The organism is Sphingopyxis sp. LC81, from assembly GCF_000756375.1.
Taxonomy (GTDB): Bacteria; Pseudomonadota; Alphaproteobacteria; order Sphingomonadales; family Sphingomonadaceae; genus Sphingopyxis.
In genome coordinates, this window is the sequence record NZ_JNFD01000018.1 from 1 (window position 1) to 57,671 (window position 57,671).

46 protein-coding genes and 1 tRNA gene (1 of these 47 running past the window's edge) are annotated in these 57,671 nt (G+C 66.1%); 24 read left to right on the forward strand and 23 right to left on the reverse strand.

All coding sequences use genetic code 11. The features are described 5' to 3' along the window. Positions 1-43 precede the first annotated feature (43 nt). Positions 44-1,513, reverse strand: coding sequence for a TolC family protein (locus tag FG91_RS09290; protein WP_235211994.1), 1,470 nt, complete (start codon positions 1,511-1,513; stop codon positions 44-46). A 382-nt stretch (positions 1,514-1,895) separates the two neighbouring features. Here FG91_RS09290 and FG91_RS09295 point away from each other — a divergent pair, with 382 nt between their 5' ends. The 3 genes from FG91_RS09295 to FG91_RS09305 are packed head-to-tail and all read left to right on the forward strand — an operon-like array spanning position 1,896 to position 6,214. Continuing rightward, a complete protein-coding gene (locus FG91_RS09295; protein ID WP_037514544.1) occupies positions 1,896-4,187 on the forward strand; it encodes an Orn/Lys/Arg decarboxylase N-terminal domain-containing protein in 2,292 nt (763 codons plus the stop codon). A gap of 12 nt (positions 4,188-4,199) precedes the next feature. Then, the gene (adiC, locus tag FG91_RS09300) at positions 4,200-5,726 is read left to right on the forward strand and encodes an arginine/agmatine antiporter (protein ID WP_052187458.1); all 1,527 of its coding nucleotides are present in this window, start codon (positions 4,200-4,202) and stop codon (positions 5,724-5,726) included. Next, positions 5,726-6,214, forward strand: coding sequence for a GNAT family N-acetyltransferase (locus tag FG91_RS09305; RefSeq protein WP_037514418.1), 489 nt, complete (start codon positions 5,726-5,728; stop codon positions 6,212-6,214). The genes adiC and FG91_RS09305 overlap by 1 nt, the downstream gene beginning before the upstream one ends. Here FG91_RS09305 and FG91_RS09310 read toward each other — a convergent pair whose 3' ends face one another. Then, positions 6,215-7,663 carry a DcaP family trimeric outer membrane transporter gene (locus FG91_RS09310; RefSeq protein WP_037514419.1) on the reverse strand — a complete coding sequence of 483 codons (1,449 nt, stop codon included), beginning with the start codon at positions 7,661-7,663 and terminating at the stop codon, positions 6,215-6,217. 14 nt (positions 7,664-7,677) lie between these two features. Further along, positions 7,678-9,048, reverse strand: coding sequence for an amino acid permease (locus FG91_RS09315; protein WP_037514421.1), 1,371 nt, complete (start codon positions 9,046-9,048; stop codon positions 7,678-7,680). A gap of 377 nt (positions 9,049-9,425) precedes the next feature. On the opposite strand from FG91_RS09315, the gene FG91_RS22010 reads away from it, so the two are divergent. From FG91_RS22010 to FG91_RS09335, 3 genes are all read left to right on the forward strand, one after another. Further along, positions 9,426-11,063, forward strand: coding sequence for a DUF6065 family protein (locus tag FG91_RS22010; RefSeq protein ID WP_162835119.1), 1,638 nt, complete (start codon positions 9,426-9,428; stop codon positions 11,061-11,063). Positions 11,064-11,067: 4 nt separating this feature from the next. Beyond that, entirely contained in the window at positions 11,068-11,679 is a 612-nt protein-coding gene (locus FG91_RS09330) for a class I SAM-dependent methyltransferase (RefSeq protein WP_037514422.1), read from the forward strand. Positions 11,680-11,879: 200 nt separating this feature from the next. Continuing rightward, on the forward strand, positions 11,880-15,011 hold the full coding sequence (locus FG91_RS09335) for an autotransporter family protein (RefSeq protein ID WP_037514423.1): 3,132 nt from the start codon (positions 11,880-11,882) through the stop codon (positions 15,009-15,011). Positions 15,012-15,030: 19 nt separating this feature from the next. Here FG91_RS09335 and FG91_RS09340 read toward each other — a convergent pair whose 3' ends face one another. The 6 genes from FG91_RS09340 to FG91_RS09365 all read right to left on the reverse strand — a co-directional run bounded on the left by FG91_RS09340 (position 15,031) and on the right by FG91_RS09365 (position 25,096). Beyond that, on the reverse strand, positions 15,031-15,816 hold the full coding sequence (locus FG91_RS09340) for an SDR family oxidoreductase (protein ID WP_037514424.1): 786 nt from the start codon (positions 15,814-15,816) through the stop codon (positions 15,031-15,033). Then, complete coding sequence (locus tag FG91_RS09345; RefSeq protein ID WP_152568066.1) at positions 15,813-17,627, reverse strand: flavin-containing monooxygenase; 1,815 nt, start codon at positions 17,625-17,627, stop codon at positions 15,813-15,815. Before FG91_RS09345 ends, FG91_RS09340 begins: the two co-directional genes overlap by 4 nt. Positions 17,628-17,722: 95 nt before the next feature. Beyond that, positions 17,723-19,198 (reverse strand): glycoside hydrolase family 30 protein, encoded by a 1,476-nt coding sequence (locus tag FG91_RS09350; RefSeq protein WP_081940508.1) that lies wholly within the window; start codon positions 19,196-19,198, stop codon positions 17,723-17,725. Positions 19,199-19,224: 26 nt separating this feature from the next. Beyond that, positions 19,225-20,403, reverse strand: a complete 1,179-nt coding sequence (locus FG91_RS09355; RefSeq protein ID WP_052187460.1) for a ThuA domain-containing protein — start codon at positions 20,401-20,403, stop codon at positions 19,225-19,227. Positions 20,404-20,423: 20 nt separating this feature from the next. Next, complete coding sequence (gene bglX / locus FG91_RS09360; protein WP_200878426.1) at positions 20,424-22,727, reverse strand: beta-glucosidase BglX; 2,304 nt, start codon at positions 22,725-22,727, stop codon at positions 20,424-20,426. A gap of 89 nt (positions 22,728-22,816) precedes the next feature. Continuing rightward, positions 22,817-25,096, reverse strand: a complete 2,280-nt coding sequence (locus FG91_RS09365; RefSeq protein WP_037514427.1) for a TonB-dependent receptor — start codon at positions 25,094-25,096, stop codon at positions 22,817-22,819. 362 nt (positions 25,097-25,458) lie between these two features. Between FG91_RS09365 and FG91_RS09370 the strand changes: the two genes are divergently transcribed. Next, on the forward strand, positions 25,459-26,082 hold the full coding sequence (locus FG91_RS09370; protein ID WP_052187461.1) for a TetR/AcrR family transcriptional regulator: 624 nt from the start codon (positions 25,459-25,461) through the stop codon (positions 26,080-26,082). A gap of 47 nt (positions 26,083-26,129) precedes the next feature. On the opposite strand, the gene FG91_RS09375 is transcribed toward FG91_RS09370, so the two are convergent. Beyond that, on the reverse strand, positions 26,130-27,554 hold the full coding sequence (locus FG91_RS09375) for a sugar porter family MFS transporter (RefSeq protein WP_037514428.1): 1,425 nt from the start codon (positions 27,552-27,554) through the stop codon (positions 26,130-26,132). Positions 27,555-27,861: 307 nt separating this feature from the next. Between FG91_RS09375 and xylB the strand changes: the two genes are divergently transcribed. The 5 genes from xylB to sciP all read left to right on the forward strand — a co-directional run bounded on the left by xylB (position 27,862) and on the right by sciP (position 32,608). Then, positions 27,862-29,316 carry a xylulokinase gene (gene xylB / locus FG91_RS09380; RefSeq protein ID WP_037514430.1) on the forward strand — a complete coding sequence of 485 codons (1,455 nt, stop codon included), beginning with the start codon at positions 27,862-27,864 and terminating at the stop codon, positions 29,314-29,316. Then, positions 29,313-30,626 (forward strand): xylose isomerase, encoded by a 1,314-nt coding sequence (gene xylA / locus FG91_RS09385; RefSeq protein WP_037514432.1) that lies wholly within the window; start codon positions 29,313-29,315, stop codon positions 30,624-30,626. The genes xylB and xylA overlap by 4 nt, the downstream gene beginning before the upstream one ends. After that, positions 30,626-31,483: an aldose 1-epimerase gene (locus FG91_RS09390; protein ID WP_037514433.1), complete on the forward strand. Its 858-nt coding sequence runs from the start codon at positions 30,626-30,628 to the stop codon at positions 31,481-31,483. The genes xylA and FG91_RS09390 overlap by 1 nt, the downstream gene beginning before the upstream one ends. A gap of 169 nt (positions 31,484-31,652) precedes the next feature. Beyond that, positions 31,653-32,114: a MaoC family dehydratase gene (locus tag FG91_RS09395; RefSeq protein ID WP_037514434.1), complete on the forward strand. Its 462-nt coding sequence runs from the start codon at positions 31,653-31,655 to the stop codon at positions 32,112-32,114. A 212-nt stretch (positions 32,115-32,326) separates the two neighbouring features. Then, positions 32,327-32,608, forward strand: a complete 282-nt coding sequence (gene sciP / locus FG91_RS09400; protein ID WP_037514435.1) for a CtrA inhibitor SciP — start codon at positions 32,327-32,329, stop codon at positions 32,606-32,608. Between the two features lie 113 nt (positions 32,609-32,721). On the opposite strand, the gene FG91_RS09405 is transcribed toward sciP, so the two are convergent. The 4 genes from FG91_RS09405 to FG91_RS09420 form a co-directional block, all read right to left on the reverse strand. After that, positions 32,722-33,078, reverse strand: a complete 357-nt coding sequence (locus tag FG91_RS09405; RefSeq protein ID WP_037514436.1) for a hypothetical protein — start codon at positions 33,076-33,078, stop codon at positions 32,722-32,724. Between the two features lie 28 nt (positions 33,079-33,106). Beyond that, positions 33,107-33,655 carry a hypothetical protein gene (locus FG91_RS09410; protein ID WP_052187463.1) on the reverse strand — a complete coding sequence of 183 codons (549 nt, stop codon included), beginning with the start codon at positions 33,653-33,655 and terminating at the stop codon, positions 33,107-33,109. Positions 33,656-33,874: 219 nt separating this feature from the next. Continuing rightward, positions 33,875-35,350: a sulfatase family protein gene (locus FG91_RS09415; RefSeq protein ID WP_052187464.1), complete on the reverse strand. Its 1,476-nt coding sequence runs from the start codon at positions 35,348-35,350 to the stop codon at positions 33,875-33,877. An 8-nt stretch (positions 35,351-35,358) separates the two neighbouring features. Continuing rightward, positions 35,359-36,432: a LacI family DNA-binding transcriptional regulator gene (locus FG91_RS09420; protein ID WP_037514438.1), complete on the reverse strand. Its 1,074-nt coding sequence runs from the start codon at positions 36,430-36,432 to the stop codon at positions 35,359-35,361. 212 nt (positions 36,433-36,644) lie between these two features. Between FG91_RS09420 and FG91_RS09425 the strand changes: the two genes are divergently transcribed. The 6 genes from FG91_RS09425 (at position 36,645) to FG91_RS09450 (ending at position 42,578) form a co-directional block, all read left to right on the forward strand. Next, positions 36,645-37,034 (forward strand): c-type cytochrome, encoded by a 390-nt coding sequence (locus FG91_RS09425; protein ID WP_052187465.1) that lies wholly within the window; start codon positions 36,645-36,647, stop codon positions 37,032-37,034. A 41-nt stretch (positions 37,035-37,075) separates the two neighbouring features. Further along, entirely contained in the window at positions 37,076-37,984 is a 909-nt protein-coding gene (locus tag FG91_RS09430; protein ID WP_052187466.1) for a ThuA domain-containing protein, read from the forward strand. Continuing rightward, positions 37,981-39,120: a Gfo/Idh/MocA family protein gene (locus tag FG91_RS09435; protein ID WP_037514439.1), complete on the forward strand. Its 1,140-nt coding sequence runs from the start codon at positions 37,981-37,983 to the stop codon at positions 39,118-39,120. Before FG91_RS09430 ends, FG91_RS09435 begins: the two co-directional genes overlap by 4 nt. A gap of 13 nt (positions 39,121-39,133) precedes the next feature. Then, on the forward strand, positions 39,134-40,189 hold the full coding sequence (locus FG91_RS09440; protein ID WP_037514440.1) for a sugar phosphate isomerase/epimerase family protein: 1,056 nt from the start codon (positions 39,134-39,136) through the stop codon (positions 40,187-40,189). A 64-nt stretch (positions 40,190-40,253) separates the two neighbouring features. Continuing rightward, positions 40,254-40,880 (forward strand): gluconate 2-dehydrogenase subunit 3 family protein, encoded by a 627-nt coding sequence (locus FG91_RS20965; RefSeq protein WP_052187467.1) that lies wholly within the window; start codon positions 40,254-40,256, stop codon positions 40,878-40,880. A 15-nt stretch (positions 40,881-40,895) separates the two neighbouring features. Then, positions 40,896-42,578, forward strand: coding sequence for a GMC family oxidoreductase (locus FG91_RS09450; protein WP_037514441.1), 1,683 nt, complete (start codon positions 40,896-40,898; stop codon positions 42,576-42,578). 142 nt (positions 42,579-42,720) lie between these two features. Here the strand turns inward: FG91_RS09450 and FG91_RS09455 are convergent. Continuing rightward, positions 42,721-42,795: transfer RNA gene (locus tag FG91_RS09455), tRNA-Gln, on the reverse strand. Positions 42,796-42,851: 56 nt separating this feature from the next. Next, complete coding sequence (locus tag FG91_RS09460) at positions 42,852-43,937, reverse strand: branched-chain amino acid aminotransferase (RefSeq protein WP_037514442.1); 1,086 nt, start codon at positions 43,935-43,937, stop codon at positions 42,852-42,854. Positions 43,938-44,014: 77 nt separating this feature from the next. Here FG91_RS09460 and FG91_RS09465 point away from each other — a divergent pair, with 77 nt between their 5' ends. Next, complete coding sequence (locus FG91_RS09465; RefSeq protein WP_037514443.1) at positions 44,015-44,527, forward strand: MarR family winged helix-turn-helix transcriptional regulator; 513 nt, start codon at positions 44,015-44,017, stop codon at positions 44,525-44,527. Position 44,528: 1 nt separating this feature from the next. On the opposite strand, the gene FG91_RS09470 is transcribed toward FG91_RS09465, so the two are convergent. After that, entirely contained in the window at positions 44,529-45,359 is an 831-nt protein-coding gene (locus tag FG91_RS09470) for a pyrroline-5-carboxylate reductase family protein (protein ID WP_052187468.1), read from the reverse strand. A gap of 19 nt (positions 45,360-45,378) precedes the next feature. Continuing rightward, complete coding sequence (locus FG91_RS09475; protein WP_235211996.1) at positions 45,379-47,046, reverse strand: alkaline phosphatase family protein; 1,668 nt, start codon at positions 47,044-47,046, stop codon at positions 45,379-45,381. A gap of 113 nt (positions 47,047-47,159) precedes the next feature. On the opposite strand from FG91_RS09475, the gene FG91_RS09480 reads away from it, so the two are divergent. From FG91_RS09480 to FG91_RS09500, 5 genes are all read left to right on the forward strand, one after another. Continuing rightward, complete coding sequence (locus tag FG91_RS09480) at positions 47,160-49,223, forward strand: thioredoxin family protein (RefSeq protein WP_037514571.1); 2,064 nt, start codon at positions 47,160-47,162, stop codon at positions 49,221-49,223. Continuing rightward, positions 49,223-49,963, forward strand: coding sequence for a TlyA family RNA methyltransferase (locus tag FG91_RS09485; RefSeq protein ID WP_037514444.1), 741 nt, complete (start codon positions 49,223-49,225; stop codon positions 49,961-49,963). The genes FG91_RS09480 and FG91_RS09485 overlap by 1 nt, the downstream gene beginning before the upstream one ends. Positions 49,964-50,023: 60 nt before the next feature. Continuing rightward, positions 50,024-50,575 carry a TspO/MBR family protein gene (locus FG91_RS09490; RefSeq protein ID WP_037514445.1) on the forward strand — a complete coding sequence of 184 codons (552 nt, stop codon included), beginning with the start codon at positions 50,024-50,026 and terminating at the stop codon, positions 50,573-50,575. Positions 50,576-50,611: 36 nt separating this feature from the next. Next, entirely contained in the window at positions 50,612-50,953 is a 342-nt protein-coding gene (locus FG91_RS09495; protein WP_037514447.1) for an accessory factor UbiK family protein, read from the forward strand. Between the two features lie 129 nt (positions 50,954-51,082). Further along, positions 51,083-51,589, forward strand: coding sequence for a YbjN domain-containing protein (locus FG91_RS09500; RefSeq protein ID WP_037514448.1), 507 nt, complete (start codon positions 51,083-51,085; stop codon positions 51,587-51,589). Here FG91_RS09500 and FG91_RS09505 read toward each other — a convergent pair. From FG91_RS09505 to metF, 5 genes are all read right to left on the reverse strand, one after another. Next, positions 51,586-52,545, reverse strand: coding sequence for a right-handed parallel beta-helix repeat-containing protein (locus FG91_RS09505; RefSeq protein WP_037514450.1), 960 nt, complete (start codon positions 52,543-52,545; stop codon positions 51,586-51,588). The two genes, FG91_RS09500 and FG91_RS09505, sit on opposite strands and share 4 nt — an antisense overlap. Before the next feature lie 93 nt (positions 52,546-52,638). Then, complete coding sequence (gene metH / locus FG91_RS09510) at positions 52,639-55,257, reverse strand: methionine synthase (RefSeq protein ID WP_037514451.1); 2,619 nt, start codon at positions 55,255-55,257, stop codon at positions 52,639-52,641. Between the two features lie 22 nt (positions 55,258-55,279). Then, positions 55,280-55,804, reverse strand: a complete 525-nt coding sequence (locus tag FG91_RS09515) for a GNAT family N-acetyltransferase (protein WP_037514452.1) — start codon at positions 55,802-55,804, stop codon at positions 55,280-55,282. A 4-nt stretch (positions 55,805-55,808) separates the two neighbouring features. Next, a complete protein-coding gene (locus FG91_RS09520) occupies positions 55,809-56,873 on the reverse strand; it encodes a homocysteine S-methyltransferase family protein (RefSeq protein ID WP_037514453.1) in 1,065 nt (354 codons plus the stop codon). Next, on the reverse strand, positions 56,870-57,671 hold the 3' portion of the coding sequence (gene metF, locus FG91_RS09525; RefSeq protein ID WP_037514454.1) for a methylenetetrahydrofolate reductase. The gene runs 140 nt beyond the window's last position; only the last 802 of its 942 coding nucleotides appear in the window; the start codon falls outside the window, past its right edge — the gene reads right to left on this strand; its stop codon occupies positions 56,870-56,872. The genes FG91_RS09520 and metF overlap by 4 nt, the downstream gene beginning before the upstream one ends.

Consider the following 57,671-nt stretch of genomic DNA (forward strand, 5'->3'; position numbering starts at 1 on the left):
GGCTCGGGTGGGGGAGGATCGGTGTCGACAGGCGGTTTCGTGGTCATAGCGCGTTGATCCGATCGGGTCGGGCGAGATAGTCGGCGAAGCTGTCGTCGCTATTGCTCGCCGCGAGGAGCGCGGAGAGGGCCACGACATATTCATAAGCGGCGGCCGCGCGCTGGGTGCGTGCGAGGGTCAGCGCGGTGCGTGCGTCGATCACGTCGGCGGCGGTGCCTTCGCCTTCTCGAAAGGCAAGTTCCTGGACGCGCAGATTCTCGGTCGCGGCCGCGATGTTGGTGTCGAGCAGCAGGAACGACCGGCGCGCGGTTTCGACCAGATTATAGGCACGGCTGGTTTCGGTTTCGATCGTCCGGCGCGCGTCGCGTGCGCCATCCTCGGCGGCGCGTTCGCGTGCCCGGGCGGCAGCGAGCGCATGATTGCGGTCGATATTGGGGAGGATCGTATAGCGCACCCCGACGCCGACGACCCAGTCGGGCTCGGTCGGCAGCGCATTGTCGCGGTTGAAGTTGTAGGAGCCGAAGGCAAAGGCCTGCGGCCGCATTCTCGACTTGGCCAGATCGACCCCGGCGCCCGCGAGGTCGCGCGCGGCATCGGCGGCGCGCGCCTGCGGGTGGGTTCCGGTCGCGCTCGCCAGAAATTCGGGCAAGGGGCCGGGCGCTCCCTGATTCACGAACAGCGGGGTCGTCGGCCGGATGCCGCCCGCGGCGTCGAGCAGCCGCGCGAGCGTGTCCGACGCGGTCGCGACCTCCATTTCGGTACGCTCGACCGCGCGCTGCGCCGCGTCGCGCGCAACCTGAACCTGAAGGACGCGCGAGCGCGGGATCATCCCCTCGCGTTCCAGCGCGCGCGCATTGGAGAGATGCTTGTCGAAACCATCGCGGGCCTCGACCGCCGAGGCGTGTAGCGAAACCGCCAGCTGCTGACCGAAATAAGTCTGGACCAGCCGGATGTCCGACAGGCTCTGCACCCCCGCCTGCTTGGCGCGCGCCAGCGCGACGCCCGCGGCCGCACCACGCTGAACCGCCGGGATCGCGCCGCCGGTATAGAGCGGCATCACCGCGGTCACGCTGGGCCTGACCACCGTGTCGCGGGTCCGAAAATCGAGCGAATCGGGGATCACCGAAAGCAGGCCGGGCAGGGCCTGCTCTACCCGCGCCGTCACTTGCGACACGATCCCGGCGAACTCGGGCGGGAATTGCCCCGGCAGTCCATCGAGAAACTCGCCCGCGGCGCTGCCGAACTGATCCTTTTCGCCCGTCAGGTCGAGCGAGAGGCTTTTCTGATATTCGATGACCGACGCCGACACGCTGACGATAGGGCGGTGCAGCGCCTTGAGCGCGGCTTCCTGTTCCTCGCTGGCGCGAACCTCGTGCGCCTGTCCGCTGAGCGCGGGGGAAACCCGGTCGAGCCGCGCGCGCGCGCCCTCGAAGGTGATCGCCGTCGGTTGCGGGTCGTCCTGCGCAAGAACCGAAGGAGCCCATGCCAGCGCCATCAGGGCGGCAACCGGCAACGCACAGCGTGCCCAGAGCGAACCTTCCCTCGCGATTGCCGTGCGCGATCCCGACTCCATGGGGGCACCCTAATCGCATAATCACGCGCTGCCCAGATGAAGTATTTGAGCAAAATTTTTGCAATGTATTGAAACTGTGATAATTTCGATGAATAGTCGGACGACTATCCAATCATGAAACTCGTGAATGGGGCCCCATGAACGCCAGAAGTCATCTTTTGGAATGTTCGAATCCGGATCGTTTCGCGCGCCGGATGCCGACGGCGCAGACCCATTCCCAATCATCGACGACGCGCACGATCGCACCACACCCGGAGGCATGCTGACCGCCCGGGCCAACCCCATTTCCATTTTCCGTTCCCCCGCAGAAAAGGAGTGCAGCATGTCTTCACAATCGAGCCTGAGGTTGGCGATGCGAGCGCTGCTCGTCCGCGAAAACTTCGGCGAGGAATCGGCCGCCGGACGCGCGATGATCGCGCTGGTCGATGAACTGGAACGGCGCGAGATCGATGTTGTGCTGTCCTCGACGGTCGACGATGCGCTGGCGATTGTGTCGACCGACCCCTCGATCCAGTGCCTTCTGCTCGACTGGGACCTGAGCGATGGCGACGAGCATCAGGCGGCGCGCGAAATTCTGGACGCGATGCGCGAATTCAACGCCGACGTGCCGATCTTCCTGCTCGCCAACCGCAGCGCGGCCTCGACGATCCCCGCCGACGCGATGACCAAGGCCGACGATTTCATCTGGCTGCTCGAGGACACCGCCGATTTCATCGGCGGGCGCATCTTCGCGGCGCTGCAACGCTATCGCTCGACCGTGCTGCCGCCGATGTTCGCCGGCCTCGTCCAGTTCGCGCGGACCTATGAATATTCGTGGCACACGCCGGGGCATACCGGGGGCACCGCCTTTCTGACCTCGCCCGTCGGACGCGCCTTTTTCGAATTTTTCGGCGAAAGCCTGTTCCGGTCGGACCTGTCGATTTCGGTCGGCGAACTCGGTTCGCTGCTCGACCATAGCGGCGCGATCGGCGCGGGCGAACGCTATACGGCGAAGGTCTTTGGATCGGACCGGAGTTATTATGTCACCAACGGCTCGTCGACGTCGAACCGCGTCATCTTGATGGCAAGCGTGACGCGCGGCCAGGTCGCGCTGTGCGACCGCAACTGCCACAAGTCGGTCGAACATGCGATGACGCTGTCGGGCGCGATCCCCTGTTACCTGATGCCAACACGCAACGCGCTGGGGATTATCGGGCCGATCCCGCCCGAGCGGCTGACCCCCGCCGCGCTTCGCCTGCTGGTCAGCGAGAACCCGCTGGTGGCGAGCGGCCCCGATGCCACGCCGATCCACGCGGTCATCACCAATTCGACCTATGACGGGCTCTGCTATAACGTCGCGCGCGTCGAGGAGCTGATGGGCGAAAGCGTCGACCGGCTCCATTTCGACGAAGCCTGGTACGCTTATGCGCGCTTCAACCCGATCTATCGCGAACGGTTCGGGATGCACGGCGAACCGGGGACGCGCGATCGGTCAAAACCGACCGTCTTCACGACGCATTCGACGCACAAGCTGCTCGCGGCGCTGTCGCAGGCGTCGATGATCCACGTACGCGACGGCCGCAACCCGATCGACCACGCCCGCTTCAACGAGGCGTTCATGATGCACGCCTCGACGTCGCCCTGTTATCCGATCATCGCATCGAACGATGTGTCGGCGGCGATGATGGATTCGTCGGGCGAGAAACTGACCGGCACCTCGATCCGCGAGGCGATCGCGTTTCGCCAGATGGTCGCGCGGCTCTCGGCGCAGATGGCCGACGACAATGGCTGGTTCTTCGACGTGTGGCAGCCGCCCAAGGTGAAGGACGCACGCGGGCGCTCGGTCGCCTTCCACGAGGCCGACCCCGAACATCTGGCGACCGAGCCCGCCTGCTGGCACCTCGAGCCCGACGCCGAATGGCACGGCTTCGGCAATATCGAGCCCGGCTATTGCATGCTCGATCCGATCAAGGTGTCGATCCTGACCCCCGGAATGGACCCGACGGGCGACCTGCGCGCGATCGGCATTCCCGCGAGCATCGTCACCGCCTATCTGGCGGCGCGCGGCATCGTCGTCGAAAAGACGACCGACTTCACGATCCTCTTCCTGTTTTCGCTGGGGGTCACCAAGGGGAAATGGGGGACGCTGGTCAACGCGCTGCTCGATTTCCGTAAGGATTATGACGCGAACTGCCCGCTCGATCGCGCCATCCCCAGCCTCGTCGCCGATCATCCCGATCGTTATGCGGGCATGGGGCTGCGCCAGCTCGCCGACCTGATGTTCTCGGCGATGGGCGAGCTCCAGACGACGCGGATGATGTCGGAGGCCTTCGGCATCCTGCCCAAGCCCGACATGAGCCCGGTCGCCGCCTATGAGGAGCTTGTCCGCGGCAATATCGAGAAGGTGTCGCTCGACGCGCTTCCGGGCCGCACGCTGGCGACGGGGGTCGTCCCCTATCCGCCGGGCATTCCGCTGATGATGCCGGGCGAAAACGCCGGGCCCGAAGGCGGCGCGCTGATCGGCTATCTCAAGGCACTCGAAGGCTATGACCTGCGCTTCCCGGGCTTTGGGCACGACACCCATGGGATCGAAATTGAGGATGGCGTCTATCACGCGCTTGTCGTCAAGCGCTGAAGGGGAAGCGACATGGCTGAAGAAGCAGGGGCTGCGACAGCAACCGAGGGCGGCAACAAGATCGGGGTGGTTGCCGCGACACTGATGGTCGCGGGCAATATGATGGGATCGGGCGTGTTCATGCTGCCCGCCAATCTTTCAGCAATCGGCAGCATCGCGCTGATCGGGTGGATCTTCACGATCGTCGGCGCGGTCGCGCTGGCGCTCGTTTTCGCCAAGCTGGCGGCGATCGATCCCGCGGCGGGCGGCCCCTATGCCTATACGCGCAAGGCGTTCGGCGATTATATGGGGTATCAGACCAACCTCATTTACTGGCTCGCGAACGTCATCGGCAACGTCGCGCTCGCGGTCGCCGGCCTTGGCTATCTCTCGCATTTCTTTCCGGTGCTGAAGGTGCCCGTGGTGATGGCGTTCGCGGCCATCGCGATCATCTGGTTCTTCACCTATGCCAACATCCTCGGCCCCAAATTGGTCGGCCGCCTTCAAAGCTTTACCACCATCTTCGCGCTCATCCCGATCTTCGGAATGGCGCTGTTCGGCTGGTTCTGGTTCAGCGGCGACATTTATGCGTCCGCGTGGAACGTATCGGGCAAGAGCGACGCCAGCGCGGTGATGGCGACGCTCACTTTCACGCTCTGGGCGTTCATCGGGGTCGAGAGCGCCTCGGTCTCTGCGGGCGTCGTCGACAATCCGTCGCGCAACGTGCCCATCGCGACGGTCGGCGGGGTGATACTGGCATCGGTCGCCTATGTACTCAGCTCGTCGGTCATCATGGGCATGATCCCCAACAAGGAATTGCTGGCTTCGTCGGCGCCCTTTGCCGACGCGGCGCGGCTCGCGTTGGGCGATTTCGCCGGGAGCGCGGTTGCGCTCTGCGCCGCGGTCGGCTGCCTCGGATCGCTTGCGGGCTGGACCTTGCTGGTCGGTCAGTCGGCGAAGGCCGCGGCGGACGACGGGTTGTTCCCGGGCATCTTCGCGCGGGTCAACAAGCGCGGCGTGCCCTCGCTGGGCCTTGTCATCGTGGCGACGATCATGAGCGTTCAGGTGCTCGCCACCATGTCGCCGACCGCGAGCGAGCAGTTCGGCAAGATCGCGTCGATCGCGGTGATCATGACGCTGCTGCCCTATATCTATTCGACGATCGCGATAAAGGTGCTCGGCTATCGCAAGATGCCGCATGGGCAGTACACCTTCTTCGTCGCCGCGGGGCTCGCGGGGGCGGCCTATTGCATGGTCGCATTGATCGGCTCCGATGGTGAACAGGTGCGGTGGTCGCTGATCTTCGTGATCGCCACGGTCGTCTTCTACTCGGCGTCGATCACCCGCAAGCGCGACATCGAGGAAAAGCATCTCCATCCGGGCGGGCGTTCGCCCGTCTGGGTGCGCTATCTCGCGCTGGGTGTGACCGTTGCCGCGCTGGTCGTGATGTTCTGGCTGTCGGTCGGCCGCTATGGCGATCTCGATCTCCACTCGCGTTCGGCGTCGCCGCCGGACGTGTCGGAAACGGCCGACAAGATGGTGCCGCAGGAGACGCCGTGATGGACTGGCGTGCGATGACCGATGCGGATCTCGAACGGGTGGCGAACCTCGCCGAGGTCGTTCACCTCGACTATCCCGAGAACCCGTCGGTCTTCGCCGCCTGTTACCGCCTCTATCCGGCGGGGTGCCATGTGCTCGAGCTCGACGATGGCCGGATCGGCGGTTACCTGATCTCGCATCCCGGGCGGCTCGACACGCCGCCCGTGCTCGACGTGCCGCTGGAGCGGCTGCCCGAACCGCTCGACTGCTATTACCTCCACGACCTCGCGCTCGGCGAGGCGACACGCGGACACGGGATGGCAAACCGTGCGGTCGAGATCGTTGTGGAGGAAGCGCGTAGCGGCGGCTTTGACACCATCGCATTGATCGCGGTCGGCGATGCGCATGCGTTCTGGGATTATCAGGGCTTCGTCACGCTCGGCGATGGCCGGATCGATCCGGGCAAGGGCTATGGCGAAGAGGCGCGCGCGCTGATCCGCAAGATCTGACTAGCGCACGAAATCATATTTGATCGTCGCCTGGATGCGCGACGAGTCGCGCGAGCGGCCATCCTGGCGTTCGAGCGTCCCATAGAGGCCCTCGAGGCCGACGCTGAACGACGACGCCGGCGCCCAGATCAGGTTGATCGCGCCATAGCGCGTCGCGCGCAGCGCTGTGGGATCGAGCAGTCCGTCGTCGCCGATCCTGAGCGCGCCGACGACGAGGTTCGAGCGGAGCTTGTCGGTCCAGTAATGCGTGTAGGCGCCATAACCGCCGACATGTTCGATCAGTCGCAGCCGCCCGTCGGGCCGGATCACCGCATCGAGGCCAAGGCCGTTGATGTCGTTGACATAGCGCGCCGCGCCGCGCCCGTAGTTCGCGGCAAACGACAGCCCATCGCGTTCGAACAGAGCGAGCGAGCCCGACGCCGACAGACCATAGCCCGTCGCATCGTCGCCCTGCCCCTGCTCGTCGCGGAACCCGATGCGCCGCACGACGCCGCCGAGCTGGATATGCCCGCCCTCGCTTTCATAGCGCCCGACGAGAACGAGGTCGGGCATCGTGCTGGCGCCGCTCTGGTCGCCGGTCAGGACGAGGTCGCTCTCGGGCCGCTCGACCGAAAGCGTCAGATGGGCACCCGGCGCGAGCTTGAAGGCGCGCCGCGCCGACGCGGTGCGGAGGAAGATCGCGCCCCCCGGCCCCCAATCGTCGAGCGTGTCGGGCAATGCATCGGCATCGACGAGCGCCGAATAGCCGAAGCCGCCATAGGTGTTGCCGACCTGCCCATAGGCATGGTTGAGGTGGAAGCCATAGCTCGACCCGTCGCCGTAAAAGTCATTCTCGACATAGAAACGCAGATTGCCGAGCGTCGATGGCCGCCGCAGTTCGAGGCTGAACCGCGTCGCGCGGGCGTTGACCGTCGCCCGCCGCCGGTCGGTGCGCCCGAACGACGTCGAGGGAACCGCGAACTCGTCGCGATTGCCGACGAAGGCGGGGTCCCAGATCATATCGACCTTGGCATAGCCGCCGATGCGGATCATCGTCTCGGTGCCCGGAATGGCGATGAAGCCCTTAAGCGCGGGGTCGTTGGGCGGTGCGAGATTGTCGATCCGCGACGCGCCGGTGATCCGGTCGCCGATCGTCTCGCGCGGTGGCAGCGGCGCGGCGCCAAGGCTGGCGCCATCGGCCGCGGCAAGCTCCTGTTTCGCCGGTGGCGATGCGCGCGCGCCGCTATCGGCTGGCGGCGACGGGACAGGCACGGCGGGTTCGGGGACGACGGCCGGATCGGCATCGCGGCGCTCGACGTCCTCCAGTCGCGTACGCAGTGTGCCGACGATGCTGCGGAGTTCGGCGACCTCGGCGCGCAGCGCTTCGACCTCTTCCTTGGGGCTTTGCGCCGCCGCGGGATCGGCCACCAGCAATGCGACAGAGGCCGCGGCAATGGTCGAAAATCGCATGGCTGCGTTCTCCTTCACGGCATGGCGCCGTCGCGCGATACGGTGCGGCGCAGCATCATCGCATAGACCGGAATCCCCAACATCGTCAGGATCATGGTCCACAGACCCGCCGCCGCCCCGCCGCCATAAATGGTGATCAGTGAAAAAATGAAGGCGATCAGCGAAATCAGCGTGAAGGGCCGGTGGGCGCGCGCGCCGGGGCGGGCGAGGCTGGCGAGAAGCGCGGTTTCGGCGGCCGCGCAAAAGGCATAGGGGATCATTTCGGCGGTGGTCGAAAGATTGATGAGCTCGCGGTAGACGCCGACCAGTGCGGTCAACCCGCTCGCCTGGAGCATCAGCATCAGCGACGACAGGACAAGCGAAATGGCGATCCCCGCCCCGGGGGTGCCCGAACGGCCCAGCCGCGCAAAGATCGGCGGAAACAGGCCATCGCGCGCCGCCGCAAGCGGCACCTGCCCCATCACCAGCGTCCAGCCGTTAAGCGCGGCGAGCGAAGAGAGGACGACCGCCGCCGCCAGCACTTCGCCGGCCCAATCCCCCCACATCAGGCTGGCCGCATCGGCAAAGGGCGCCGACGAAGCTGCCAGCGCCGCACGCGGGACGACGCCCATCACGGTGATCGTGCAGAGAATGAAGATCGCGGCGCAGATCAACGTGCCCAGGATCGTGGCACGCGGGATCGTGCGCGCCGGATCCCTGACATTGTCGGCGGGCACGGTCGACGATTCGATGCCAAGAAACGCGAACATGATCAAAGGCATCACGCTGGCGATCGCGAACAGCGCCGACAGCGGGCCGAGACCACCGGGCGTGTCCGCGGGCAGGTCGGGCGGCAGCGCGAGATTCGCGGGCGAGACCCAGAACAGCCCGATCGATCCGATCGCGATAAAGGGCACGAGCTTGAGGCCGACCATGATATTCTGGAATATCGCGGCGGACCGGACCCCCCGGATATTGACCAGCGCGACCGACCAGATCGCGGCCAGCGCGATCGCGGTGGTCAAGAGCCGGCTGTGATTGATGCCGGGGAAGAAGACCCCGAGATAACCGACGAAGGTGATCGCGATCGCGGGCTGCGACACCCACATCGAAATCCAATAGGTCCAGGCGACGACGAACCCGGCCAGCGGGCCGAAGGCCTGCCGCGCATAGGCATAGGGACCGCCCACGCTCGGCAACGCCCGCGCGAGACGCGCAAAGAGCAGCGCGATGCAGATCGCGACCCCCGCCATCAGCACCCATCCGATCAGTGCGATATAGCCATAGGGCGCGAGCGCGGCGGGCGACAGAAAGAAGCCGCTTCCGATGATATTGCCGACCACCAGCGCACTGCAGGTAACAACGCCCAGCGCCCGGACCGGAGTGTCCGCGACCGGCTTCGTCATGCCGATCCCGGCGCGCGGCGGAAAGGACGAGGGGTTCGCGGTGTCATCGTGTCAACGCTTCTCCAATTCCATTCCCGCCGAAGCGGGCAATCGAGGAGTCATCCAGAACTATGATATTATTCAACGCGAAGGCGGGCATGTCTACCACCGTCTTGCGTCAAATATATGATCGCCACCGGGACGAACCCGATTGAACGATCATCGTCGTCATTGACGGACAGCCGCCGCCCAGGCGTGCCGCCGGCTGCCGGCGCAGCGAAGGTCGGATATGGACCAAAGCACTGATTTATGAAATGACTAGCGCTCGAATGCATCGTCAGGATTCGTCAATTGGTGCGGCTTCAGGGCAAAATGACAGCATATCTTCGGCCGATGATATGGATCTGAAATGCTACATCCATCCGGGCTGGAGCCCGCGCATCCGGGCGGCGGCGTCGCGGCGCGACTGGATGGATGCAACCCCCGAGCGCTTCGCCTATCGCTGCCTTCCGCTCAACATCGCCAATGCGCATGGCTGGGAAATCCTCAGCCCCTGCGGGTTCGAGGCCGAATGGAATGGCGGCAGCGCCGCCGATGACGTCGTCATCCGTCTCGACCCCGGCACCCCGCCCCATATCGCGCCCGTCGCGCTGTTCGGGCAGGGCACGCTGACCTTTCACGTCCAGGGCATCTTCCGCACCCCCGAAGGCCATAATCTGTGGGTCGGCGGTTCGCCCAATCAGGCGAAGGACGGTATCGCGCCGCTCGGCGGGGTGATCGAGACCGACTGGTCGCCCTACAGCTTCACGATGAACTGGCGCTTCACCCGGCCGCACCATGTCATCCGCTTCGAGGAGAATGAGCCCTTCTGCTTCTTCTTTCCGGTCGAACGGCGGCTGATCGAGGCGGTGCGCCCGCGCATATTGCCGATCGACGACGAGCCCGAACTCAAGCGCCAGTTCGAGGAATGGAGCCGCTCGCGCGACGCCTTTCATGTCGAGATGGCGCAGAACCCGCCCGACAACCCCAGCGACAAGTGGCAGAAATTCTACTATCGCGGCATGCTGGCCGACGGCACCCCGGGGACGCAGGGCCATCAGGCCAAGCTGCGCCTTGCCGAATTCGACGGCGCCGCCGGTTTCCATCGCGAGACCCCGCCGCGGCCCGCCTGCCCCGCGGCGGCGCATCGGACCGGAGCGGCGACGGCGGAGCCCGGGCCTCCCGCACGGGAGGCAGCCAAGTTCGAATGGATATTGCGATCGAACGAACAATTGCGCGCGCTCGCGCCGCGAACGATCGTCCGCAAGGCCGACATCACCGCCGAAGCGTTCCTCGCCGAGCATTATGCGGCCAATCACCCCGTCGTGCTCGACAGCGAATTGACCGACTGGCCGGCGCTCGACCGCTGGACCCCCGATTATCTGAAGCGGTTGATCGGCGACGCGGCGATCGAGGTGCAGGCGGGCCGCAGCGCCGATGCCGATTTCGAACGCAACATGGCCGATCACCGCATCCGCATGCCCTTCGACCGCTTCATCGATCGCGTCGCAGACGGCGGCGAAGGCAACGACCTATATCTCACCGCCTATAATTCGGCCGCCAACGAAGCCGCGCTCGCGCCGCTGAAGCAGGACATCGGCGCGCTCGACAAGTTGCTGACGCCCGAAGGGGCCGGGATGCCGTGGATCGGCGCCGCGGGCAGCTTCACTCCGCTCCACCACGACCTGACCAACAATCTGCTGCTCCAGATCGTCGGTCGCAAGCGCGTGCTGCTGGTCGCGCCGGGCGACACGCCGCGACTGTACAACGACCATCATGTCTACAGCCAGGTGCGCGACCTTACCGAACCCGATGTCGTCGCACGCTTCCCGCGGCTCGAGGGGGTGCATGTCCACCAGGTAACGCTGGAGCCGGGCGATGCGCTCTTCATCCCGCTCGGCTGGTGGCACCAGGTCACCGCGCTCGATTTCAGCGTCATGTACACCCACACCAATTTCCGCTGGCCCAACGATTTCCACATGAGCCATCCGAGCTGACCCGATGCCTTATAATCTCGACATTCCTGGCTGGATGCCCGAGCCCGAGCTCAAGATCCTCGAGCGGCTCGCGCGCACTATCCCGCCCGGCGGCGCGATGCTCGAGGTCGGCCCCTTTTGCGGCCGGTCAAGCTGGTGCTGGTCGAAATCGGTCGACCCCAGCGTGTCGGTGACCTGCGTCGACATCTGGGATCCCGTCGAACATCCCTTCTCGCCGCCCGCCAAGACCGAAGCGGGCGCGGTGTCCGACGCCGATTACGGACGCACGACGCACGAGCGAGGCCATTGGGGCACGCGCGAGAATTTCGATCATTATACGAGCGATTGTCACAATATCACCGCGATCCGCGGCCATAGTCCGCAGGATTTCGGAGACTGGCCGCATGACAGCCTCGACCTCGTCTTTCTCGACGGGCTCCATCACAATCCGGGTTTCCACGCCGACGTTGTGCATTGGTATCCGCGCGTGAAACCGGGCGGCATCTTGTGCGGCGACGATTGCGCGCGATCGCACCCCGACGTGCTGTGGACGATCGACGATTTCTGCAAGGAACGCAGCATCGCATTTACGGTCGAACGGCGCATTTGGACGCTTCGCCGCCCGTCAGGAGAGTGAACGGCTCGCTTACCAAAAAAGAATCATCGCCTTGGAACCAGGAACGATCCAAGGTGTTGTAATATTTGGTAGAGTCACGTTCGTGAACTGAATAGGGGGTTAACCAAATGACTGGCCGCTGGTTCGATTTCTCCCACGAGCACGGTAGCGACAAACATAACGCACCCGCTTCCCTTTTCCTGTCGATCCCGCGAGCGCGCGTGGCGATCGGGCGCACGGGCAGCGTGGCACCGCGAAGCTTCAGGTTGCGGCACCTGCTGCTCGGCGCAGCGGCGACGACCACCCTATTCTTCCCGCTCGGCGGCCGTGCCTGGGCGCAATGCGCCCCCGACAATCCCTCGTCGGGCCAGACCGTCACATGCAGCGGATCGGACAATGACGGCTTCACAATCACCGACACGTCGGCCGATATCGAGGTGCAAAACGGCGCCTTCGTCGCTGGCGACGGCTTGCGCGTCCTCGGAAATTCGAACAACCGCGTCGTCAACAGCGGCAGCATCCAGGGCAATTCGGGCAATGCGATCGAATTCAGCGGCCCCGCCGGAACGTTCAAGGCGCTGGAGAACAGCGGCACGCTGAACGGCAATTTCCGCGGCACCGGCGATGGGCGGATCGACATCCGCCAGAATGGCAATTTCAACTCCGGCATCGACATCGACGGCAATGGCGAAAACAACCTCTATCTGTTCCAGGGGAAGGGCATTTCGGGGTCCGTCAACATCGTCGGCCGCAGCAATTTCATCGACAATTATGGCACTTTCAACAATGGGCTATCGCTGACCGGGACCAGCCGCAATTTCGTGGTCAACCGCGCTGGTGCGCAGGTCAGCGGCCCGTTCAGCCTGACCGGCGACGGCCAGAACAGCGTCGTCAACGAAGGCACGCTGAACAATGGCCTGACGATCAGCGGCGACGGATTTTCGTTCGTCGTGAATAATGTCGGCGCCAATATCAGCGGCGACATCGTCAGTTTCGGCCAGTCGGGCGACACCGTCGACAATGCCGGGATCATCAACAACGGCATCGACCTGCGCGATGGCGACGACGTCGTCATCAACCGCGCCGACGGCAATGGCGGGACGATCCAGGGCACGATCAGCCTCGGGACGGGTGAGGATTTCTTCCTGCAGGCCGGCGGAACGATCAACGGCCAGATCCTGCTCGGTGCCGACAATGATTTCGGGGCCGTCACCGGCGGCACCACCACATCGGTGGTTCAGGCGCAGGACGGCGACGACGGCTTTTTCTGGACCGGCGGGACGATCGGCGGGCTCGATATGGGGACGGGGACCGACTATGCGGTCCTTTCGGGCCTCACGACCGCGCAGCTTCGGACCGGGCTGCGGCTCGACGGCGGGCTCGGCGACGACCTCCTCTATTGGGACTCGACCAAGGGCGACGACGTCCAGCGCTATGTCGGCTGGGAGGATTTTGTCCTCGCCAACCAATCCGAACTGACCTTCGCCAATTTTGCCACGCTCACAATGGGCGACAGCGGCACCGGGACCGGACGCCTGCACATCGATGCGACGAGCCGGGTGCTCGCGGGCAATGGGACGCACACGGTGGCGCCGGCGATCGCGGGCCAGTTTGTGCAGGTCGAAAATGCGGGGCTGATCGATCTGACCAACGCCGGCACGTCGACGACCGACCGCTTTGTCGTGATGGGCAATTATGTCGGGCAGAATGGCCGGCTGGGGCTGCAGACCTTCCTCGGCGACGATAATTCGCCGTCCGACCGGCTCGTCATCAACGGCGCCGGCGCGCTGGGCTTTGGCGCGACCGCGATCGCGGTGACCAACGTCAACGGGCCGGGCGCGATGACCATCGCCGACGGCATTCGAGTGATCGACGCCGCGAGCGGTGCGTTGACGACCGTCGACGCCTTTTCGCTCGCCGGGCCGGTCGCCGCGGGGATGTTCGAATATCTGCTGTTCCGCGGCGGCGTGACCCCCGGCACCGAGCAAAGCTGGTTCCTGCGTTCGCACGTGATGACCCCCACGCCGACGCCGACACCTACTCCGACGCCAACGCCGACGCCGACGCCCACTCCGACTCCGACGCCGACGCCAACCCCGACGCCGACGCCCACTCCGACGCCGACGCCGACGCCCACTCCGACGCCGACTCCGACGCCGACGCCGACGCCCACCCCGACTCCGACGCCAACCCCGACTCCGACGCCGACGCCGACCCCGACGCCGACGCCCACTCCGACGCCGACGCCCACTCCAACGCCGACGCCCACTCCGACGCCGACGCCCACTCCGACGCCGACGCCCACTCCGACGCCGACGCCCACTCCGACGCCGACGCCCACTCCGACGCCGACGCCAGGGCCAACAGGAACCCCTGACCCGATTATCCGGCCCGAAGTGCCCGGCATCACGCTGGTCCCGGTCGTCGCGCATCAGGTGGCGCTCGCCGAGCTTGGCACCTTCCATATGCGTCAGGGCGACCAGGCCTATTTGACCGATCGCGGGCCGATCACGGGCCTGTGGGCCCGCTATCATCGTGCGCATGTTAAGCAGACCGGCGATCAGATTGTCGAAGGAACCGATTTCCAGATCGCGCCACGATACGACGGCAATTTGTGGCTGGCGCAGGCGGGCATCGACCTGATCGCCGATGTGCGCGAGGACGGCAGCCAGCTTCGCGCCGCGCTTTTCTATAGCCACGCCGAATCGTCAGGCGATGTGAACGGCAATATCCTTGCGCGCTCCGACATGGCGGCGGGCGCGTTGAAAACCAACAGCGATGGCGTCGGTGCCAGCCTGACCTATGTCGGCGCCAGCGGCTGGTATCTGGATCTTGTTGGGCTTTACAGCTGGCTCGACGCCGACACCCAATCCTATCGCGGGCTCAGGGCGAAGTTCAAAGGGAAGAGCCTCGCCGCATCGCTCGAGGCGGCCTATCCGATTGCCCTTTCGGGCCATTGGAAGCTGGAGCCGCAGGGGCAATTGATCGTCCAGCAGGTCAAGATCGACCCATCGGGCGACGTTTTTTCGGATATTGATTTCGACAGCTTCGAGACGATCACCGGGCGGCTAGGCGTCCGGCTGGAAGGCAATCTCACCTATAAGACCACGATATTCCAGCCATTCCTGACCGCCGACCTGTGGCATGACTTCGCACGCAAGAATGACATTATCTTCAACGACCGGGCGATCATCTCCGACAGTGAGGCATCGATCGTGCGGCTGGGCGGCGGGCTCGCGGCGCGGCTGACGCCGTCGCTTGCCGTGCATGCCCGGCTCGATTGGAGCACCAATGTCGGCGGCGAGCGCTATCGCAGCCGCGGCGCGAATATCGGGATGCGCTTCACCTGGTGAGCCGCCGCCTTCGATCCGCTCAGATCGCGCTCTTCCGTCCCGCGCGTTCGTCGCGGACAGCTTCGGGTTTGTCGACGACGGCGCGGTGAAAATCGCGAAGCTCCTCGGGGATATACCAGTGGAGCTGGTCTTCGTGATAGGCGCGCCAGACGGTCTCGGCGACTTCGCGCGGATGGACGAGGCGCCACGCCCCCTCGGCGGGCGCCATCGCGCGGATCCCGTCGGTCAGGAGCGGCGTGTCGATCAGGCCCGGCAGCAGGTCGGCGGCGCGGACACCGTACCGCTTGAGCTCGATCGACAGCGCTTCGGTCAGCCCGCGCACGGCGTGCTTGGTCGCCGAATAGATGCCGATCCCAGCGGTGCCGAACAGCGCCGAGGAGGACGAGGTCGTGAGGCACAGCGACCCCTGGGTTTGCCGCAGCAGCGGGGTCGCCGCGCGGACACCGATGATGACGCCCATCAGATTGATGTCGATGATGCGCCGGATCTCGTCCCACGGCTGGTCGTCGATCATCCCCGAAGCCGCAATCCCGGCGTTGTTGAACATCAGGTCGAGCCGCCCGCCTGAGGCGGCGCCAAAGTCCGCGATCGCCTGTTCGAAGGCGTCGGCCTGTGTGACGTCGAGATAGGCGAAATGGCCGCGATCATCGCCGATCTGCTCGCGGGCGCGCTCGATCCCCTCGCGGTTGACGTCGAAGACGCCGACGAACCAGCCGCGCTCGGCAAAAAGCAACGCGGTCTCCAGCCCCATGCCCGAGGCGCCGCCGGTGATGAAGATCGCGGGCCGTCCGTTGTCGGTAGTCATGCTGCATTCTCCATCTTCGCACGCGCGTGATCGCCATCGAGTTCGAGGCCCGCCAGATCGCCCGCCTCGCGCCATGCCTGCAACAGCTTGATGAAGGCGACGGGCCCGGTGCCAAAGGCGCTGCTGCGCGCCGCGACGTCCGAATTGCGGCCTTCGTCGTTATAATAACCGGGGGTGCAGTCGGCGTTGAACTGGCGCCGCGCCTCGCCGAGCTTCAGGATCGTGTCGACCCAATTGCCTTCGGCTTCGGCGGTCGGCTCGACGGTTTGGATGCCCTGCGCGGTGCAGTGCCGGACGATATGCGCGATATGCCCGGTCTGCTCGCTCAGCATGTGTGGGAAATTGGGCGACATGCCCGCCTGCGCCTGGCTGATCACGAAGCAGTTCGGGAAGCTGCGCGTGTGCATGCCGTGCAGCGTCGACAGCCCGCCGCCCCATTTGTCGCTGAGCGAAAGCCCGCCGACCCCGCGGACCGTCATGCCCGAACGCTGGGCATAGCTGGTCGCGACGTCGAAGCCGGTCGCGAAGATCAGGCAGTCGACGGGATATTCGACGCCCGCGACGACGATAGCGTCGGCGGTGATCCGTTCGACCCCGCGCCCCGCGGTGTCGACCAGCGTCACATTGTCGCGGTTGAAGCTCTGCAAGAATTCGTCGTGGAAGCAGGGCCGCTTGCAATAGAGGCTGAACCAGGGCTTCAGCGCCTCGGCGGCCGCCTCGTCCTCGACGATCGACGCGACGCGCGCGCGCAGTTCCTCCATCTTCTCGAAATCGGCGCGTTCGAACAGTTCGGCGGCAGAAAGTCCGTCGACATTGTTCGCCAGCCTCTCGCGCAGCGTGCGGAAGAGCGCGGTCCAGCCGTCGCCGACAAGGTCGGTCGCGGGCAGCTCGCGCGTGAACTGCGCCGTGAAATTTTCCATCCGCTCCTGCTGCCAGCCGGGGTGCAGGCTGGCCGCCCAGTCGGGGTCGGTCGCGCTGTTGTTCCGCACATCGACCGATGACGGCGTGCGCTGGAACACCGTGAGGTGCTGCGCCGATTTCGCGAGCGGCGGGATGCACTGTACGCCGGTCGCGCCGGTGCCGATGATGCCGACGCGCTTGTCCGCCAGCCCTTCCATCACCTCGGTCGCGCTGCCGCCGGTATAGGCATAATCCCAGCGGCTGGTGTGGAAGCTGTGCCCCGCGAAGGAGGCGATGCCGGGAATATCGGGCAGCTTCGGGCGGTTCAGCGGTCCCGTCGTCAGGACGGTGAAGCGCGCGGCGATGCGGTCGCCGCGGTTGGTCCGCGCGATCCAGCGCGCCGCTGCCGCGTCCCAGTCTAGCGCGACGACCTGCGTCGAGAAGAGCGCCTTCTCATACAGCCCGAAATGCTCGCCGATGCGGCGGCAATGCGCGCGGATTTCCGCCGATTTCGAATAGCGTTCGACGGGCATATAGCCCGTTTCCTCGAGCAGCGGAAAATAGATATAGGATTCGATGTCGCACGCCGCGCCGGGATAGCGGTTCCAGTACCAGGTGCCGCCGAAATCGCTTCCCGCATCGGCGATCAGCATGTCGTCGATCCCCGCCTCGCTGAGGCGCGCGCCGGTGAGCAACCCGCCGAAGCCGCCGCCGACGATCAGCACCTCGACCTCGCGGTCGATCGCGGGCCGCGGCGGCGCTTCGCCATAAGGATCATCGAGCAGGTGCGAAAAGCCCTGATCGACATCGAGATATTGCCGCTCGCCCGCCGTCGTGGCGGTGCGGCGATCGCGCTCGGCGCGATAGCGCGCGCGGATGGCGTCGAGGTCGAGGTCGGTGGATTTCGTCATGTTTTCGGTCGCTTGCATATGTGGGAGAGGAAGGCGCACGGCCGTCGCCCCGGCCGATACGCGCGAAATTGCAGGGATGCCGCCGGAGCGGCGGGTCAGGCGGCGCCGAGCAGCGCGCCGTCGATCGTGATCGTGCTGAACGAATCGGCGGGCAAGGTGACCGCCAATTGCTGCTTGCCGATGCCGAAGGTCATCGGCAGCGGCTCGGACAGCGCATTCTGCACGACGAGGACGAGGCTGCCGTCGGGATTGCGGAAAGCGAGCTGGTTTTCATAGCCGACAAAGCTCGGCGCCGGGATGAAGCGCGCGCCGGGCTTCACAAAGGCCGACAGGTGGCGAAGCACCCAATAATCATGCGTCAGCCTGAAATCGCCCGCGCCGTCGGTGTGGATCAGCGAATTTTGCGGCCAGCCCCAGGTCGAGATATTCTTCTTGGGCAGCACCATGTTCCAATAATGCCACGCCGTCGTGCCGGCGCGGAAATAGGTCTTCATCAGGTCCCAGCCATAGCGCGCATAATGCCAGTCGTTGGTGCCACGCCCGCATTCCTGCTCGCTGCCCCAGATCGGAAGCTGCGGATGACGCGCGTGGATCGCGGGCAGCGCGCCCTTGCCCGCCCATTGCACGCCGACGCCCTTGACGAGCGGTCCCGCCTCAGGATCGGCGAGCACCTCGTCGATCAGCCCCGGCTTCGCGCGTTCGAGCGTGCCGAGCAGGATGTCGACGTCGACCTTCTTCATCTCGCGGCCGAGATGCGGCAGGAACTGGCTGAGCCCCTTCGGCGTCCAGCAGCAGCTGGGGAAGGGCTGCGGCGAGTTGAATTCATTCTGCGGCATCACCGCCGAAATGCGGATGCCCTCGTCGCGATACGCCTCGACATAGCGGCGGAAATAGCGCGCATAGGCGTCGAGATAACGCTCCTCGAGGATGAACATATCCTCGCCTTCGCGCCCGAGCTGGTCGGGGCGGATGCCGTTCGACGGCTGGCCGGGCCATGCCGGCGCCGCCGCATAATGGCCGTTGCGCTTCATCCACGTCGGCGGCGACCAGGGAGATCCCCAGACGCGAAGGCTGGGCCGGACGTCGAGCGCGGCGCGGATGTACGGGATCAGCGTGTCGCGGTCGTTCGCGATGCTGAACCGGTCGAGCGCGAAATCGCCGGGCGTTTCGGCATAGCTGTACCATTTGCGCGCGAAGTCGCTCGCGCCCATCGGCGTGCGCGCTATCGTCAGCGCGGCACCCGACCCGAACAGGGCATCGAGCGCGGCCTCGCGTCGGTCGGGCCGCAGCCCCGACAGCGCCTGCCAGCCGAGTTCGCTGAACGCGCCGCCGAAGCCGTCGATCGTCTGTTGGGGCGCGCCGAGCGCGATCATCGCCTCAAGCGCGAGCGGGCTCGCGGTGAGCGGCGCCAGCGCGGGCGCCGCGGCGCGCTGCCAGGGCTTGGCCGCGGTGGTGACGAACCATTTGACCGGGCCGTTGTCCGCGCCCGCAGCAGCCACCGCGGGGGTGCGCAGCGCAATCCCTGCGACCGCGGCACTGGCGGTGAGTTTGAGGAGCGAACGTCGCTGCATCGATAGTCTCCGTTAAATTCGCCGCGTCAGCGGCGGCCGCCGCGCGGAATTTCGTGGCCCGCGCGGCACTGGCTCTTGCCTTTGTCCGCCGCCCACAGGATCGCCTGTTCGAGCAGCTTCAGATGGTGGGGTTCGGCATAGGTCGCCGGCACATGGCCGATCGCCGAGTAGAAGGAACGGCCATTGCCGACACAGCGCGTCCACGCGATCGGATGGTCACCCATCTTGAGGTCGCGCCCGAAGCTGTTGCCCGGCGTGTAGCTCGCTTCGTCGAGCCGTGCGATCACCGTCGCGCCGGTCGTGCGCGGCGAGGCGGCGAACGAATACCATTCGTCGGTCATTTCCCACCCCGGCGCGAGGTCCGATGCGATCCCGCTCGGCGCCGTCTCGACGACCAGCTTGGCATTCTGGAATTGCGGGCTGTTCGGATGGCCGATGAAGCGCGCGCCGACCAGCTTGTCGACATACCAGTCCCAAAAGGTCGCGGGGTCGCCGCCCGATCCGTGGATGCCGACGTATCCGCCACCCTTTTCCATCCAGTTCTGGAACGCGCGGCGCTGCGCCATGGTCAGCACATCGCCGCTAACATTGTTCCAGATCACCGTGTCGAAGCCGCGCAGGGTTTCGGGGGTGAACGCCCCGCCCTTGTCGGTGACCGTGAGCGACCAGCCGTTGCGCTTGGCCATATCCTCAAACGCCGTGCGCGCGGCGTCGACCGAGGGGCCGTCGCGAAAGCCGGTCATCTTTTCGAAGAGCAGCACGCGGACCTTGCCCGGCGTGCGCGCCAGTTGCGGGCGATCATTGTCGTAGCGCGCGCAGCGTGCGGTGCGGTCTTCGTCGGCCAGCGCGACCGCGGCGAGGGCGGCGTCGAGCCGGGCGACGGTTTCGGCGGGGACGCGCTTCAAGTCGAGCACACTTTTCGGGGTCAGGATCGCCGCGAAGCTCGGCGTTGTCGTGCGGAGCATTTCGGGCGGGAAGCCCTTGAGCAGGTCGGGCGTCTCGCGATCCATCACCGCCTTGGCGCGCGGATTGAGCAATACGTCGACGAGCGGGCTCTGCACCGAATAGGGCTGGTCGCGCAGCGGGCAGTCGATTGCAGCACCGGGCGCAGCGGCAACCGCGGCGGCCGGGAGCAGCGCGGCCGAACCGAGCACCAGCGCGGCCAGCGCGCCTCCGGTTCGACGGACAAGGTTCGTTCGGATCATCGTCTGTTTCCCTTCTCGATTCAGCGCGCAGCGACGGTGCGCGGCGCACCGCCCACGACGAACGTCGTGGTGAGGTCAGCCTTCGCGTCGGTCCCGACCCACAGGTCGAAGGTGCCGGGATCGATCACCCACGCGCGCTCTTCCGAATGCCAATATTTCACGCTCGCTTCATCCAATGTGAAGCTGATCTTCCGGCTCTCGCCCGCGGCGAGCGTCACGCGCTGGAAACCGCGCAGTTCGCGCACCGGGCGCGACGCGCGGCCCGCGCGCTGGTGGATATAGAGCTGGACCACCTCGTCACCCGCGCGCGCGCCGGTGTTGGTGATCGTCGTCGATACCGTCAGCCGTCCGGCGGGCTTGAGCTCGGGCGTATCGAGCACCGGCGTGTCGATGCGGAAGCTGGTGTAGCTGAGGCCATGGCCGAAGGCGAAGAGCGGCGACGAAGGCTGGTCGTAATAGCGCTGCGCCTGCGTCTCGGGCGCCTGGCTGCGGTTATGCGCGTAAAAGATCGGCACCTGTCCGGCGCTCCGCGGCCAGGTGACGGGTAGCTTGCCGCCGGGGTTGATGTCGCCGAACAAAGCCCGCGCCAGCGCAGTGCCGCCGCGCGTCCCCGGATACCAGCCTTCGAGGATCGCGGGCGCACGATCGACGATGCCGGTGAGGTCGAGCGGGCGCCCGTTCATCAGCACGACGACAAACGGCTTGCCCGTCGCGGCGACCGCCTCGAACAATTTGATCTGCTCGCCCGGCAGCCGCAGGTCAGATGCCGATGCGCGCTCGCCGCTCTGGTTGCGCGCCTCGCCGAGCGCGAGCACGATGAGGTCGGAGTCCCCTGCCAGCTTGACGGCCTGCTGGAATTCGGTCGCGCGGCGCTCGGCGGTCCATGCGGGCGGCGGCGGCTGGAACATTTCGAGCCCCGACGGGAAGCTGCGTGCGAGCTGGACGCCCGCCGCGGTCTGGACGCTCGCACCGCGTCCAAGCCGATCGCGAACCCCCTCGAACAGCGTCACCGTTTCGTCGCGGTCATAGACGAACGCCCAAGGGCCGACCGTGTCGTCGGGCGAGTCCGCCATCGGGCCGATCACCGCGACCTTCTTGTGCGCGCCGGGCGCGAGCGGCAGCAGGCCGCCTTCGTTGCGCAGCAGCACCAACGACCGTTCGGCGGCGCGTTCGGCGGTCGCGCGGTGCGCGGGGTCGGCCAGCACGCGCTTGGCCTCGGCCTCATCGGCATAGGGCTTCTCGAACAATCCCATCGCGATCTTCGCGGCGAGGATGCGGCGCACCGAGCGGTCGACGGTTTCGACGGGCAGCTTGCCCGCCTTGACGCTGTCGGCCAGCGTCGCAAACGCCGGAGCGAGCAGCGCCATTTCCATATCGTTGCCCGCCTTCATCGCGCGGACCGCGGCGTCGCCGGCGTCGGCGGCGAAATGCTGTTTGACCTGGCTGTGGATCGCGTTGGCGTCCGACACGACCCAGCCCTTAAAGCCGAGTTCGCCGCGCAGAATATCGGTGAGCAGCCGCGGGCTCGCCGATGCCGGAACATCGTTGAAGTCCATATAGGCACTCATCACATTCCCCGCCCCGGCGTCGACCGCGGCGGCGAAGGGGGGCAGATAGACATTATAGAGTTCGGCGTCGGACACGAAGAGGCTGTCATAATCGCGACCGCCCGGCGACGCGCCATAGCCGGCGAAATGCTTCGGCCCGGCGATGACATGCCCCGGCGTGCCGAGACGCGGTCCCTGGAAACCGCGCACCTGCGCGCGTGCCATCGCAGCGCCGAGAAAGGGATCTTCGCCCGCACCCTCGACCATACGGCCCCAGCGCGGATCGCGCGCGACGTCGATCATCGGGCCGAAGGTCCAGCCGATGCCTACCGCGCGCGCCTCGCGCGCCGCGACGCTCTGCGCCTGCTCGGCGACATCGGGGTCGAACGACGCCGCCATGCCCAGCGGCACCGGGAAAATGGTCTTGAGTCCGTGGAGGACGTCGAACCCGAAAAGAAGTGGAATCTTGAGCCGCGCTTCGGTCATCGCGATTTTCTGGAGCCGGTTCGCCTCGGCGGGATCGGTGATGAACAGCAGCGAGCCGACCTGCCCCGACCGCACCTTGTCGTCGACGGAAGGCAGCACCGGAATCTTGAACAACTGCGCGAGCTGACCGACCTTTTCCTCGATCGTCATCCGCGCAAGCAACGCGTCGGCGCGTGCGAGGACTTGCGGATCCTCGGTCGCCAGCGATGCCGAGGCGGCCGCCGGCGCCGGCCGGGCGGCGGCGGTGTTCAAACTAACCGCCGAGGCCGCTGCAAGGAGAAGAAATTTCATGATCCGCATCTGTCAGATTTCCATTTGGCGTCATGCCCGAACGGACACCGCCCCGACGACCTGTGGGTCGTCGGGGCGGCGCCGATCACTCAAAAGCGGGCGTCGAGGCTGAGCCCGATCGTGCGCCGCGATTCGGGACCCGTCAGCTGCGAGAAGGAGCGCGGGTCGCGCTGCTGCGCCGCGACCGGCGTCGCGAAGCGGGTGATCGGTCGATAGACGTCGAACAGGTTGCGCGCGAACAGCGACACGCCGAAGCGGTCGTCGTCGAAGCGAACGCCGAGGCGCCCGCCAAAGATCGCGGCTGCCGCGTTGGTCGCAAGCGGGCTGTACGACGCCTGGAAGTTGATCTTCGACGTATAGACCATGTCGGCCTGGACAAAGACTTCGGCGTTGCTCGAGATTGCGGCTTCATATTCGCCGCTGACCGTCGCCTTCCACTTGGGCGAACCAGCGAGACGGTTGCCGCCGGCATCGTCGCCGGTTCCGGTCTGGACGCCATTGACGAAGATCGGTTCGCACCCTTGGGCCAGCGTCTGCCCCTGCGCGCAGGTCACGACATAGCCGTCGCCATAGCGCGCGTCGGTGTAGGAAAGCCCCGCGTTGAGCGACAGGCCCTGCATCGGACGGCCGAACAGCGTCAGCGTGGCGCCCTTGGTCGTCAGCGACGGCGCGTTGCCATAGACGAACACCGCCGCGGTCGGATCGAAGAACTGCGCCTGGAAGTCGGTGATCTTCGTGTAGAAGCCTGCGAGGCTCGCCGTGGCGCGGCCGCCGAACAAGTCGGCCTTGACCCCAACTTCGCCCGACTTCGGGATTTCGGGGCGAACGATCGGGTCGATGTTCGGACCCGAGGCGCCGTCGTTGACCGACGGTCCCTTATAGCCGCGTGTATAGGTGGCATAGGCCATCACATCGTCGGTCAGGTCATATTGCACACCCAGACGATAGGAAAAATAATTGTCCTTGGCCTGGCCGCGGAACTGAATGAGCGGCCCGAGCGGTGCCACTGCACCCGGCGTGAGGCTGGCGCGCGATGTCGCCAGGACATTCTCGCTACCATAGCGCGCGCCGAGCACGAAGCGCAGCGCGTCGGTCGCGTTGATCGTGGCCTGTCCGAAGACCGCAAGGCTGGTGATCTTCACCCCCGGTTCGACGCGCCCGCCGAGCGGGAAAGGAACGCCGAGATCGGCGAGAAGCGGCCCCAGATTCTGAACATGTCCGTGGAACTTGCTGTCGAAGAAATAGGCGCCCGCGACATATTCGACGAACCCGCCGGCGGGCGAGGTCAGCCGCAGTTCCTGGCTGATGTTATGCGTGTTGTTCGCGACTTCCTGGTTGAAGCGCAGCGCCTGCGTCGAGTCCACGTCCTGCGGCAGCGTGCGTCCGAGCTGCGAACGGTAAGCGGTGATCGAGGTCAGCGTATGATCGCCGATCGTCGCATCGATCTGGCCCGACAGGCCATAGGTTTCGGTCCAGTTGACGTTGATGCCGTCGATGCAGCCCTGCTGGTTTTCCTGCTCCACCGTCACGCCGCACGCCGCGAGGCGCTGCGACAGCGGGCTGCCCGGGGTCGACGCATAGACCGTCCACGGCGTACCGCCGCGCTTGTCGTAATTGGTATAGTCGGCGGTCAGGTTGAACGCCAAGTCGGCGATCGGTTCCCACCAGAGGCGCGCACGGCCGCCATAGGTGCGCTGGCGGTGCATGTCGCCCTTGAACAGATTCTTCTGGATATCGGCCTGTTGAGAAAAGGCGCCCGACACGCGCAGTGCCGCATTGGCGGCGATCGGCAGGTTGACGACGCCGCGTGCGGTATAGGCGTCGCGCGTCGCGATATCGCTGTGCAGGATCAGCTCGGTCTTGGTCGGATCGGGCTTCACCGTGACCATGTTGAGCAGGCCGGCCGACGAGTTGCGCCCGAACAGCGTGCCCTGCGGCCCTTCGAGCACTTCGACGCGCGCGACGTCGAACAGCATCGGCGGATAGTTGGAGGTGCTGGCAAGCGCCACGCCATCGACGACCACGCCGACGCTGCCTTCCGACGAACGCGTGAACGACAGGCCGCCGACACCGCGAATGCTGATCGCGCCCTGCACGCCGGTGTTGTTGAGGCTCGGCGTCGTGCGCGCAAGGTCAACGAGATCGTTGACATTCTGCCGGCCGAGCTGGTCACCGGTCACGACGCTGACCGAAATCGGCACGTCCTGCAGCCGCTCTTCGCGCTTGTTCGCGGTGACGACGATCGCGCCATCGTCCGAATTGTCGGCCGCCGCGCTCGCGTCGACCGGCGCTTCCTGCGCCAGCGCCGGCATCGCCAGCGCGAACAGGCTACCGCTCGCGAGCAGCGCTACAAATTTATTAGCCCCCATGACGTCAAACTCCCTTCACATGTTATGGCGCCCATAGGCACCTATTAAAAACTAGTCCATCCTTCTTGTTTCTTATCGACAACAATCGGATGTCATGCCAATTTCTGCATCCGTCAGAACAGAAGGATCAAAGCCTCGCGCTTCAATTCGCTGCGTTTCTCGGCCTTCGTGGCCAGTCGCCACGCGGGCGATGCGGGCGAATTTCGGGACGGCCCGGACCGTGATTGCTGGCCGGGAAATTTGCTTGCGGACCGGGTCGCCGCCCCTAGGGTGCGCGGCGACGATGTCCGGCACGATTGCTTGTGGGGCGTGACCAAATGGGGATGAGATCGAGCGTGACCGAAGAAAAAAGACCGCCGCGGATGCGCCGGACCCAAGCCGAACGAAGCGCGAGCACGCGCGAGGCGCTGCTCGACGCGTCGATCCGCATGCTCCACGCGCATGGCTATGGCGCGACCAGCCTGCTCCTGATTACCGAAGCGGCCGGGGTCAGCCGCGGCGCGATGCTGCACCAGTTCCCGACCAAGGCCGATCTGATGGCCTTTGTCGTCGAGTCGGTCTACGCCGATGAGCTCCAGCAATATCCCCGGCTGCTCGCCGGACCGAAAAGCCAGGAGGAGATGCTCCTCGCCTTTCCCGAAGCGCTGTGGAAGGTGCTGAGCCGCCCCGCCGGCGTCGCGGTGCTCGAAATCCTCCAGGGCTCGCGGTCGGACCCCGCGCTCGCCGAAAAGGTGCTGCCGATCTATGACCAGATCGAGCAGGATTCGCTCGGTAATGTCTCGCGCTCGACCGCCGCCGATCCGGCGCTGCTCGTCCCGATGGTCCGTCTGGTCGTATGGGCGATCCGCGGCCTGTCGGTCGCCAAGACGATCCACCCCGACCTCGAACCGACCCCGGCCGCGGTCACGCTGCTGCGCGACCTGCTGAAGGCCGGGCTGGACACCGGGCTGCTCGCGGTCGGCGCCGACAAGGGCGGCCGGGCCTGACCCCCTGCCCCGCCGCCGCATTCCGCCCGATGCCGGATGCAGCGCGATCATCCTTCCATATCCTCGAGCTCGCGGCCGCGGGTCTCGTTGACCCGGCGCGCGACGAAGAAGAAGGAGATCACCGCGAACGCCGCATAGCCAGCATAGGTGAGCGAGAGGCCGGGTGAGAGCGCGAGCGCGGGAAAGCTGACCGAGACCGCGGCATTGGCGATCCACTGCGCGAACCCCGCGACCGCGAGGCCCGAGCCGCGAATCTGGTTGGGGAACATCTCGCCCAGCATCACCCACATCACCGGGCCCCAGCTAAGATTGAAGAAGACGACGTAGAGGTTGGCGGCGACGAGCGCGACCAGCCCGTACGAACCGCCGAGCGACACCGCGCCGGAAGCGTCGGTGGCGGCGGTCGAAAAGGCGAAGGCGACGATCGCCAGCGTCACCGCCATCCCCGCCGATCCGATCAGCAGCAGCGGCTTGCGCCCGATCCGGTCGATGAGCGCCATCGCGAGCAGGCAGGCGGCGATCGAGAGCGTACCCGACAAGATATTGATGAGCAGCGCGTCGCTTTCGGAAAAGCCGACGGCCTCCCACAAGGTCGCGCCATAATAGAAGACGACGTTGATCCCGACGAGTTGCTGGAACACCGCGAGCCCGATCCCGGTCCAGACGATCGGACGAATCCGCCCCGACGCCTTGTCGATCAGGTCGGCAAGGCGCGGCTTGTGATGATCGGCGGCGAGGCTCGCGCGGATCTCGGCGACCTTGCGCGCCGCGTCCACCGGCCCGAACAGCCGCGCGAGAATCTGCAGCGCCTGCGTATCGCGGCCCTTCACCACCAGATAGCGCGGCGATTCGGGGATGCCGAGCAGCGCGACGAAATAGATGATCGCCGGCACCGCCTGCAGCCAGAACATCCAGCGCCACGCCAGATAGCCGAACCACAGTTCGGCGGTTGAGCCGCCCGCGAAATGCGCGAGCAGATAATTGGCGATAAACGCCCCGGTGAGCCCGGCGATGATCATCACCTGCTGCAGGCTCGACAGGCGGCCGCGCATCGCGGCGGGGGTCACTTCGGAAATGTAGATGGGCGAGATGACGCGGGCGGCACCGCCCCCCAGCCCGCCGATGATACGTGCGATCACGAACAGGGTCGAATTGTCGGCAGCGCCGGCCAGCAGCGCGCTCACAAAGAATAATATGGCGGCGAGCAACATCACCGACCGGCGACCGATCGCATCGGCGAGCCGCCCGGCGCCAAAGGCACCGATCGCCGACCCGACGAGAATCGCCCCGACATTGATTCCGATGCCGAGACGCCCGAGATCGAAGGCCGCCTCAAGGCCCTTCTGGGTGCCGTTGATGACCCCCGAATCATAACCGAACAGGAATCCGCCGATCGTCGCGACGGCGACGATTGCCGCAATGAAACGGAAATTCACGGTTTCTGGGCCGCCCACTTGGGTTACGGTTGCCATATCTTCTCTCCCTGATTGATAGCGCTATCACGCTCATCGCCCACGAGTGTCAAGTCCGAATCCGCAAAGCACTCACATCGCAAAGGCTTTTCCCGCCGCGCCCTCTCCGGCCCAGCGGCAGCGGCGGCGCCGGTCTCTGGACGAAGGGCGGGCGCCGACCGACCCGCGCGCATCAACGGTCTTGCGGAGTCAAATATCATGTGGCTATGGTAGCGCTATCTTATATCAGCGATCGCGAGCGACAACGGTCGGCACGCGACGAAATTCAAAACCGGCGCGCAGCCGCCGGCGACGGGGCAGGAATATTATGTTTCTAGGAATCGACATCGGCACCTCGGGGGTCAAGGCGGTGCTGATCGACGACCGCGGCGCGATTCGCGAACAGGCGACCGCGCCGCTGTCGGTATCGCGCCCGCACGATCTGTGGTCCGAACAGGATCCGGCCGCATGGTGGGCGGCGACCGAAGCGGCCGTGCTCGCCCTGCCCGCCGATCTGCGCCGCGCTGTGCGCGGGGTCGCGCTCGCGGGCCAGATGCACGGTGCGACGCTGCTCGACGCGGACGACGCGCCGCTGCGCCCCGCGATCCTGTGGAACGACGGCCGCAGCTTCGCCGAATGCGCCGAACTCGAAGCGCCCGAAATCGGCCTGCGCGCCGCGACCGGCAATGTCGCGATGCCCGGCTTTACCGCGCCCAAGCTGTTGTGGGTGCGCCGTCACGAACCCGCGCTGTTCGACCAGGTCCGCAGCGTGCTGCTGCCCAAGGATTATGTCCGGCTGCTGATGACCGGCGACAAGGCGTCCGACATGTCGGACAGCGCGGGCACCCTGTGGCTCGACGTCGCCGCACGCGACTGGAGCGATGTGATGCTTGGCGCGTCCGGCCTGACGCGCGAGCATATGCCGCGCCTTTATGAAGGCACGGCGGTCACCGGCCAGCTGCGCGCCGCGGTCGCCGACGCATGGGGCATGGACCGGGTTCCGGTCGCCGGCGGCGCGGGCGACAATGCCGCGGGCGCCGCCGGGGTCGGGGTCGTTCGCGATGGCGATGCGCTGCTGTCGCTCGGCACCTCGGGCGTGATCTTCGTCGCGACCGAAAGCTTCCGTCCCGATCCCGCGCGCGCGGTCCACGCATTCTGCCATTGCCTGCCCGGCCTGTGGCACCAGATGAGCGTCCACCTGTCGGCCGCCTCGGCGATCGACTGGGCGGCACGCGCCACCGGCGCCGGTGACGCCGCGACGCTCGTCGCGCGCGCCGAACAGGCCGGCATCGCGAGCGGCCCCGAAATCTTCCTCCCCTATCTGTCGGGCGAGCGCACGCCGCACAACGACCCGCATATTCGCGGCGCCTTCCTCGGCCTCGATCATGACAGCGACGCCGCGCGGCTCGGCCAGGCGGCGCTCGAAGGCGTCGCGTTCGCGCTCGCCGACGGGCTCGACGTGCTGCGCGCGGCGGGAAGCCGCGTCGAGCAGCTCAGCGTCGTCGGCGGCGGCGCGCGATCCCTTTATTGGGGCCGGATCATCGCCGCCGCACTCGGCGTCCGCCTCGCCTATCTCGACGGCGGCGAGGTCGGCCCCGCGCTTGGCGCCGCCCGGCTCGCGCAGGCCGCGGTCACCGGCGGCGCGATCGACGAAATCTGCGTGCCGCCCCCGGTCAGCCACATCATCGAGCCCGACGCCGACCTCTGCGACCGGCTCGCCCCCAAGCAATCGCTTTTCCGTGCCGCCTATGCGCGGCTTGCCAACAAGGACGACAATCAATGAGCAACGACTATTTCGCCGCGTTCGATACGATCCGTTACCAAGGCCCCGACGCCGCCGACGACCTCGCCTATCGCTGGTACGACAAGGACCGCGTCGTGCTTGGCAAGCGCATGGAAGATCATCTGCGCTTCGCGGTCTGCTTCTGGCACACCTTCTGCTGGCCGGGCAGCGACGTGTTCGGCGCGGGCACTTTCAGCCGCCCGTGGCAGGCCGGTCCCAATGACGCCGCCGCGGCGAAGGCGAAGCGCGAAGCCGCATTGGACTTCGTCGCCAAGCTCGACGTCCCCTATTATTGCTTCCACGATGTCGACGTGATGGCCGACGCCGACGACGCCGCCTCGTTCCGCCGCAGCTTTGCCGAAGCGGTCGATCATCTCGAGGCGCTGCAGGCGCAGCACGGCCGCAAGCTGCTGTGGGGCACCGCGAACCTGTTCGGCCACCCGCGCTATATGGCGGGCGCCGCGACCAATCCCGATCCCGAAGTCTTCGCGTGGGGCGCGCTGCAGGTGCGCGACGCGCTCGAGGCGACGCACCGCCTCGGCGGGTCGAACTATGTCCTGTGGGGCGGCCGCGAAGGTTATGACACTTTGCTCAACACCGACATCGGCATCGAGCAGGAGAATTTCGGCCGCTTCCTGTCGCTCGTCGTCGAGCATAAGCACAAGATCGGCTTCACCGGATCGATCCTGATCGAGCCCAAGCCGCACGAGCCAACCAAGCATCAATATGATTTCGACACGCAGAGCGTCTACGGCTTCCTCAAGCGCTTCGGGCTTGAAAAGGAGGTCCAGGTCAATATCGAGGCGAACCATGCGACGCTTTCGGGCCACGAATTCGAACATGAAATCGCGATGGCGCGCGCGCTCGGCATTTTCGGGTCGATCGACGCCAACCGCGGCGATCCGCAAAATGGCTGGGACACCGACCAGTTCCCCAATTCGGTCGAGGAGCTGACGCGCGCGATGATCGAAATCCTGCGCGCCGGCGGCTTCACCAATGGCGGGTTCAACTTCGACGCCAAGGTCCGCCGCCAGAGCATCGATGCCGCGGACCTGTTCCACGGCCATGTCGGCGGGATCGACACGATCGCGCACGCGCTGCTCAAGGCCGCGGCGATCATCGAGGACGGCCGTCTCGACGCCTTCCGCGCCGAGCGCTACGCCGGATGGAATGGAGAGCTGGGTCAGGCGATCCGCAGCGAAGGCGCCAGCCTCGCCTCGATTGCCGACCTCGCCGCCGAACGTCAGCTTGCGCCCGAACGCCGCTCGGGCCGCCAGGAATGGTGCGAAAATCTGATGAACCGCTTCTGATGATCGAATTGGCCGCGGGTCCCTACCGCCTCGCGCTCGAACCCGAAAGAGGCGGCTCGATCGCCCGGTTCGAGTATGAGGGTGCGGCGCTGCTGCGCCCGACCTGCGGCCCCTCGATCCTCGATACCGCCTGCTTTCCGCTCGTTCCTTTCTCGAACCGGATCGCGAACGGGCGGTTTCAGCATGACGGGCGCGAGGTTCGCCTCGCACCCAATTTTCCCGGCCGCGACCATCCGCATCCGCTCCATGGTTTCGGATGGCTCGCGGCGTGGGAGATCGTCGACGCGGGCAAATGCGAAGCGCGCCTCCGTCACGTCCACGACTCCGGCGAATGGCCGTGGCGCTATGAAGCCGAACAGCATTTCGCCCTGTCGGATGGCGGGCTCGACTGCCGCCTCTCATTGGTCAATCGGGGGGACTCCCCGATGCCCGCCGGGCTCGGCTTCCATCCCTATTTCCCGCGCGACGACCGGACACGCTACGTGGGTCTGCATCGCGGCGAGTGGCAGAATGATGCCGACGGCATCCCGCTGGAACTGCGCGAGATGCCGCGCCCGATCGACTGGTGGCGCGGCCCCGTCGCGGCGCGCGCGGTCGATACCGTCTATACCGAACGATCGGGGCCGCTGACCATCGCATGGCCCAACCGCGGCCTCGCGCTGCGCCTCGATCCCACCGACAACCTGCCCTTCACGGTCGTCTATTCACCAACGGACAGCGACGCTTTCTGCGTCGAACCCGTCAGCCACATGACCGATGCGATCAACCGGCCGCATAGCCCGAGCGGGCTTAGCTGGCTCGGTCCGGGCGAGCGCATGACGGTCGGCCTGCGCCTCGTCGCCGCCGCATTCCATTAGGCGGTTGAGCGGGCGAAAATCGACCCGTCCGACAACGGAAAAGACAGACGCGCCACAGCCGGCCTGCATGATTGAGGCAGGCACCAGCATGGACTATAGGCGGCCGCGAAATTCTCACGGCCGGTGTCCCGCTGCGGGCCCCAACCGCGCCGGGAACAACGGAGCCCCCATGTCGAAATCGCTTTTTCTGGATGATTTGCAGGTCGGCCAGCAATGGCATGGCGGCCCAATCGAGATGACCGAGGCGGATATCATCCGCTTCGCAAGCGAATATGATCCCCAGCCGATGCACATCGACTCCGCGGCGGCCGCGAACGGTCGCTTTGGCGGCATTATCGCCAGCGGTTGGCACGTGGCCTCCGTCGTGATGCGCGATTTTGTCGAAGTCGCCCCATTCGGCAACACGCCGCTTCTTGGCCTCAAAATCGACGATCTGACGTGGCGCGTACCCGTGCGGCCCGGCGATGTGCTTCGCATCACGCGCGAGGTCGTCGACATCGCGCGTTCCAGAAGCAAGCCGGACCGGGGCGTGCTGACCATGCGAATGACCGTTACCAATCAGGAGGGCGCGGTCGTGATGGCGTTCACCAACCTCATCCAAATGCCAACCCGGCCCGACATCGATAGCTAAGCTGCTGTAGCCGCAACCGGCCGATAGCTGCCCGTCGGCGAGCGGCGACATTGAGGCAGTTCGAGCCTGCACGACAGGGCCCCGACCGCCCCAGCGACGACGAACGGTTCACCGCATCGCGCGCCTTCCGGCAAGTTTTTGTTAACCCCCTTCCTGCACATTTCGGGCGGGGGGCACAAAGCGGCGCAGGCCGCGCGAATGGAGAGTTCGCAGTGCTCGAATATGAAACAAGGCCGGCATCGGTCATGGGGCCGCTGGGCCGGCTCACTCTCGACGATCTGCCGTCCTCGTCCACGGCGCACTGGGTCAGCCGCCGCAAGGCCGAAGTGCTGGCCGCGATCGATGGCGGATTGCTCAGCCAGAACGAGGCCTGTGTACGATACCGGCTGAGCGTCGAGGAACTTGCCGCCTGGCGGCGGTCGATCGATCGCGCGGGCATCCCCGGTCTTCGCATCACCAGAACGCAGGAATATCGCAATCGGTTGGGCAGATGATCAATCGATGCCGGGCGTCCCCACACGCTCGGCAACGGTTGGGCGGCGCGGGCAGACTGGTCCCTCTCGCGCCGCCCTTTCCAAATGCTTTGCTCGGCACCGATGGAATCCGATCATATCGGCGAATGCTGGTGAAACGCCAGCTTCCAACCATCGGGGCGCCGCACATAGGCTGAACTGACGAGCGCCGCATAGGGCTCGCCATCGGCGCGCGTCACATCCGCCCGGTAGCTGATGATCGCAAAATCTTCGTCATTATCCAGAAGCTGACGATCCCCCATCGTCAGGTCGCGCCAACGATTGGCGTTGGTCGCCGTCGCCGCGACCTCTTCGCGCGAATGCACCGCATGCATTTCGCCCGCCTGCGGAAAGGCGAGCAAGCACCGGCGGTCGACATGCTTCAGGAAATGATCTTTGCCGTCGAGCCAGAATCCTCGCTCGATGTCATAAAGCTCCTTTTCGAGCGCCATCTCATTCTCCCTTCCAGCGCGCGCGGGATCAACCGCCCTTCTTCTGCGCCCGCGCCGCCCTGACGCCCGCGAGAAACTGCTTTTCATCGACCTTCATCGCCAATCCTCTCGCCGACAGGAAAAATGCGGCGCGCGGCATGGTTATATTGCCTTCGCTGGTCGCCAGCACCGCGCCTTGAGGCGCGATCGCGGTCACCTTGCCGAGTACCGCGGCGCCGTCGGCGCTCCGCACTTCGGCGCCCGGCTTCAAGGCTCCGTCGACCGCCGCCGCATCGGCCTCGGCCTGCCTCAGGACGGCGACGATCTTCTGCTTCGGGGCTTTCAGCGCCGGGCCCTTCGCGCTCTTCACAATGGCATTCTTCGGAACCACCAGCCCGTTGCCGTCAATCGACACAGCCACCCTGTCTCCCGACACTTTGGCGATCTGGCCGACTTCTTCGCCATTCTGGTCATAAACCTTGGCACCCACGACCAGCGAAGCGGCAGGCGCTGGCTCCTGCGCCTGCGCGGCGGGGCCAGCGAGCGGTGTCGCGCTTGCAAGGAACAGCGCGGCGAGTGGGCCGAAGGATTTGGGCATGAAGCGCTCCTGTCGAACAAATATGCCCGAGCGTGCCGCATCGCGCGACCGCGTGCCAAATGCGATGTTGCCCGGCCGTGCAACCGACGCGGCGAGCCGACGTCCTCACCAATCGGCGAAGACATCGGTCGGCCCGAAAGAGGGGGCCCATTTCGGGCGGCCACTGCGGAAAAATGTCCGATTTGCTGCGCAATGCCGACTCTCCTTGGCCGGCGCCACTCACTCGGCGCGTCGGACCCAGCCTCTGGGATTGCCCGCCATATTGGCGTTGCGCGCCTCGAGCGCGGCCTTCAGCCGGCGTACCGCGTCGGGATATTTCATCGCGACATTATAGGATTCGTCGGGATCGACCGACAAATCGAACAGCCACGGCCCTTCCTGCGAAGCGATTGCCAGGCGCGAATTGCTGGTGGCGTAAATATAGGGCTGCTTCGCGAAATATTTGAACCGCCCGTCGCTGACCGCCGCGAGCCGTTTGCCCGCGTAGAAATAGGTAAAGTCATGAGCCTTGTCGGACTTGCCGTCGAGCAGCGGGCGCAGGCTGGCGCCGTCGATCATGCGGTCCTGTGGGAGCGGCAGGCCGATCCAGTCGAACAGGCTGGGCAGGATGTCCGTCCCCATGGCCATCGCCGGGATCGCCCTTTTGCCGGGGATGCCTTTCGGCCAGTGGATGATGAAGGGCACATGCGTTCCGCCCGCAAAGCTCTGCCCCTTGCGCCCGCGCGCCTGGCCGGGACTGCCTTGATACCAGGGGCCATTGTCGCTGGTGAGGATGACGATGCTATTGTCGAGCTGGCCGCTGGCCTTGAGCGCACCGACAATCTTGCCCACACCGTCATCCAGCCCTTCGACCACGTCGCCGTACAGCCCGGCGGCGGACCGGCCCGCCTTGTCCTTGGGTACGGCCAGCGGCTGATGCGGGAAATTATGTGCGAAGTAGAGGAAGAAGGGCGCCTTGTCGGTCGCCGACTTCTGGATGAACGAAATCGCTTCGCCGGTGTAGAGCGCGTCGATCCGCGTCTGATCGGCGGGAGCAGCCACCGCGACCTTGTCATTTCGGTAGATGGCAAAGGGCTTCATGTCGTTGCTGTAATGCGCGCCATAAAAGCTATCGAAGCCGAATTGGTTCGGCAGGTACGGCGCATGATCGCCAAGGTGCCACTTGCCGATCATCCCGGTGCGATAGCCATCAGCCTTGAGCACCTCGGCGATGGTGACTTCCTCGGCGGGCAAATGATTGGCGTTGCCGCCGGCATAGAGCGCCAGGCGGATCGGGCTATCGCTGGGGAACAGCACTTCGGGCACCGCCGCGCGCGGCGGCAGACGGCCCGTCATCAGGGCCGCCCGCGACGGCGAGCAGACGGGCGAAGCGGAGTGGAAATTGCTGAGCACCACGCCATCGCGCGCCAGCGCATCGATGTTGGGCGTGCGGATCGCCTTGCTGCCTGTAAAGCCGAAATCGCCATAGCCCAGATCGTCGTAAAAGATGATGACGACATTCGGACGCGGGGCATCGACGCGGTCCGCGGCGCGGCTGGCGACAGTCTTCAGATAGGATGATTTGCTGGCGATGCGATCGGCGTCATCCGAAGGCTTGTTGGCCCATATCTGATAGCCTGCATAGAGCAGGAGCCCCAATATGCAGGCGAGCGGAAGCGCCAGGACGAGTCCCAGAATCTTGAAGATGCGTTTCATGCAAAGGTTCACTTTTCGTGGGGCTGGGCGTCCGATGCGCGCTCGACCAGGGTGAAGGCCAGTTCCTCGTGCAGCGGCGCCCGCACGTCCGGCGAAGCGGCGGCGCGCACCCGGTCCGCGAGCCGCAGCATCGCGCGATGCGCCATATCAGCGACAGGCTGGCGGATCGTCGTGATTTCGGGCCACACGGCGCGCGCCATCGCGGTGTCGTCGAATCCGCACACCGTCAGGTCGTGCGGCACGTCGAGGCGGTGGCGATGCGCGAGCGCGATGACCGCCGCCGCCATATCGTCGTTGCTCGCGAAGATCGCGGTCGGGCGCGGCACCTGCGACAACAGGCGCTCGGATGCGTCGAGCCCCGAACGATAGGTGAAATCGCCCGGCACGATCAGATCCGGATCGACATCGAGCCCCGCGTCGCGGAGCGCGCGCGCATAGCCCGCCTGGCGCAGCGCGCTCGCGGTTTGGTTCGGGTCGCCGGCGATGAAGCCGATCCGGCGATGGCCGAGCGCCAGCAGGTGACACGTCATCGCATGCGCCGCGCCCTCGTCGTCGATCGACACGGCATCGGCGAAGGCGACCGGCGCGCCGGTCGCGATCTGCGCTAGCGGCAGATTCGAAGCGCTGAGCGCCGCAAGCAACGCCGCATCGTCGCAAAGCGGCGGCGGCAGCAGCACCGCGTCGATGCGATGGTCGGTCAGGCGCTGGGCGAGCCGGACCGGGCTGTCACCGCCGTCCCAATGCTCGACGACAAGCTGCGCGTCGGTCTCCGAAGCGCCCGCGAGGCTCCCCACCAGAAACTCGCTGAGATAGGCCGCGCTGGGATTGCTGTGCAGCAGCGCGATACGGCATTGCGGCCGCCCGGCGAGGCTGCGCGCGGCGGGATTGGGAACGAAATCGAGCGCGGCGATCGCCGCCTCGACGCGCGCACGCGTTTCGGGAAGGACATTGCCCAGACGGTTGATGACACGCGAGACCGTCATCGGCGAGACGCCCGCCTGCCGCGCCACATCCGCTACCGTCAGTTCGCCGCTTCCTCGCCGTACGCGCGGGCGGCGTTTTGGTTGTTCTGCCCCGTCCATTCCCCTGACCTATGGTCGCGATACGGCGAACGCAAGGGCAAGAGAGCGCTTGCTCAAAGAAAATGATACCGCTAACACGATTGAAAGAACCAAAGACCTCGGGAGAGTGAGAATATGCACGCGCCAACCCGCGCCGCAGCCCGATAATGGGCCTGACCCGCATATCGCCGCCCCTTTTCCCGCTCCGCCCCGAATCGACGCAAGGAGTTCGAATGAAAACCGCAGCCCTTCTTCCGGCACTGGCCGCTGCCCCGCTGCTCGCGCTGGCACTGCCGTCGCCGGCCCCCGCGCAACCGGCCGCCGCCGCGCCGAACGGCGAGCAATTGTTCAAGCAGCGCTGCCAAGCGTGCCATCAAGTGGCGGCGGGCCGCCCTGCCTCCGCCGGCCCCAATCTGGCGGGTGTCGTCGGCCGCAAGGCGGCGTCGACGACGTTCAACTATTCGCCCGCGCTGAAGGGATCGAAGCTCGTCTGGACCGGCGCCAATCTCGACCGCTATCTGACCGCACCGACGCGGATGGTTCCCGGCACCCGCATGGTCATCAATGTCGCCAATCCCGCGCAGCGCGCGGCGATCATTCAATATCTGTCGCACGCCCGCTAAACCCGCCGAAGAGCCGGTTCGCATAGGGGAGAGTAAAAGTCATGATCCGCAAGATCGCGCGCGCCGCGCTGATCCTTTTCATCGCGCTGCTGGCGCTGATCGGGCTGTTCGCCGCCTATCACTGGGACACCGTCCAGCGCCTCTTCCTCGGCGGCCTAAAGGTCTATGAAACAACCCCGCCGGCGCTGCCCACCGACATAAGGCGCCCGGCGATCCTCGTCTTTTCCAAGACCAATGGTTTCCGTCACGACGAAGCGATTCCGGCCGCCAATGCGATGTTCGCCGCGCTGGCAAAGGAAAAGAACTGGGGTATCTTCCAGACCGAGAATGCCGCGACCTTCCGCCCCGATATCCTCGCGCGCTTCGACGCGGTGGTGTTCAACAACGTCAGCGGCGACGTCTTCACGCCCGAGCAGCGCGCCGCCTTCCAGGCCTTCGTCGAAAATGGCGGTGGCTATGTCGGCCTTCACGCCGCGGGCGATGATTCGCACAAGGCGTGGGGCTGGTATCAGGACAAGGTCATCGGCGCCCATTTCATCGGGCATCCGCTGTTCCCGCAGTTCCAAAAAGCACTGATGCGGATCGAGGATCACAAGCATCCGGCAACTGCGCAGCTCGGCGCGACCTGGGCGCGCACTGACGAATGGTATTCGTTCGATCGCTCGCCGCGCCAGCCGGGCATTAGCATTCTCGCGACGCTCGACGAGGCGAGCTACAGCCCCAAGGGCCTGTTCGAAAAGGATCTTTCGATGGGCAAAGACCACCCGATCATCTGGTCCCGCTGCATCGGCAAGGGCCGCGTCCTCTATTCGGCGCTTGGCCACACCGCCGAATCCTTCGCGGAGCCGCAGCACCGGCAATTGCTGGCGGGCGCGGTTGCGTGGTCGCTGCGCCTCGAAGGCGAAGGCTGCGACGCCCCGGCGCCCGCAACCAAGAAGACGGCGCAATGAACCCGGTCCGCTATGGCATGATCGGCGGCGGACAAGGCGCCTTCATCGGCGGCGTCCACCGCACCGCAGCCGCTATCGCGGGGAACTGGCGGCTCGTTGCGGGCGCCTTTTCCTCGACCCCGGCCAAGGCGAAGGCGTCGGGCGCCGAGATCGGCGTCGATCCCGCGCGCACCTATGGCTCGTGGGCCGAGATGCTCGAGCGCGAGGCGGCGCTGCCGCCCGAAATACGCATCGAGGCCGTGTCGATCGTCACCCCCAATCATATGCACGCGCCGCCCGCGGTCGCCGCGATGGAGGCGGGCTTCGACGTCATTATCGACAAGCCGCTCGCCGACAGCCTCGCGAACGCGCAGGCGATCGCCGGCGCCGCGGCGCGCACCGGGCGCCGCATCGGGGTGACGCACACCTACACCGGCTATCCGCTCGTCAAGCAGGCGCGCCGACTCGTCGCGTCGGGCGATTTCGGCAAGGTACGCCGCGTCGCGGTCAAATATACGCAGGACTGGCTGTCGCGCGCGAGCGACCTTGCGGGCAACAAGCAGGCCGAATGGCGCACCGACCCGGCGCGATCGGGCGACGCCGGCGCGTTTGGCGACATCGGCACCCATGCCGCGAACCTCGTCGAATTCATCACCGGTCAGCGCATCGCGTCGATCTGCGCCGAACTCACGATGCTGGGTGGCCGCCGCATCGACGATGACGGCGCGGCGCTGCTCCGCCTTTCCGGCGGCGGGCGCGGGACATTGACCGCGAGCCAGGTCTGCGTCGGCGACATCAACGATCTCGCGATCTCGGTCTATTGCGACGAGGCGGGGCTGCACTGGCGCCAGCAGGAGCCGAACACGCTGCGTGTCGGCTATCGCGACCGGCCCGACGAAATCTGGCACGCGGGTGCCAACCGCGCCTATCTGGCCGGCGACATATTGGCGATCCAGCGCACGCCGGGCGGCCATCCCGAAGGCTATCTCGAAGCCTTCGCCAACATCTATGCCGCGTTCGGCAATGCGATCCGCGGTGAGGACGCCGCTGGCGACGAGCCCGGCTTCGCCACGATGGACGACGCCATCGCGGGTATGAACTTCATCCGCGCCAGCCTTGAATCCAGCCGCGGCGGCGCGGTCTGGGTCGATCTTTGAAAGGACAAAAGCCATGAAGGGCCCCGCCATCTTCCTCGCCCAGTTCGCCAGCGACGAGGCGCCGTTCAACTCGCTCGATGCGATCACCAAATATATGGGCGACCTCGGCTATAAGGGCGTGCAGATTCCGACGTGGGACGCCCGGCTGTTCGACCTCAAGCTCGCCGCCGAGAGCCAGGATTATGTCGACGAGATCAAGGGCGTCTGCGCCGCGAACGGCGTCGAGGTCACCGAGCTGTCGACCCATTTGCAGGGCCAGCTCGTCGCGTCGCACCCCGCCTATGACCGGCTGTTCGACGGCTTCGCGCCCGCCGAAGTCCATGGCGACATTGCTGCGCGCACCGCATGGGCGGTCGATCAGGTCAAGCTCGCCGCCAAGGCGAGCCAGCGCTTCGGCTGCACCGCGCACGCGACCTTTTCGGGGGCGCTGCTCTGGCACACCGTCTATCCCTGGCCTCAACGCCCGGCGGGGCTGGTCGAGGAAGGTTTCGCCGAACTCGCGCGGCGCTGGAAACCGATCCTCGATACCTTCGACGAATGCGGGGTCGATGCCTGCTACGAGCTGCATCCGGGCGAAGATCTGCACGACGGCGTGACCTTCGAGCGCTTCCTGGGTGCCGTGGGCAATCACCCGCGCGCGAACATCCTCTACGACCCGTCGCATTTCGTGCTGCAACAGCTCGACTATCTCGCCTTCATCGACATCTATCACGAGCGCATCAAGGCGTTCCACGTCAAGGACGCCGAGTTCCGTCCGAACGGCAAGGCGGGGGTTTACGGCTCCTATTCGGGCTGGGCCGAGCGCCCCGGCCGTTTCCGCTCGCTCGGCGACGGACAGGTCGATTTCGGCGCAATTTTCACGCAGCTCACGCACCATGGCTATGCCGGCTGGGCGGTGCTCGAATGGGAATGCGCCTACAAACATCCAGAACAGGGGGCCGCCGAAGGCGCGCCGTTCATCGCGCGCCACATGATCCGCAAGGCCGACAAGGCGTTCGACGATTTCGCGGGGAGCGGCGTCGACGCGGCGTTGATCCGCGATGTGCTCGGCCTCGGCGGACCCAATTGACTTGCCAGAACGCGTGCAGCGGCGCGCGCTCTGATCCCCAATCCAGCGTCAAGGAGTGACGTTTATGCTAGACCTTCCTTCTCTCGACCGGCGCGCGCTGCTCGGCCGCGCGGCGCTGCTGCTCGGCGTGACGGCGGCGGGCGGCCTCAGCGCCCCGGCGCTGGCAGAGGCGGCCGCGCGGGCGAAACCCTTTCTCGCCGCGCCGGCCTTTGCGCTGCTCAGCGCGGTCGCCGACACGATCATCCCCGTCACCGATACGCCGGGCGCGGTCGAAGCGCGCGTCCCGGCGCTGCTCGATGGTTTGTTCGCCAATTGGGCTTCGGCGGAGCGCAAGGTCGAACTCGCCGCGGCGCTGACGCGTATCGATGCGCGCGCGCAGAGCGAGCATGGCAAGCCCTTCGCCGCGCTCGCGCCCGAGGTGCGCACCACCCTGCTCGCCGCGCACGATGCCGAGGCGCTGAAGCCCGCACCAAAGGACAAAGGCGTTGGCAGCGCCGGCCTGTCGCTCGGGCTTGGCACCGGGGCCACCGACCCCGGTTACGCCAAGCTCAAGGATCTCGTGATCATCCTCTATTACAGCTCGGAAATCGCGCTGACGCAGGAGCTCAGCTACGAGCACGCGCCCGGCGAATGGAAGCCCTCGATCCCCATTACCCCCGACACGCGCCCCCAGGGCGCTGGCCCCTATTAAGCGAAGGAAATCCAGATGTTTGACGCCATCGTCATCGGCTCGGGCATGAGCGGCGGCATCGCTGCCAAGGAATTGTGCGAACGCGGCCTCAAGACGCTCGTCATCGAGCGCGGCCGCAAGATCGAGCACGGCGCCGACTACACCGACTGGATGCAGCCGTGGGAAACCCCCAACGCCAACATGATCCCCGAGGAGGAACTCGCGAGCGACTATGCGGTCCAGCGCCAATGCTATGCGGTATCCGCCGCGACCCAGCAATATTGGGTGAAGGACAGCGAGCATCCCTATACCACCCCCGCGGACAAGCCGTTCGCGTGGATCCGCGGCTATCATCTCGGCGGGCGCTCGCTGATGTGGGGGCGCCAGTCCTATCGCCTCGCGCCGATCGATTTCGAGGCGAATGCCAAGGACGGCCACGGCGTCGACTGGCCGATCCGCTACGACGACCTGGCGCCCTGGTACGACCATGTCGAACGCTTCATCGGTGTGTCGGGATCGAAGGAAGGGCTCGATCAGCTTCCCGACGGCGAGTTCCTGCCGCCCTTCGGGCTCAACGACGCCGAAATCCAGTTCAAGCAGGCGGTCGAGGCGAAATTCCCGGGCCGCAAGGTCATCCCCGGGCGCGTCGCGAACCTGTCGCACGCGCAACCGCACCATGAGGAACTCGGCCGCACCAGCTGCCAGAACCGCTCCCTGTGCGAGCGCGGCTGCACCTATGGCGCCTATCACTCGAGCCTGTCCTCGTCGCTCCCGGCCGCGGAGCGCACCGGGAACCTGACGATCGTCACCGATGCCATCGTCCATTCGATCGTCCATGACCCCAAGACCGGCAAGGCGACGGGTGTCCGCGTGATCGACACGCACACGAAAAAGCACCGCACCTATGAGGCGAAGGTCATTTTCGGCTGCGCCTCGACGATCGGCACCGCACAGATCCTGCTCAATTCGAAATCGCAGGCCTTCCCGACCGGGCTCGCCAATTCGTCGGACATGGTTGGCCGCAATCTGATGGACCATGTCTATGCGGTGACGGTGGTCGGCGTGCTGCCGGGCGGCCCGAATAGCTATTATCACGGCCGCCGCCCGACCGGGCTCTATATTCCGCGCTTCCGCAACGTCACCGAGAACGGCGATTTCCTGCGCGGCTTCGGCTATCAGGGCGCGGTGTTGCGCCCGGGTTGGCGCAGCACTTTGCTCGGCAAACCGGGCATCGGTGCCGAGCTCAAGAAGCGCGGGCGCGGGCTTGCGCCATGGGTGGTCGCGATGGCCGGTTTCGGCGAAATGCTCCCCAATCCCGACAACCGCGTCACGCTGTCGGACAAGACCGACCAATGGGGCATGCCGATCGTCCATATCGACTGCGCAATGGGCGAAAATGAGCACAAGATCGCCGAGCAGATCGTCGCGGACGGCAAGGCGATGATCCAGGCCGCGGGCGGCTTTGTGCTGTCGGGCGAGAGCAAACCCGGCGTGCCCGGGCTTGGCATCCACGAAATGGGCACCGCGCGCATGGGCAAGGATCCGAAGACATCGGTGCTGAACAAGTTCAACCAGGCACACGATGTGCCGAACCTGTTCATCACCGACGGGTCGGCGATGACCTCATCGGGCTGCCAGAACCCGTCGCTCACCTATATGGCGCTTTCGGCACGCGCCGCGGATCACGCCGCCAAGCTCTTGAAGGAGGGCGCGATCTAACGGCACGGCGGTGGAAAGGCGGGAGTTCGTCACGCCTTCGGGCGCCAACCGATCGGCCTGCATCTGGCGGGGTCTGTCGTCGTGACAGACTCCGCTTTGTACCGGAATTTCCACGTTTTCAGCCAAATCTCGCAGATCCGGCTGGCTGGGGCGGCAGGATTCGAACCTGCGAATGGCGGCATCAAAAGCCGCTGCCTTACCACTTGGCGACGCCCCAACAGGCCGGTGCGAGCGCGTCTATAGCGCCTCTCGGCCGCTTGGCAAGCTAGCCGATCAGAGGCGGGTAACCCAGCCGTGCGGATCGGCGGCGCGGCCGCGTTGGATGTCGACGAGCTTGTCCTTGAGCTTCGTCGTCACTTGTCCCGGGCCGCCGGCGCCAATCGTGAAGCTGCTCTCGCCGCGCGTCACCTTGCCCACCGGGGTCACCACCGCGGCGGTACCGCAGGCGAAGCTTTCGGTCAGCTTGCCGCTTTCCGCATCGGCCTGCCACTGGTCGATCGCATAGGGTTCCTCGCGCACCGTCAGCCCGGCGTCGCGCGCCAGCGTGATGATCGTCTCGCGCGTGATGCCAGGCAGGATCGTGCCGGTCAGCGGCGGGGTGACGATGCTGCCGTCGTCGAAGACGAAGAACATGTTCATGCCGCCCAGTTCCTCGATCCAGCGACGCTCGGCGGCGTCGAGGAAGACGACCTGGTCGTGCCCCTTGGCGATCGCCTCACGCTGCGCAACGAGGCTGGAGGCGTAGTTGCCGCCACATTTGGCGGCGCCGGTGCCGCCCGGCGCGGCGCGGGTATAATCCTCCGACACCCAGAGCGAGATCGCGGGGGCGCCCGACTTGAAATAATTGCCCACCGGCGAGGTGATGACGAGGAACTGATATTCGGCCGCCGGCTTCACACCGAGGAAGACTTCGCTCGCGAACATGAAGGGGCGGAGGTACAGCGCGCCGCCGTCGACCTGCGGGAACCAGTGCGCGTCGGCGGCGACGGCTTCCTTGACCGCGGCGATGAACAGTTCCTCGGGCAGTTCGGCCATCGCCATGCGGCGCGCGCTGGCATTGAAGCGCGCGGCATTGGCCTCGATGCGAAACAGCGCCATCGAGCCGTCGTCGAGGCGATACGCCTTCAGCCCTTCGAAAATTTCCTGCGCATAATGGAGCACCGCGGTCGCGGGATCGAGCGACAGCGGGCCGCGCGGCATCACCTGCGCATCATGCCAGCCCTGCCCCTCGGTATAGCGGATCGACACCATATGATCGGTGAAGACGCGCCCGAAGACCGGGTCGGCAATCGCCGCCGCCCGTACATCGTCCGCGATCAGATTGGGGTGCGGCAGATGGGTGAAGGCGGGAGCGGACATGCGAAAACACCTGTGTTTGCTGGTTTAGGGAGCGCGCCTCTTGCCAAAGACGGGCGCGGCGCGCAACGGTAGCGACTATGCCGGATGAAAATTTTCTTTCACAAGTACCCGCTGCCTCTGCTCTTTTCTTGCGCGAAGACGAAGTGCGCCGCGGCATCGAATTCCTCCTTTTCGCGCACGCCTCGTTGTGGCGCGCGATCGATGCGCGGCTCGCCGAAAAGGAGCTGGGCCGCGCGCATTACCGCGCGCTCTATTTCATCGCGCGGCAGCCGGGGCTGACGATTTCGGACCTGCTCGCCTTGCTCGGCATCACCAAACAGTCGCTCGGCCGCGTGGTGAAGGAGTTGGAGGCGCGCGAATATCTGACGACGCGCCCGGGCAATCGCGACCGGCGGCAAAAGGAGCTGCGCCTGACCGATGCCGGCCGCGCGGCCGAGACGGTGATCTTTGGCCTGCTGCGCGACACGATGAGCCGCGCCTATACGCATGCGGGGCAGCAGGCGGTGACGGGGTTCTGGCAGGTCAGCGAGGCGCTTGTCCCCGCCCGCGAACGCCGCCGGATCGCGATGCTGGGGAAGGACGCCGGCTAGATCAGCCCTCACCCCGCGCGATATCGGCAAGCTCGCGCCCACGGTCGCGCGCCGCGCGCAGCACATTGGTAAGCAGCGCGGCGAGCTGGCCGTCGCTGTCGAGCACGTCGAGCCCCGCCTGCGTCGTCCCGCCCTTGCTCGCGACCTGCGCGATCAGCACGCCCGGCTTTTCGCCGCTCTCGGCGAGCAGCGCGGTCGCGCCGCCGAAGGTCGCGGTCGCGAGCGCCAGCGCGTCTTCGGCGGACAGGCCAAGCCGTTCGCCCGCGGCCGCATAGGATTCGATCAGGCGGAAGACAAAGGCCGGGCCGCTGCCGGTAAAGGCGGTGACGAGATCCATCGTCGAATCGTCGGCGAGCCGCACCGTCTTGCCCAAGGTGCCCAGCAGCGCGTCGATCGCTACATCGTCGGCATCGCCCAGCGTCGCGACCGCCGACACCCCGGCGCCGATGCGCGCGGCGAGGTTCGGCAGAATGCGGACCTGCGCGCCCGCGTCGGGGAAGCGTGCCGCAAGATCGGACAGCGACACGCCCGCGAGGATCGAGAGCAGGTGAACCTTGCCGGTCGCAAGCGGCGCCAGCACATCGGCGACATCGCCCAGCTGCTGCGGCTTCATGCCGAGCATGATCCAGTCGGCGCTGCCCCCCGCGGCCTGCCATTCACCCAGCGACGCGTGCTGGACGATACCCGCGCGCGGCGCCGCATAGGGATCGACGATCGCGACCAGCGCCGGGTCGAGACCCGCCGCCAGCCAGCGATCGAGCATTGCGCCCGCCATATTGCCGCATCCCACGAGCAGGAACCGGCCGGAGAAATTCCGCAATGCTTTGGTCATAGGTCCTTCTTTTCTTCGTTTATCGACAGCTGCTCTCGGGCCCCGACAACAGGTCGAGGCAGCGGCCATCAATCTTGTTCGCATCGACGGGCACACCGATGACCGACGCCAGCGTCGGCATGATATCGACCGTCATCACGGCGTTGGGCTGTTCGAAACCGGCGAGCCCCTTGCGCCAGAAGAGGATCGGCACGCGGCGGTCATAATCCCACACCGACCCGTGCGTCGCGACATAGCCGATGCCCGATTCGGGGATCGGCGTGACCCGCGGCTTCAACGCGATGATGAAATCGCCCGAACGCTGCGGGTTGTAGGAGGCGCGCAGCTTGTCGAGCAGGCTCCACGTATCGGGCGCGCGCTTCGAGATCGGATGCGCCTCAAGCTGGTCGCGCGTCACCACGGCCTCGATCTGCGGATGCGCGCGCAGGCGCGGCAGGATTTCGGCAAGCGCGGCCTTCCGCTGCGCCGCCGTCAGCGCCTTCGAAAAATGATAATCGCCGTCGTCGCCATAGAGCAAAGGTTGCGGCAGGCCGAGCTTTTCGGCGACTTCCTTGCCAATCGCACCCGGGTTCAGCGCCTTGTCGACGCGCTGCGCGTCGGGCCAGGCATTCTGGCGATTGCGTTCGGGCAGGTCGTGGCCGCCATGGTCGGCGGTCAGCGCGACGACATAGTCGATCCCCGTCGCATCGAGCCGCGCAAAGAAATCGCCGAGCTCGCGGTCGAGCCCCGCCATCTGGATGCACATTTCGCTGCCTTCGGTGCCGGTGCTGTGGCCGACATAGTCGGTCGCAGCCAGCCCGACGATGAGGAGGTCGGTGCCGCTACCCTCACCCATCTTGCGCACCTGGCGCAGCGCGGCGGCGGTCGCGAGTACCGCGCCATCGGCCTCGGGCGACGCCATGAAACGGCGGAAATCGCCGGCGTCGCGCGCCATGCGGCCGGTGCCGACCGTGGCGCCCTTGTCGAGCGGGATCGCGATGTCGTGCGTCGTGCAATCGGCGGGCAGCGTCAGCGCCGCGCGCGGCTGGTTGATCGCGGCGGCGATCGCGGAGCTCGCCTGCTGCGCGGCCGGCGACAAGGTCGTGCCGCGATAGCTGGTGAGCCCGGTGGGCGCGAGCCACATCAGTTCGTCGGCCTGTCGGCCGCCCATCATGATCGCCGAACGATCCTTGCCCGATACCGAGACGACCTGCGCCTTCGGATCGCGCGCCTTCATCAGATCGCCGAGCGTCGGGACGAGCAGATGGTTCACCGACGGCGCATATTGGCCGCTTTTCGATGTCGTCCCCGCGACCGTCTCATCCTCGGCGCAATAAACGCGCTTGTCTTCGCGGGCGACCGACAGGTCGAAATAATTATTGGCGACGATCCCCGTGTGCGCGGGATGGTTGCCGGTCAGGATCGTCGAATGGCCGGGGCAGGTTTCGGTCGCGCCGTGCGCCTGATAGCCCGAAGGGAAGACGATGCCCGACGCGAGCCGCGCGAGACCGCCGGTGAAACGCCCGCGATATTCGGCGAACAGGTCGGCTGAAAACTGATCGACCGCGATCATCACGACAAGCTTCGGCGCCGGGGTCGTGGCTGTAACCTTTTGCGCTGGCGGTGCCGAATTCTGGGCAAGGCCGGTTCCGGCAGCGGCAACACAAAGCGCGGTGGCAAGGGCAGTGGACAGATATTTCAGCTTCACGGACGGCTTCTCCAAATGATGGCGGGGTATGGTCCCAAAAAGCGCGGGCTGTCCTCTCGTCGAAAGCCGCCTATATGGCAAGCCTTCGAACGATGAACGGGCGCGGGCAGAGCATGAATTTGACAAGTGAGGCTTTTGTGACACGCGCATGGCGAACCGTGCTGGCTTTGCTGGCGCTCGCCATCGTCATCGTCGGTCCCGCTCACGCGCAATCGACGCATATCCAGCCAAAACTGGTCGCCGAGTCGGCGGCGCCTGCCCCCGGGGGCAGCACGACACTCGCGCTGACGATGGCGCCCGAGCCGACCTGGCACGGCTATTGGGCGAATGGCGGCGACGCGGGTTTCGGCCTGTCGGTCGAATGGAACGCCCCCGAAGGCGTGACGATCGCGCCCTTCCGCTATCCGGTGCCCGACGCGCTGATCCTCTTCGGCATGATGAACCATGTCTACGAGCACCCCTATGCGCTGCTCGCCGAGGTGCAGGTCGACAAAAGCATAGCACCCGGCACCGACCTGACATTGTCGGGCGTCGCGAACTGGCTCGCCTGTACCGACAAGGTGTGCGTCCCCGAAAAAGCGGTGATTTCGGTCGCGCTGAAAGCGGGCGATGGCAAGATCGCGCCCGCCGAGCGTACCCGCTTCGACGGCTGGCGCGCGCTGCTGCCGCAGCCGCTCGACCGCCACGGCAGATGGGAGCGCAAAGGCGACATGGTGCGCTTTGCCATCCCCCTCCCCGCCAGCACCGCGATCGACGCGCCGCACCTGTTCGTCGAGACGCAGGATGTCGTCGACTATGCCGCGCCGCAACGCTTCAGCCGCAATGGCGACCACATCATCGTCGAAACGCGCGTGAAGGGCGAAAAAGCTGGGCCGGTTTCGGCGCTGCTCAAACTCGGCGGCGGGCGCGGGCTGTCGTTGACCCTCGAACCCGGCGCGGTCCCCGCCGCCGGCGAGGCCATCGCCGGGAAAACCGGCGGCATCGATATGACCCTGTTCTGGACCGCGCTCGGCGGCGCGATCCTCGGCGGGCTGATCCTGAACCTGATGCCGTGTGTCTTCCCGATCTTGAGTCTCAAGGCGCTCAGCCTCGCACGCTCGGGCGGCGATGCAAAGACCGCCAAGGTCGAGGCGCTTGCCTACACCGCGGGCGCCATCGTCACCGCGCTGCTCCTCGGCGGCGCGCTGCTCGCGCTGCGCGCGGCGGGCGAGCAGGTCGGCTGGGCGTTCCAGCTGCAACATCCGGTGAGCGTGCTCGCGCTGCTGATCCTTTCGCTGGCGATTACATTGAACCTGCTCGGCGCCTATGAACTGCCATCCTTCGGCCGCGGACAGGCGCTCGTCGACAAGGGCGGTGCGGCGGGCGGCTTCTGGACCGGCGCGCTCGCCGCTTTCGTGGCGACGCCGTGCAGCGGCCCGTTGCTCGGCGCGGCGCTCGGCGCGACGCTGGTGCTGCCGGCGTGGGCAGCGCTGCCGATCTTCGGCGGCCTGGGACTGGGCCTCGCCCTGCCCTTCCTCGCGATCGGCTTTGTACCCGCGCTCAGGAACCGGCTGCCGAAGCCGGGACCGTGGATGGACCGCTTCCGCAAATGGATGGCGCTGCCAATGGGGCTCACGACGCTCGCGCTCGCATGGCTGCTCTGGCGGCAACTCGGCGGCGGCGAGCAGCTCCTCTGGCCGATCCTCGCGGTTGCCATGGCGCTTGTCCTGCTCACGCATTACGGCGCGATCCAGCGCGGCGACCGGCGGTCGTGGCTGCTCTACGCCTCGGGCCTGCTCCTGCTTGTCAGCCTCGCGGGAACCGTAACCGAAGTCGCCGAGGCCGAACGCACCGCCGACGGCGCCGGATCGACCTTCTCCCCCGATGCGCTCGCCAAGGCGCGCGCCACCGGCAAGCCGGTGTTCGTCTATTTCACCGCCGACTGGTGCCTTTCCTGCAAGGCGAACGAGGCGGGAGCGATCAACCGCGAGGTGGTACAAAATGCGTTCGACAAGGCGGGCGTCGTCACGCTCGTCGGCGACTGGACCAACGGCGACCCCGTCATCACGCGGACGCTCGCCGAGCATGGCCGCAACAGCGTGCCGCTCTACCTCTGGTATGCGCCGGGCGCCGCTAAGCCCGAAATCCTGCCGCAGATCCTGACCCCGGGACTGCTCGCCGACAAGGTTGGCGGCTGATGGCCAAACAGCGCGCCGACCAGCTGCTCGTCGACCGTGGCCTCGCCGAAAGCCGGACGCGCGCGCAGGCGCTCATCCTTGCGGGGCTCGCCTTTGTCGGCGACCGCAAGATCGACAAGGCCGGGCAGCAGGTTGCCGAGGATGCAGAGATCAGCGTCAAGGGCCGCGATCATCCGTGGGTATCGCGCGGCGGCATCAAGCTCGATCACGCGCTGACGCACCTCGGCTGGGACGTGACGGACGCGGTCGCGATCGACGTCGGATCATCGACCGGCGGGTTCACCGATGTGCTGCTCAGCCGCGGCGCGGCGCGCGTCTATGCGGTGGATTCGGGCACCAACCAGCTTGCGTGGAAGCTGCGGCAGGACGAACGCGTCATCGTCCACGAACAGACGAGCGCGCGTATCCTGACCGCTGCACATATCCCCGAACCGATCGACCTGATCGTCTGCGATGCAAGCTTCATCGCGCTGTCGAAGGTGTTGCCGGTGCCGATGTCCTTCGCGCGGGACGGCGCGCGCATGGTCGCGCTGATCAAGCCGCAGTTCGAAGCCGAGCGGCATGAGGTCGGCAAGAAGGGCGTCGTTCGCGACGCCGCGGTGCACACGCGCGTTTGCGCCGAAGTGCGGGGCTGGCTGACCGGCGAAGGCTGGGACGTTATCGACCTCGTCGAAAGCCCGATCACCGGCCCCGAAGGAAATGTGGAATTTCTGATCGCTGCGGTGAAGCGAGCCGCTTGACGCTGCGCCGCACAATCGCGACACCATGCAACGGATTCGCGTGTGGGGGATAATGCGGAGATGACCGAAATCGCAACGCCGGGGCAGCTTCGCATGTCCTATCTGCGCTGGGCGCTCGTCACGGTTCCGGCGATCGTGCTCGCAGGCAGCCTGTCGGGTCTGCTCTCGAACAGCGGTTACGGCAATCGCTGGTTCGCGTCGCTCGACCTGCCGCCGATCACCCCGCCGGGCTGGGTGTTCGGCACCGTCTGGCCGCTCCTCTATATCTGCCTCGGCCTGTCGCTCGCGATGATCCTCCACGCGCGCGGCGCGAAGGGGCGCGGCTTTGCGCTGCTGCTCTTCTTCGTCCAGCTCATCGCCAATTTCGCCTGGTCGCCGCTGTTTTTCGGACAGCATCAGGTAACGACCGCGCTCTATGTGATCATCTTCATCCTGATGGTGACGGTCGCCACCGCCTTCGCCTTTGCGCCGATCCGCAAGGCGGCGGCATGGCTGCTCGTCCCCTATATGATCTGGCTGAGCTTTGCCGCGATCCTCAATTTCCAGATCGATCAGCGCAATCCCGATGCCGAAACCCTTGTCCCCGCCGCCGCCAGCACCCAAATAGGATGACGGCAAGGGGATAGCCCCGACGAAGGAATATGAGACATGCAGAGCGAAAACCGCTTTTTCGACGATCTGGCCAAGATGGTGAACGGCATTGCCGGAACCGTCGCGGGCGCGGGCCGCGAAGCCGAGTCCGCGATGCGCGACCGCGCCAAGGAATGGGTTGGCCGCATGGATTTCGTCAGCCGCGAGGAATTCGAGGCGGTGAAGAAAATGGCCGCGACCGCGCGCGCTGAGGCCGAAGCGCTGAAAGCGCGGCTCGACAAGCTCGAAGGCGTGACGAAGCCAGCGGCAGCGCCCAAGGCGGCGGCGGCGCCGAAGGCCGCGGCGAAGCCTGCTGCAAAATCCGCTGCCAAGCCCGCGGCGAAGCCGAAGGCAAAGTAATGCGTCGCCCCTGCGAAGGCAGGGGCCGCTGGCAACCTTGCGCAATGCCGATAGCGGCCCCCGCCTTCGCGGGGGCGACGTCGTTAGCTGGACTCGCCAGCGTAGATCGAACCCGCTAAAGGCGCGCGCATGAGTGACGATATTTACGACGACGAAGACGGCCAGGACGCGGCACCGATGGAGATGCTGGCGTCCTATTTCGCCGCGCACGACTGGCCGCACGAGATGGTCGGCGAGGACGAGATCGTCGCGACCGCCCAGGGCAGCTGGACGACCTATGAGCTGCGCGCCGTGTGGCGCGCCGACGATGGCGTCATCCAATTGCTCGCCTTTCCTGACATCCGTGTCGTCGAGGACAAGCGCGCCGTGGCGCATGAGGCACTCGCGCTGATTAACGAACAATTATGGCTCGGCCATTTCGAGCTGTGGTCGAATAGCGGCACGATATTGTTCCGCCACGGTATGCTGCTCGGCGCCGACGCGGCGCTGCCGCTCGATCTCACCGAAACGCTGATCGAAAGCGCGATCGACGAGTGTGAGCGCTTTTACCCCGTGTTCCAGTTCGTGCTGTGGGGCGGCAAATCGCCCGCCGAGGCGCTCGCCGCGTCGCTCATCGAAACGCGCGGCGAAGCCTAACCCGATATTTTTTCGAAGCGCGTCAGCCCCGGCCCCAGTTCGTTCGGCCCGATCGCCAGCGCCTCGCCGCTCCAGTCGGCGACGAAGAGCGTCTTGCGGCCGGTGCCTTGCGGAACGCTCGCACGATTGCCTTCGATGACCAGCCCGCGCGACGGATTGTCGCGCGCCTCGGCTGCGATCGCGATCAACGCGCCGTAATTTTCCTTGTCGCGTCCCTGGATCATCAGGTTGTTCGCGATCCGCCCGGTCGATCCCGCCGGCAGGTCGATCAGGTAATTGGTCGCGGTGCCCTGCGTATCGTCGAAGCTGTTGTCGCGGATTTCGACGCGCGGCGAGCGGGTCTTGAGATAATGGCCGCCGCTGCCCTTTTCGAAGCGCGTGCGCGTGACGACGACGCGGCCATAGACGCCGGTATAAACGCTGTGCGCGCAGCTGAGGCCGCGGTCGCAGCGGCCGAGGCGCGAGAAGGTCGAACGGTCGATCGTCAGCGTCGCCGCCGGATCGTCGGCGGTGAGGATACCTTCCTCGCTGCCCCGGAACAGGCTGTTCACGACGTCGAGATTGCTTTGTTCGAGGCGGATGCCCGCGCCATTGCCGTCGGGGACGCGCATATTCTGGAACACGATCCCGTCGACCCGCGCGCCGGCACCGCGCAGCACCAGCGCCGCCTTGCCCTCGCACGTCACGCCGTCGAAGATCGCGCGGCCGGGCTCGGCCGCGACGAACGCGATCCGCCCCGCGGTCTGCACCGCGCAGTCGCGATGATAGCCGGGGGCGACACGGATCGTGCCCTCGCCTTCGCCGATCGCATCGACGGCGTCCTGCAGCCGCCCGAAACTGCGGCCATCGACGCTGTAAGGTGCGCCCCCGGTCTGCGCGGGCAGCGGCACCGGCGCGAGAAGAAGGGGGAGGGCGAGCAGCGGCAGCAAGGGCCGGCGGAGAAGTGCCTTGAACATGCGCCGCCCATAGCGGCTTTCGGCGTGTCCGTCGTTGGCGAAGCTGGTTAACCGCGCGCCTGTCCCCTTATCGGACAGGCGCGCCGACGCGGGTTAATCCAGATTGGGTCGGAGCCAGCGCGTCGCGGTTTCGATATCGACGCCGCGCCGCTGCGCATAGTCTTCCAGCTGGTCACTGCCGATCCGCGCGACGCCGAAATACTGGCTTTCGGGATGCCCGAAATAGAAGCCGCTGACCGCCGCCGTCGGCAGCATCGCAAAGCTTTCGGTCAGCACGAGCCCGGCATTGTCACCCGCCGCGAGCAGATCGAACAGGATCGGCTTGAGGCTGTGGTCGGGGCAGGCGGGATAGCCGGGGGCCGGACGGATGCCGCGATATTCCTCCTTGATCAGCGCCTCGTTGGTCAGCTGTTCGCCGGGCGCATAGCCCCATAGCGTCGTGCGGACATGCTGATGCAGCCGCTCGGCGAAAGCCTCGGCGAAGCGGTCGGCCAGCGCTTTCAGCAAAATGTCCGAATAATCGTCCTTGTCGGCGCGGAAGCGTTCCGAATGCGGCTCGATGCCGTGGATGCCGACCGCAAAGCCGCCCATCCAGTCGCCCGCCGGATCGATGAAATCGGCGAGGCACATGTTGGCGCGGTCGCGGCTCTTCTTGATCTGCTGGCGCAGGAAGGGAAGCGTCACATGGCGCTCCTCTTCGGCGAGGTGGATGGTGACGCTGTCGCCATCGCGCGCGCACGGCCAGAAAGCGCACACGCCGCGTGCGGTCAGCCACTTCTCTGCGATCAGTCTGTCGAGCATCGCATCGGCGTCGGCCTTGAGCGCCTGCGCCGTCTCGCCGACCACATCGTCTTCAAGGATCGACGGGTATGTGCCGTGCAGCTCCCACGCGCGGAAAAAGGGCGTCCAGTCGATGCACTCACGCAAATCTTCGAGCGACCAGTCGTCGAAGCGGTGCAGGCCGGGTTGCAGCGGCGGCGCCGGCTTGTCGCTGAGATAGGCGTCGTAATAATTGGCACGCGCCTCTTCGAGGGTGTGCAGCACGCTCTGCCCCTTGCCCGCGCGCACGTCGCGGACATGGGCATAATCGTCCTTATAGCCCTGCACATACGCGTCGCGCCCGGTGTCGCTGACCAGCGAGGTCGCAACACCGACCGCGCGGCTCGCGTCGAGGACATGGAGCACCGGCCCCTGATAGGCGGGGTCGATGCGCAGCGCGGTATGGACCTTCGAGGTCGTCGCGCCGCCGATCAACAGCGGCATCGTCATCCCCGCGCGCTGCATCTCCTCAGCCACCGTCACCATCTCGTCGAGCGAGGGCGTGATGAGGCCCGACAGGCCGATCATGTCGGCGTCATTCTCGTTCGCCGCCTCGAGAATTTTCGACCAGGGCACCATCACGCCAAGGTCGACGATCTCGAACCCGTTGCACTGGAGCACGACGCCGACGATATTCTTGCCGATGTCGTGAACGTCGCCCTTCACGGTCGCCATCACGACCTTGCCCTTGCCCTTCGCGCCCGGCTCCTTCGATGCCTCGATGAAGGGCAGCAGGTGCGCGACCGCCTTTTTCATCACGCGCGCCGATTTCACCACCTGCGGCAGGAACATCTTGCCCGACCCGAACAGGTCGCCGACGACGTTCATGCCGTCCATCAGCGGCCCTTCGATCACCTCGATCGGGCGCGGCATCAGCAGGCGCATTTCCTCGGTATCGTCGACGACATAGGCGTCGATGCCCTTGACCAGCGCATGTTCGAGCCGCTTCGCGACTTCCCAGCCGCGCCATTCCTCCGCCGCCTTTTCCTGTGCGGGGTTGCTACCCTTGTAACGCTCGGCGAGCGCGATCAGCCGTTCGGTCGGGCTTTCGGCCTCGCCCTCGACCTTGCGGTTGAGCACGACGTCCTCGACCGCCTGGCGCAGTTCGGGGTCGATCGTGTCGTAAACGTCGAGCTGGCCCGCGTTGACGATCGCCATGTCGAGCCCAGCGGGGATCGCATAATAGAGGAAGACGCTGTGCATCGCGCGGCGCACGACCTCATTGCCGCGAAAGCCGAAGGACAGGTTCGAGAGGCCGCCCGAGAAATGGACGTGCGGGCAGCGGACACGAATTTCCTTCACCGCTTCGATGAAGTCGACGGCATAATTGTCATGCTCCTCGAGCCCCGTCGCGACCGCGAACACGTTCGGATCGAAGATGATGTCCTCGGGCGGAAAGCCGATGCCGACGAGAAGCTTGTAGGCGCGCTCGCAAATCTCGATCTTGCGCTCTTTGGTGTCGGCCTGTCCGACCTCGTCGAACGCCATCACGACGACCGCGGCGCCGTAAGCCATGCACTTGCGTGCATGCGCGAGGAACGGCTCCTCGCCTTCCTTCATGCTGATCGAATTGACGATCGGCTTGCCGGGAACGCATTTCAGCCCCGCCTCGATGACATCCCATTTCGAGCTGTCGATCATCACCGGGATGCGCGCGATGTCGGGTTCGGCGGCGATGAGCTTCAAAAAGGTCGTCATCGCATATTCGGCGTCGAGCAGGCCTTCGTCCATGTTGACGTCGATGACCTGCGCGCCATTTTCGACCTGCTGGCGCGCGACCTCGACCGCCGCGGTATAATCGTCGGCGAGGATCAGCTTTTTGAACGCCGCCGATCCGGTAACGTTGGTGCGCTCGCCGATATTGACGAAGCTGGAGGAGGCGGCGGTGGTCATCGGATAATCCTGAAACTGAGTATTAGGCAGCGAGCGGGCGGGCGAGGACGAGATCGTCGTAAAGCTTGCCGCCGACATTGAACTGGCGCGTGCTGAGGTCAGCGAACCCCTGTTTGCGATAGAAAGCGAGCGCGCGCTGGTTTCCGGCATAGACGCCGAGAAGCAGGCGGCGATGGCCGCTCGCCGCTTCCAGCGCCTGTTTCATCAACGCCGCGCCGAGACCCGTGCCGTGGAAACGCGACAGCGAATAAATGCGCTTCAACTCGATATCGCCCTCAAGTGCGGCGGCGAGGTCGGGCTTGCCGACCAACGCGAACCCGATCGGCGCGCCGCCGGGCTGCGCCTCGGCGATCCATGCCCGACCCCCGTCTGCGAGATAGGCCAGATAGGCCGCTTCACTATGCTGTGCAGCGCAGTGGCCGACGATCGCATCGCCGTCGAGGATGCCCGCGAAGGTTTCAAGAAAGGTCGCGGCGCCGATCAGCGCGAGCGCCGATGCGTCATCCGCTCCGGCTTCGCGGACCGTCCATGTCGGATTGTCGGTCATCGGTTCAGGCCGCCATGGTGAAGGGCTCGAGCCCCGCGAGCCGCGTGCGCACCGGTACTTCGGGAATCGCACGCGGAGCGAGCCCCTCGATCGCCTTCGCCATCGCCGCAATATGCGCTGGCGTCGAACCGCAGCAGCCGCCGAGGATATTGACCTGCCCATGCTCGGCCCATTCGCGCACGAGTCCCGCGGTCGTGTCGGGCATCTCGTCATATTCGCCCAGCTCGTTGGGCAGGCCCGCGTTCGGATAGACCATCACCAGCGCGTCGGCGATGTCGGAGAGCACGCGGACATGCGGGCGCAGCTGCGACGCACCGAACGAGCAGTTGAGGCCGATCGTCAGCGGCTTGGCATGGCGTACCGCATACCAGAAGGCCTCGACGGTATGCCCCGACAGGTTGCGCCCGCTGAGGTCGGTGAGCGTCATCGAGATCATCAGCGGCAGTTCGCGCCCGACCTTCGCTTCGGCCTCGAGCGTCGCGGCGATCCCCGCCTTGGCGTTGAGCGTATCGAAGATCGTCTCGATCAGGATGAAGTCGGCACCGCCTTCGGCCAAGGCCACGACCTGATCGAGATAGACATTCTTGAGCTCGTCGAAGTCGATCTCGCGATAGCCGGGATTGTTGACGTCGGGCGACAGCGACAGCGTCTTGTTCGTCGGCCCGACCGCGCCCGCGATGAAGCGGCGGCGGCCGTCCCGCTCCTGATAGCGATCGGCCGCTTCGCGCCCCAGTCGCGCACTTTCGTGGTTGATGTCGGCGACCAGATGCTCGGCGCCATAATCGGCCTGGCTGATGGTGTTGGCGCTGAAGGTGTTGGTCGACACAATGTCCGACCCCGCCGCCAGATAGGCTTCGCCGATCGCGGTGACGACGTCGGGGCGCGTCAGCGCGAGGATGTCGTTATTGCCCTTCTGATCGTGCGACAGCCCGAGGTTGCCGGCATAGTCGGCCTCGACCAGCTTGCGGAGCTGGATCTGCGTTCCCCAGCCGCCGTCGGTCAGCAGGATGCGCTCCTTTGCCGCCGCCTGCAGGGCTTCGCGTGCGCTGCTCGTCAAATTGGCGGTCATGCGGCTTTCTCCGTCGCGGGCGCCGCCGCCGGGCGCAGGCCCAGCAAGTGGCAGATGGCGTAGCTCAGTTCGGCGCGGTTGAGCGTGTAGAAGTGAAAATCGCGCACCCCGCCCGCATAGAGACGGCGGCACATTTCGGCGGCGATCGTCGCCGCGACAAGCTGGCGCGCAGCGGGCAGGTCGTCGAGCCCCTCGAACAGCGAGATCATCCACGCGGGGATCGCGGTGCCGCACATATCGGCCATGCGCCGCGTCTGCGACACGTTCGACACGGGCAGGATGCCGGGGATGATCGGCGCGTCGATGCCAGCCGCCGCCGCCGCGTCGCGAAAGCGCAGGAAGCTGTCGGGCGAGAAGAAGAATTGCGTGATCGCGCGCGTCGCGCCCGCATCGAGCTTGCGCTTGAGGTTGTCGAGATCGGACTGCGGACAATCGGCGTCGGGATGCGTTTCGGGGTAGGCGGCGACCGAAATGTCGAACGGCGCAATCGCCTTCAGCCCCGCGACGAGTTCGATCGCATTGGCATAACCATCGGGATGCGCGCGGTACGGCGCGCCGCCCGGGACATCGCCGCGCAGCGCGACAATATGCCGCACCCCGGCGTCCCAATAGGCCTGCGCGACCTCATCGATCTCGGCGCGCGAGGCCTCGACGCAGGTCAGGTGCGCGGCAGGCGGAACGGCGCTTTCGGCGGCGATGCGCGCGACGGTCGCATGCGTGCGCTCGCGCGTCGATCCACCCGCGCCATAAGTGACCGACACGAAGCTCGGGCCGAGCGGCTCGAGCGTGCGGAAGGTA

Coding starts and splice junctions, on each gene's coding strand:
- FG91_RS09295 (WP_037514544.1), top strand. CDS start 1,896: ATGTCTTCACAATCGAGCCTGAGGTTGGCGATGCGAGCGCTGCTCGTC.
- adiC (WP_052187458.1), top strand. CDS start 4,200: ATGGCTGAAGAAGCAGGGGCTGCGACAGCAACCGAGGGCGGCAACAAG.
- FG91_RS09305 (WP_037514418.1), top strand. CDS start 5,726: ATGGACTGGCGTGCGATGACCGATGCGGATCTCGAACGGGTGGCGAAC.
- FG91_RS09310 (WP_037514419.1), bottom strand. CDS start 7,663: ATGCGATTTTCGACCATTGCCGCGGCCTCTGTCGCATTGCTGGTGGCC.
- FG91_RS09315 (WP_037514421.1), bottom strand. CDS start 9,048: ATGACGAAGCCGGTCGCGGACACTCCGGTCCGGGCGCTGGGCGTTGTT.
- FG91_RS22010 (WP_162835119.1), top strand. CDS start 9,426: ATGGATCTGAAATGCTACATCCATCCGGGCTGGAGCCCGCGCATCCGG.
- FG91_RS09330 (WP_037514422.1), top strand. CDS start 11,068: ATGCCTTATAATCTCGACATTCCTGGCTGGATGCCCGAGCCCGAGCTC.
- FG91_RS09340 (WP_037514424.1), bottom strand. CDS start 15,816: ATGACTACCGACAACGGACGGCCCGCGATCTTCATCACCGGCGGCGCC.
- FG91_RS09345 (WP_152568066.1), bottom strand. CDS start 17,627: ATGACGAAATCCACCGACCTCGACCTCGACGCCATCCGCGCGCGCTAT.
- FG91_RS09350 (WP_081940508.1), bottom strand. CDS start 19,198: ATGCAGCGACGTTCGCTCCTCAAACTCACCGCCAGTGCCGCGGTCGCA.
- FG91_RS09355 (WP_052187460.1), bottom strand. CDS start 20,403: ATGATCCGAACGAACCTTGTCCGTCGAACCGGAGGCGCGCTGGCCGCG.
- bglX (WP_200878426.1), bottom strand. CDS start 22,727: ATGAAATTTCTTCTCCTTGCAGCGGCCTCGGCGGTTAGTTTGAACACC.
- FG91_RS09365 (WP_037514427.1), bottom strand. CDS start 25,096: ATGGGGGCTAATAAATTTGTAGCGCTGCTCGCGAGCGGTAGCCTGTTC.
- FG91_RS09370 (WP_052187461.1), top strand. CDS start 25,459: ATGCGCCGGACCCAAGCCGAACGAAGCGCGAGCACGCGCGAGGCGCTG.
- FG91_RS09375 (WP_037514428.1), bottom strand. CDS start 27,554: ATGGCAACCGTAACCCAAGTGGGCGGCCCAGAAACCGTGAATTTCCGT.
- xylB (WP_037514430.1), top strand. CDS start 27,862: ATGTTTCTAGGAATCGACATCGGCACCTCGGGGGTCAAGGCGGTGCTG.
- xylA (WP_037514432.1), top strand. CDS start 29,313: ATGAGCAACGACTATTTCGCCGCGTTCGATACGATCCGTTACCAAGGC.
- FG91_RS09390 (WP_037514433.1), top strand. CDS start 30,626: ATGATCGAATTGGCCGCGGGTCCCTACCGCCTCGCGCTCGAACCCGAA.
- FG91_RS09395 (WP_037514434.1), top strand. CDS start 31,653: ATGTCGAAATCGCTTTTTCTGGATGATTTGCAGGTCGGCCAGCAATGG.
- FG91_RS09405 (WP_037514436.1), bottom strand. CDS start 33,078: ATGGCGCTCGAAAAGGAGCTTTATGACATCGAGCGAGGATTCTGGCTC.
- FG91_RS09410 (WP_052187463.1), bottom strand. CDS start 33,655: ATGCCCAAATCCTTCGGCCCACTCGCCGCGCTGTTCCTTGCAAGCGCG.
- FG91_RS09415 (WP_052187464.1), bottom strand. CDS start 35,350: ATGAAACGCATCTTCAAGATTCTGGGACTCGTCCTGGCGCTTCCGCTC.
- FG91_RS09420 (WP_037514438.1), bottom strand. CDS start 36,432: ATGGACGGGGCAGAACAACCAAAACGCCGCCCGCGCGTACGGCGAGGA.
- FG91_RS09425 (WP_052187465.1), top strand. CDS start 36,645: ATGAAAACCGCAGCCCTTCTTCCGGCACTGGCCGCTGCCCCGCTGCTC.
- FG91_RS09430 (WP_052187466.1), top strand. CDS start 37,076: ATGATCCGCAAGATCGCGCGCGCCGCGCTGATCCTTTTCATCGCGCTG.
- FG91_RS09435 (WP_037514439.1), top strand. CDS start 37,981: ATGAACCCGGTCCGCTATGGCATGATCGGCGGCGGACAAGGCGCCTTC.
- FG91_RS09440 (WP_037514440.1), top strand. CDS start 39,134: ATGAAGGGCCCCGCCATCTTCCTCGCCCAGTTCGCCAGCGACGAGGCG.
- FG91_RS20965 (WP_052187467.1), top strand. CDS start 40,254: ATGCTAGACCTTCCTTCTCTCGACCGGCGCGCGCTGCTCGGCCGCGCG.
- FG91_RS09450 (WP_037514441.1), top strand. CDS start 40,896: ATGTTTGACGCCATCGTCATCGGCTCGGGCATGAGCGGCGGCATCGCT.
- FG91_RS09460 (WP_037514442.1), bottom strand. CDS start 43,937: ATGTCCGCTCCCGCCTTCACCCATCTGCCGCACCCCAATCTGATCGCG.
- FG91_RS09465 (WP_037514443.1), top strand. CDS start 44,015: ATGCCGGATGAAAATTTTCTTTCACAAGTACCCGCTGCCTCTGCTCTT.
- FG91_RS09470 (WP_052187468.1), bottom strand. CDS start 45,359: ATGACCAAAGCATTGCGGAATTTCTCCGGCCGGTTCCTGCTCGTGGGA.
- FG91_RS09480 (WP_037514571.1), top strand. CDS start 47,160: ATGAATTTGACAAGTGAGGCTTTTGTGACACGCGCATGGCGAACCGTG.
- FG91_RS09485 (WP_037514444.1), top strand. CDS start 49,223: ATGGCCAAACAGCGCGCCGACCAGCTGCTCGTCGACCGTGGCCTCGCC.
- FG91_RS09490 (WP_037514445.1), top strand. CDS start 50,024: ATGACCGAAATCGCAACGCCGGGGCAGCTTCGCATGTCCTATCTGCGC.
- FG91_RS09495 (WP_037514447.1), top strand. CDS start 50,612: ATGCAGAGCGAAAACCGCTTTTTCGACGATCTGGCCAAGATGGTGAAC.
- FG91_RS09500 (WP_037514448.1), top strand. CDS start 51,083: ATGAGTGACGATATTTACGACGACGAAGACGGCCAGGACGCGGCACCG.
- FG91_RS09505 (WP_037514450.1), bottom strand. CDS start 52,545: ATGTTCAAGGCACTTCTCCGCCGGCCCTTGCTGCCGCTGCTCGCCCTC.
- metH (WP_037514451.1), bottom strand. CDS start 55,257: ATGACCACCGCCGCCTCCTCCAGCTTCGTCAATATCGGCGAGCGCACC.
- FG91_RS09515 (WP_037514452.1), bottom strand. CDS start 55,804: ATGACCGACAATCCGACATGGACGGTCCGCGAAGCCGGAGCGGATGAC.
- FG91_RS09520 (WP_037514453.1), bottom strand. CDS start 56,873: ATGACCGCCAATTTGACGAGCAGCGCACGCGAAGCCCTGCAGGCGGCG.